51 protein-coding genes and 2 pseudogenes (1 of these 53 running past the window's edge) are annotated in these 55,974 nt (G+C 72.0%); 31 read left to right on the top strand and 22 right to left on the bottom strand.

What is annotated here, in order from left to right:
* The 3 genes from AB0E91_RS21300 to AB0E91_RS21290 all read left to right on the top strand — a co-directional run.
* On the top strand, positions 1-30 hold the final stretch of the coding sequence (locus AB0E91_RS21300) for a biliverdin-producing heme oxygenase (protein WP_361783991.1). Its footprint begins 654 nt before the window's first position; 30 of the gene's 684 nt are visible here — the last part of the coding sequence; its start codon lies beyond the left edge, outside the window; it ends in the stop codon at positions 28-30.
* Positions 31-584: 554 nt separating this feature from the next.
* Positions 585-800, top strand: a complete 216-nt coding sequence (locus AB0E91_RS21295) for a hypothetical protein (RefSeq protein WP_361783988.1) — start codon at positions 585-587, stop codon at positions 798-800.
* 615 nt (positions 801-1,415) lie between these two features.
* Positions 1,416-2,060, top strand: coding sequence for a hypothetical protein (locus AB0E91_RS21290; RefSeq protein ID WP_361783985.1), 645 nt, complete (start codon positions 1,416-1,418; stop codon positions 2,058-2,060).
* Positions 2,061-2,062: 2 nt separating this feature from the next.
* On the opposite strand, the gene AB0E91_RS21285 is transcribed toward AB0E91_RS21290, so the two are convergent.
* Positions 2,063-2,575, bottom strand: coding sequence for a MarR family transcriptional regulator (locus tag AB0E91_RS21285; protein ID WP_361784588.1), 513 nt, complete (start codon positions 2,573-2,575; stop codon positions 2,063-2,065).
* A 54-nt stretch (positions 2,576-2,629) separates the two neighbouring features.
* Here AB0E91_RS21285 and AB0E91_RS21280 point away from each other — a divergent pair, with 54 nt between their 5' ends.
* Entirely contained in the window at positions 2,630-3,553 is a 924-nt protein-coding gene (locus tag AB0E91_RS21280) for an EamA family transporter (protein WP_361783982.1), read from the top strand.
* Here AB0E91_RS21280 and AB0E91_RS21275 read toward each other — a convergent pair.
* From AB0E91_RS21275 to AB0E91_RS21260, 4 genes are all read right to left on the bottom strand, one after another.
* On the bottom strand, positions 3,534-4,514 hold the full coding sequence (locus tag AB0E91_RS21275) for a Dyp-type peroxidase (RefSeq protein ID WP_361783979.1): 981 nt from the start codon (positions 4,512-4,514) through the stop codon (positions 3,534-3,536). The genes AB0E91_RS21280 and AB0E91_RS21275 overlap by 20 nt on opposite strands.
* 130 nt (positions 4,515-4,644) lie before the next feature.
* On the bottom strand, positions 4,645-6,252 hold the full coding sequence (locus tag AB0E91_RS21270; RefSeq protein ID WP_361783976.1) for an NAD(P)/FAD-dependent oxidoreductase: 1,608 nt from the start codon (positions 6,250-6,252) through the stop codon (positions 4,645-4,647).
* Positions 6,245-6,745, bottom strand: coding sequence for an SRPBCC family protein (locus AB0E91_RS21265; protein ID WP_361783973.1), 501 nt, complete (start codon positions 6,743-6,745; stop codon positions 6,245-6,247). Before AB0E91_RS21265 ends, AB0E91_RS21270 begins: the two co-directional genes overlap by 8 nt.
* 354 nt (positions 6,746-7,099) lie before the next feature.
* Positions 7,100-8,050, bottom strand: a complete 951-nt coding sequence (locus AB0E91_RS21260; protein WP_361783970.1) for a 2-hydroxyacid dehydrogenase — start codon at positions 8,048-8,050, stop codon at positions 7,100-7,102.
* Positions 8,051-8,124: 74 nt separating this feature from the next.
* On the opposite strand from AB0E91_RS21260, the gene AB0E91_RS21255 reads away from it, so the two are divergent.
* Both AB0E91_RS21255 and AB0E91_RS21250 read left to right on the top strand, forming a co-directional pair.
* Complete coding sequence (locus tag AB0E91_RS21255) at positions 8,125-9,450, top strand: MFS transporter (RefSeq protein ID WP_361783967.1); 1,326 nt, start codon at positions 8,125-8,127, stop codon at positions 9,448-9,450.
* 129 nt (positions 9,451-9,579) lie between these two features.
* Complete coding sequence (locus AB0E91_RS21250) at positions 9,580-10,341, top strand: IclR family transcriptional regulator (protein ID WP_361783964.1); 762 nt, start codon at positions 9,580-9,582, stop codon at positions 10,339-10,341.
* Between the two features lie 121 nt (positions 10,342-10,462).
* Here the strand turns inward: AB0E91_RS21250 and AB0E91_RS21245 are convergent, their stop codons facing one another.
* From AB0E91_RS21245 to AB0E91_RS21235, 3 genes are all read right to left on the bottom strand, one after another.
* A complete protein-coding gene (locus AB0E91_RS21245; protein ID WP_361784585.1) occupies positions 10,463-11,587 on the bottom strand; it encodes an amidase domain-containing protein in 1,125 nt (374 codons plus the stop codon).
* Positions 11,588-11,783: 196 nt separating this feature from the next.
* Complete coding sequence (locus tag AB0E91_RS21240; RefSeq protein ID WP_361783961.1) at positions 11,784-13,052, bottom strand: hypothetical protein; 1,269 nt, start codon at positions 13,050-13,052, stop codon at positions 11,784-11,786.
* A gap of 73 nt (positions 13,053-13,125) precedes the next feature.
* Positions 13,126-15,327 (bottom strand): transglycosylase domain-containing protein, encoded by a 2,202-nt coding sequence (locus AB0E91_RS21235; protein WP_361784582.1) that lies wholly within the window; start codon positions 15,325-15,327, stop codon positions 13,126-13,128.
* Positions 15,328-16,022: 695 nt separating this feature from the next.
* On the opposite strand from AB0E91_RS21235, the gene AB0E91_RS21230 reads away from it, so the two are divergent.
* Complete coding sequence (locus tag AB0E91_RS21230; RefSeq protein ID WP_361783958.1) at positions 16,023-16,811, top strand: SAM-dependent methyltransferase; 789 nt, start codon at positions 16,023-16,025, stop codon at positions 16,809-16,811.
* 140 nt (positions 16,812-16,951) lie between these two features.
* On the opposite strand, the gene AB0E91_RS21225 is transcribed toward AB0E91_RS21230, so the two are convergent.
* Complete coding sequence (locus AB0E91_RS21225; protein WP_361783955.1) at positions 16,952-17,677, bottom strand: dienelactone hydrolase family protein; 726 nt, start codon at positions 17,675-17,677, stop codon at positions 16,952-16,954.
* A gap of 163 nt (positions 17,678-17,840) precedes the next feature.
* A complete protein-coding gene (locus tag AB0E91_RS21220; RefSeq protein WP_361783952.1) occupies positions 17,841-18,947 on the bottom strand; it encodes a winged helix DNA-binding domain-containing protein in 1,107 nt (368 codons plus the stop codon).
* 142 nt (positions 18,948-19,089) lie between these two features.
* On the opposite strand from AB0E91_RS21220, the gene AB0E91_RS21215 reads away from it, so the two are divergent.
* The 5 genes from AB0E91_RS21215 (at position 19,090) to AB0E91_RS21195 (ending at position 24,599) form a co-directional block, all read left to right on the top strand.
* Complete coding sequence (locus AB0E91_RS21215; protein WP_361784579.1) at positions 19,090-19,680, top strand: MSMEG_1061 family FMN-dependent PPOX-type flavoprotein; 591 nt, start codon at positions 19,090-19,092, stop codon at positions 19,678-19,680.
* A gap of 131 nt (positions 19,681-19,811) precedes the next feature.
* Positions 19,812-20,681 carry an ABC transporter ATP-binding protein gene (locus tag AB0E91_RS21210; RefSeq protein WP_361784576.1) on the top strand — a complete coding sequence of 290 codons (870 nt, stop codon included), beginning with the start codon at positions 19,812-19,814 and terminating at the stop codon, positions 20,679-20,681.
* Positions 20,678-21,655, top strand: a complete 978-nt coding sequence (locus AB0E91_RS21205) for an iron-siderophore ABC transporter substrate-binding protein (RefSeq protein ID WP_361783949.1) — start codon at positions 20,678-20,680, stop codon at positions 21,653-21,655. The genes AB0E91_RS21210 and AB0E91_RS21205 overlap by 4 nt, the downstream gene beginning before the upstream one ends.
* Positions 21,656-21,659: 4 nt before the next feature.
* Positions 21,660-23,726 (top strand): iron ABC transporter permease, encoded by a 2,067-nt coding sequence (locus AB0E91_RS21200; protein ID WP_361783946.1) that lies wholly within the window; start codon positions 21,660-21,662, stop codon positions 23,724-23,726.
* Between the two features lie 165 nt (positions 23,727-23,891).
* Positions 23,892-24,599: an FAD binding domain-containing protein gene (locus AB0E91_RS21195; RefSeq protein WP_361783943.1), complete on the top strand. Its 708-nt coding sequence runs from the start codon at positions 23,892-23,894 to the stop codon at positions 24,597-24,599.
* 86 nt (positions 24,600-24,685) lie between these two features.
* Here AB0E91_RS21195 and AB0E91_RS21190 read toward each other — a convergent pair whose 3' ends face one another.
* A complete protein-coding gene (locus tag AB0E91_RS21190; protein ID WP_361783941.1) occupies positions 24,686-26,407 on the bottom strand; it encodes an MFS transporter in 1,722 nt (573 codons plus the stop codon).
* 125 nt (positions 26,408-26,532) lie between these two features.
* The gene (locus AB0E91_RS21185; RefSeq protein ID WP_361783938.1) at positions 26,533-26,994 is read right to left on the bottom strand and encodes a MarR family transcriptional regulator; all 462 of its coding nucleotides are present in this window, start codon (positions 26,992-26,994) and stop codon (positions 26,533-26,535) included.
* Between the two features lie 191 nt (positions 26,995-27,185).
* Here AB0E91_RS21185 and AB0E91_RS21180 point away from each other — a divergent pair, with 191 nt between their 5' ends.
* The 5 genes and pseudogenes from AB0E91_RS21180 (at position 27,186) to AB0E91_RS21160 (ending at position 31,883) form a co-directional block, all read left to right on the top strand.
* Complete coding sequence (locus AB0E91_RS21180) at positions 27,186-28,934, top strand: hypothetical protein (RefSeq protein WP_361783935.1); 1,749 nt, start codon at positions 27,186-27,188, stop codon at positions 28,932-28,934.
* Positions 28,935-29,049: 115 nt separating this feature from the next.
* On the top strand, positions 29,050-30,549 hold the full coding sequence (locus AB0E91_RS21175) for a cytosine permease (RefSeq protein ID WP_361783932.1): 1,500 nt from the start codon (positions 29,050-29,052) through the stop codon (positions 30,547-30,549).
* Positions 30,546-30,878, top strand: a pseudogene (locus tag AB0E91_RS21170) (cysteine hydrolase); the annotation flags it as partial. The gene AB0E91_RS21175 and the pseudogene AB0E91_RS21170, both read left to right, overlap by 4 nt.
* Positions 30,879-31,095: 217 nt before the next feature.
* Positions 31,096-31,335, top strand: a pseudogene (locus AB0E91_RS21165) (isochorismatase family protein); the annotation flags it as partial.
* Between the two features lie 149 nt (positions 31,336-31,484).
* Positions 31,485-31,883, top strand: coding sequence for an SseB family protein (locus AB0E91_RS21160; RefSeq protein ID WP_018546259.1), 399 nt, complete (start codon positions 31,485-31,487; stop codon positions 31,881-31,883).
* Positions 31,884-32,105: 222 nt separating this feature from the next.
* Here AB0E91_RS21160 and AB0E91_RS21155 read toward each other — a convergent pair whose 3' ends face one another.
* Entirely contained in the window at positions 32,106-32,501 is a 396-nt protein-coding gene (locus AB0E91_RS21155) for a MarR family transcriptional regulator (protein ID WP_161182198.1), read from the bottom strand.
* A 230-nt stretch (positions 32,502-32,731) separates the two neighbouring features.
* Between AB0E91_RS21155 and AB0E91_RS21150 the strand changes: the two genes are divergently transcribed.
* From AB0E91_RS21150 to AB0E91_RS21135, 4 genes are all read left to right on the top strand, one after another.
* Complete coding sequence (locus AB0E91_RS21150; protein ID WP_361784573.1) at positions 32,732-33,022, top strand: ArsR family transcriptional regulator; 291 nt, start codon at positions 32,732-32,734, stop codon at positions 33,020-33,022.
* Positions 33,023-33,329: 307 nt separating this feature from the next.
* The gene (locus AB0E91_RS21145) at positions 33,330-34,166 is read left to right on the top strand and encodes an undecaprenyl-diphosphate phosphatase (RefSeq protein ID WP_361783928.1); all 837 of its coding nucleotides are present in this window, start codon (positions 33,330-33,332) and stop codon (positions 34,164-34,166) included.
* A gap of 171 nt (positions 34,167-34,337) precedes the next feature.
* On the top strand, positions 34,338-34,994 hold the full coding sequence (locus tag AB0E91_RS21140) for a FadR/GntR family transcriptional regulator (protein ID WP_361784570.1): 657 nt from the start codon (positions 34,338-34,340) through the stop codon (positions 34,992-34,994).
* A gap of 40 nt (positions 34,995-35,034) precedes the next feature.
* Positions 35,035-36,051 (top strand): asparaginase, encoded by a 1,017-nt coding sequence (locus tag AB0E91_RS21135; protein ID WP_361783925.1) that lies wholly within the window; start codon positions 35,035-35,037, stop codon positions 36,049-36,051.
* A gap of 43 nt (positions 36,052-36,094) precedes the next feature.
* On the opposite strand, the gene AB0E91_RS21130 is transcribed toward AB0E91_RS21135, so the two are convergent.
* Positions 36,095-37,276, bottom strand: coding sequence for a serine hydrolase (locus tag AB0E91_RS21130; protein WP_361783922.1), 1,182 nt, complete (start codon positions 37,274-37,276; stop codon positions 36,095-36,097).
* Positions 37,277-37,502: 226 nt separating this feature from the next.
* Here AB0E91_RS21130 and AB0E91_RS21125 point away from each other — a divergent pair, with 226 nt between their 5' ends.
* Both AB0E91_RS21125 and AB0E91_RS21120 read left to right on the top strand, forming a co-directional pair.
* On the top strand, positions 37,503-38,450 hold the full coding sequence (locus AB0E91_RS21125) for a hypothetical protein (protein ID WP_361783919.1): 948 nt from the start codon (positions 37,503-37,505) through the stop codon (positions 38,448-38,450).
* Between the two features lie 29 nt (positions 38,451-38,479).
* On the top strand, positions 38,480-39,232 hold the full coding sequence (locus tag AB0E91_RS21120) for a class I SAM-dependent methyltransferase (RefSeq protein ID WP_361783916.1): 753 nt from the start codon (positions 38,480-38,482) through the stop codon (positions 39,230-39,232).
* Here AB0E91_RS21120 and AB0E91_RS21115 read toward each other — a convergent pair.
* Together AB0E91_RS21115 and AB0E91_RS21110 are read right to left on the bottom strand one after the other, a co-directional pair.
* Positions 39,210-39,953, bottom strand: a complete 744-nt coding sequence (locus tag AB0E91_RS21115) for a GntR family transcriptional regulator (RefSeq protein WP_361783913.1) — start codon at positions 39,951-39,953, stop codon at positions 39,210-39,212. The two genes, AB0E91_RS21120 and AB0E91_RS21115, sit on opposite strands and share 23 nt — an antisense overlap.
* Before the next feature lie 138 nt (positions 39,954-40,091).
* A complete protein-coding gene (locus AB0E91_RS21110) occupies positions 40,092-40,733 on the bottom strand; it encodes a TetR/AcrR family transcriptional regulator (protein ID WP_361783910.1) in 642 nt (213 codons plus the stop codon).
* Between the two features lie 84 nt (positions 40,734-40,817).
* On the opposite strand from AB0E91_RS21110, the gene AB0E91_RS21105 reads away from it, so the two are divergent.
* Positions 40,818-42,368: an FAD-dependent monooxygenase gene (locus tag AB0E91_RS21105; RefSeq protein WP_361783907.1), complete on the top strand. Its 1,551-nt coding sequence runs from the start codon at positions 40,818-40,820 to the stop codon at positions 42,366-42,368.
* 40 nt (positions 42,369-42,408) lie between these two features.
* On the opposite strand, the gene AB0E91_RS21100 is transcribed toward AB0E91_RS21105, so the two are convergent.
* Positions 42,409-42,993, bottom strand: a complete 585-nt coding sequence (locus AB0E91_RS21100; protein WP_361783904.1) for a hypothetical protein — start codon at positions 42,991-42,993, stop codon at positions 42,409-42,411.
* Between the two features lie 369 nt (positions 42,994-43,362).
* Between AB0E91_RS21100 and AB0E91_RS21095 the strand changes: the two genes are divergently transcribed.
* Positions 43,363-44,232, top strand: a complete 870-nt coding sequence (locus AB0E91_RS21095; RefSeq protein ID WP_361783901.1) for a GNAT family N-acetyltransferase — start codon at positions 43,363-43,365, stop codon at positions 44,230-44,232.
* Between the two features lie 58 nt (positions 44,233-44,290).
* Here the strand turns inward: AB0E91_RS21095 and AB0E91_RS21090 are convergent, their stop codons facing one another.
* Positions 44,291-44,746 (bottom strand): MarR family winged helix-turn-helix transcriptional regulator, encoded by a 456-nt coding sequence (locus tag AB0E91_RS21090; protein ID WP_361783898.1) that lies wholly within the window; start codon positions 44,744-44,746, stop codon positions 44,291-44,293.
* Between the two features lie 108 nt (positions 44,747-44,854).
* On the opposite strand from AB0E91_RS21090, the gene AB0E91_RS21085 reads away from it, so the two are divergent.
* The gene (locus tag AB0E91_RS21085; RefSeq protein ID WP_361783895.1) at positions 44,855-45,925 is read left to right on the top strand and encodes a hypothetical protein; all 1,071 of its coding nucleotides are present in this window, start codon (positions 44,855-44,857) and stop codon (positions 45,923-45,925) included.
* A gap of 94 nt (positions 45,926-46,019) precedes the next feature.
* On the opposite strand, the gene AB0E91_RS21080 is transcribed toward AB0E91_RS21085, so the two are convergent.
* The gene (locus tag AB0E91_RS21080; protein WP_361783892.1) at positions 46,020-48,098 is read right to left on the bottom strand and encodes a SpoIIE family protein phosphatase; all 2,079 of its coding nucleotides are present in this window, start codon (positions 48,096-48,098) and stop codon (positions 46,020-46,022) included.
* Positions 48,099-48,405: 307 nt separating this feature from the next.
* On the opposite strand from AB0E91_RS21080, the gene AB0E91_RS21075 reads away from it, so the two are divergent.
* Positions 48,406-49,284 (top strand): hypothetical protein, encoded by an 879-nt coding sequence (locus AB0E91_RS21075; RefSeq protein ID WP_361783889.1) that lies wholly within the window; start codon positions 48,406-48,408, stop codon positions 49,282-49,284.
* A gap of 132 nt (positions 49,285-49,416) precedes the next feature.
* A complete protein-coding gene (locus AB0E91_RS21070; RefSeq protein ID WP_361783886.1) occupies positions 49,417-49,788 on the top strand; it encodes a hypothetical protein in 372 nt (123 codons plus the stop codon).
* Between the two features lie 34 nt (positions 49,789-49,822).
* On the opposite strand, the gene AB0E91_RS21065 is transcribed toward AB0E91_RS21070, so the two are convergent.
* Complete coding sequence (locus tag AB0E91_RS21065; protein ID WP_361783883.1) at positions 49,823-50,215, bottom strand: tautomerase family protein; 393 nt, start codon at positions 50,213-50,215, stop codon at positions 49,823-49,825.
* Positions 50,216-50,367: 152 nt separating this feature from the next.
* On the opposite strand from AB0E91_RS21065, the gene AB0E91_RS21060 reads away from it, so the two are divergent.
* The gene (locus AB0E91_RS21060) at positions 50,368-52,383 is read left to right on the top strand and encodes an NADPH-dependent 2,4-dienoyl-CoA reductase (RefSeq protein ID WP_361783880.1); all 2,016 of its coding nucleotides are present in this window, start codon (positions 50,368-50,370) and stop codon (positions 52,381-52,383) included.
* 31 nt (positions 52,384-52,414) lie between these two features.
* Positions 52,415-52,978: a PadR family transcriptional regulator gene (locus AB0E91_RS21055; RefSeq protein ID WP_361783877.1), complete on the top strand. Its 564-nt coding sequence runs from the start codon at positions 52,415-52,417 to the stop codon at positions 52,976-52,978.
* A gap of 8 nt (positions 52,979-52,986) precedes the next feature.
* On the opposite strand, the gene AB0E91_RS21050 is transcribed toward AB0E91_RS21055, so the two are convergent.
* Together AB0E91_RS21050 and AB0E91_RS21045 are read right to left on the bottom strand one after the other, a co-directional pair.
* Entirely contained in the window at positions 52,987-53,664 is a 678-nt protein-coding gene (locus tag AB0E91_RS21050) for a hypothetical protein (protein WP_361783874.1), read from the bottom strand.
* Positions 53,665-53,841: 177 nt separating this feature from the next.
* Complete coding sequence (locus AB0E91_RS21045; RefSeq protein ID WP_361783871.1) at positions 53,842-54,840, bottom strand: fibronectin type III domain-containing protein; 999 nt, start codon at positions 54,838-54,840, stop codon at positions 53,842-53,844.
* A gap of 367 nt (positions 54,841-55,207) precedes the next feature.
* Here AB0E91_RS21045 and AB0E91_RS21040 point away from each other — a divergent pair, with 367 nt between their 5' ends.
* Positions 55,208-55,909: a glycoside hydrolase family 75 protein gene (locus AB0E91_RS21040; protein ID WP_361783869.1), complete on the top strand. Its 702-nt coding sequence runs from the start codon at positions 55,208-55,210 to the stop codon at positions 55,907-55,909.
* Positions 55,910-55,974: the final 65 nt, after the last annotated feature.

Here is a 55,974-nt window from a genome sequence, read left to right as displayed (position 1 = left end):
CTCGACGCGCTGTTCCCGCTCGGAGCCTGACAGGGCCCGATAGGGCTCGAGCCGCCTGTGGACCCAGGCGGACGGCTTTTACGCGACCCACGACGGTGACGTCTCGGTGGAGAAGCCGGACAGCGCGGACGTGTGGTCGGAGCCCACGTGAGCGACCAAGTGCAGGACACCAACGGCAAGGCGGTGACCGCCGGTTCGACGACCTGGCTGACCCGGAACCGGGTGGTGTTCCACAACGGGACCGGGACGGTGGACCGTTCGGCCGGTGCGGCGACGATCCATTGGCAGGGGTCGTTCACTTCCGTGTTCTACGGCGGTCTGACGTACTGGTCCGCCATCGACCCGACGTTGACGGTGAAGGCCGACGGCACCGCGACGTTGACGGCGACCGCCTCCGGCTACGGCGCGGACATGAACGACCATGACCGACGCGGTGAACAAGGGTGCCTACCTTCAGTCCACCGGCGACCTGAAGCCGGTCAAGGTGACCGACACGCGCGCCGGAGCCCCCGCCTGGTCCGTCTCCGGACAGACCGGCGACTTCACCGGCGGTCTGTCCGGCAAGTACCTCGGCTGCCCCCTCGGTGGTCGCCGCCGGGGCCGGGGCGCACGCCGGTGCCGCCGTGGCGTCGGGCATCGACAGCGGTGCCGGTCTGACCGGGTCCGCCGTCCTCGGCTCCGCCGACGCCGGGCACGCCAAGGGCACCGCGACCCTCGGTGCCGCGCTCGACCTGCGGCTGCCCACCACCACCGAGTCCGGCACCTACACCACCACCCTCACGCTGACCGCGCTCAGCTGACACCCGTAGCACCAGCACAACGCCCGGCACGGGCAACCGCCTTGAGAGGTGACGCCCGTGCCGGGTCGGTACAACGTCGCGAGCGGCCGGTCCCGGCTCATTCCCCCCACGGCGCGGCCGGCCGTTCGACGACGGAGAGAACCATGAACCGAAGACCCGCCACACCGCTCACGATCCGCCGCCTCCTCGCGACTGTGGCGACCGTACTGACCGTGTTCGCGGCCCTGTTGTGCACGGCGGTGAACGCCGGTGCCGTGCCAGGGAGTTCGGGTGAGGGAGAGGTCTCCTGGGGAGCCGCGCCTGCGGACAACGGCGTAGGCAAGGGGCGCAGCCGGTTCGTCTACACCCTCACCCCCGGCTCCCGCGTCACCGACGCCCTCTCCGTGGTGAACCTCGGCGACGGCGCGATCCGGCTCCGCGTCTACGCCAGCGACGCGTTCACCACCCCCAGCGGCGGCCTCGATCTGCTGGCCGGTGACAAGAGGCCCCGCGACGTCGGCTCCTGGATCACCATGAAGTCGACCACGATCACCCTGAAGAGCCGGCAGTCCGCGACCGTTCCCTTCACCCTCGCGGTCCCCCGCCGACGCGACCCCGGGCGACCACTCCGGCGGTGTGGTGACCTCGCTGATCACCGAGTCCGAGGACGGGACCGTACGTCTCGACCGCAGGCTCGGCGCGCGCCTCCATCTGCAGGTCACCGGGCCGCTCAAGCCCTCCCTCACCGTGAGCCGACTGCACGCCGACTACGACGGCACCCTCGACCCGCTCGGCGGCGGCAGCCTGCGGCTCACCTACACCGTCACCAACACCGGCAATGTGCGGCTGAATGCTCGTCAATTCGTCACTTCGCAGGGGCTGTTCGGGATGATCAAGCAGAGCGCACCCATCGGGGACCTGCCGGAGATCCTGCCCGGTGACTCGCTGACCCGTGCCGTCACCGTCAAGGGCGTCTGGCCCGCCGTTCGGCTGGACGCGGGGCTGGTCCTGGAGCCGGTCGCGTCCGACGGTGAGGGTGCTCCCGTACGAGTCGCCCCGGCGACCGCGAGCGAGTCCGTGTCGGCGTGGCCGTGGGGTCAACTCATCGTGCTCGCCGCCCTCGTCGTCCTCGCGGGCGGATATGCGCTCCTGCGCAAGCGCCGCAAGCGGAAGGTGGAGGAGGCCGTCTCCGCGGCCGTGGCCAAGACGCTCGACACCGCACGACAGGACGCTTCGCCGGACGCCTCGCAGGACCCTGCGCCGGACGCCTCGTCCGACTGAGGTCAGCCGCGTGGATCGTCCAGCCTCACCAGCCAAGCCCCCAGCAGGGTTTCGAGCGCATCGGCCTCGGCGGGGCTCAACAGGTCCACCAATTGACGCTCGTTGCGCATGTGGTCGGTGAACGCCTCGTCGATCAGCTCGCGTCCGGCGTTCGTGAGGGCGACGATCCGGCCGCGCTGGTCGTCGCCCGAGCGGCGCCGGGTGACGAGCCCGGCCCGTTCCAGGCGGTCGATGCGCTTCGTCATCGCGCCCGTGGTGACCATGGTGTGCGCGGCCAGTTCGCCGGGCGCCCGCTCGTACGGCGCACCGGCTCGGCGCAGCGCGCACAGCACGTCGAACTCGCCCTCGCCGAGGCCGTATCGGCGGTACACCAGGCACAGTTCCTCGGTGAGACGGTCCGCCAGCCGGTGCAGCCGGCCGATCACGCCCTGCGGGGAGACGTCGACGTCGGGGCGCTCGCGACGCCACTCCTCCTGGATGTGGGCCACGCGGTCCACGGGGTGGGGGTTTTCCATGCCACGGTTCTCCATGCCTCCACTTTAGCTTCCCAGGAAGTTATATTGGCTTCCATGGAAGCCAATGGGCGCTGGGTGGCGCTGACAGCGGTCGCGCCGGTGGCGTGGGGGACCAACTACTTCGTCACGCACGAGTTCCTGCCGCCGGACCGCCCGCTGTACGGGGCCGCGCTGCGGGCACTGCCCGCCGGTCTCGTCCTGCTGGCGATCGGCCGGAAACGGCCGCACGGCGCCTGGTGGTGGCGGTCGGCCGTTCTCGGCCTGCTCAACGTGAGCGTGTTCTTCGTGCTCGTCTACGTCGCCGCTCAACTCCTGCCGACGAGCGTGGCCTCGACCGTCATGGCGGTGTCGCCCCTGACGATGATGCTGATCGCCTGGCTCCTGGTGGGGGAGCGGCCCCGGGGCGCCCATCTCGCCGGAGCCGCGACCGGACTTGCCGGGGTGTGCCTTCTGCTGCTCACCGGGGCCGAGGCCGTCAGCCTGCCCGGAGTCGGTGCCTCCGTCGCGGCCATGCTGGTGTCGTCCCTCGGCTACATCCTCGCCAAGCGGTGGGGTACGGGTGTCGATGTACTCGCCTCGACCGCCTGGCAACTCACCGCGGGAGGGCTGATGCTGCTCCCGGCCGCCGTCGTCGCGGAGGGACCGCCGCCCGCGCTCTCGGCCTCGGCGGTCCTCGCGTTCGGCTATGTCGCCCTGATCGCCACCGCCCTGGCCTGCGTCGCCTGGTTCACCGGACTGCGGCACCTGCCCGCGGGCACCGTCGGTCTGGTGGGCCTGCTCAATCCCGTCGCGGGTGTGCTGCTTGGCACGGTGATCGCCGCCGAGGCGCTGACCGTACGGCAGTGGGGCGGGCTGCTGCTGGTCCTGGCCGGAGTCGTGCTCGGCCGCCCCTCCCGTGCGGCGGACCGGGCGCCGAAATCCCGCCTCCCCGCGCGGCGTCTCCGGCGCCCCCGGCGGCTCAGCCGTCCAGATTGCTGAGGAATTTGCGGGCGGGGACGAAGAACGTCACGCCCGTCACGGCCCGCGAATAGTCCAGAATGCGGTCGTGCAGCGGCGGCGGGTCTCCGATGAACATGCGCTCCAGCATTTTCTCGGTGACCCACAGGTGTCGCGAATAGCCGATGAAATACGTGCCGTACTCGCCCCGGCCGGGATTGGCGAAGGGCATGTTGTCGCGCAGGATGTCGTGTTCGCCCTCGGCGTCCTGGATGGTGCACAGGGTCTTGTGCGACTTCTGGCCCTCCGTCGCGTCCGGCAGTTCGATGTTGTCGAACTTGGTGCGCCCGATGACTGCTTCCTGGGTCTCCGCGGTCTGCGACCGCCAGGCGGGCAGGTTGTGCAGATACTTCTGGATGACCACGTAACTGCCGCCCGCGTACGACGGGTCCTCGTCGCCGACGAGGGTGGCCTCCGGCAGGTCCAGACCGTCGGGGTTCGCCGTGCCGTCGACGAATTCGAGAAGGTCGCGCCCGTTGTAGTAACGGAAACCCGTGACGTCGTCCACGGCCATCACCGAATCGCCGAACGCCTCCAGGAGGATCTTCTCGAATTCGATGATCAGATCGACCGAGTCGCAGCGAATGTGGTAAAGGAGATCGCCTTCGGTGGCGACCGCGGTGTGCTGGGCTCCCCGGATCTCCTGGAAGGATTTGAGTTCCTTCGGCAGCGGTTTTCCGGTCAGCGGTTCCCAGGCGTGGTGGGAGATGCCGACATTGCAGGTGAAGACCGCGGAATTGACCTGCTGGATACGGATGTCCTTGACGAGGTCGTCCGTGCTCGCGACCACGGAGCGCGCCTTGGCCATCGCCTGCTCGCCGGAGTTGATCGTCAGGACCAGGAACGCGGCCGCCGCGGTGAGCGGTGCGTCGATGTACTGCGGCTCGGTGTCGAGGGCGTGCTTGGCGGCGGCGGATCGCGCGTTCTGCGAGGCGGAGTCCATGGGCCTCTCCCGGTGAGCGTCGTGCGTCGGTCACGGTGCTGTGCGTGTTCGCCCCGACGCCGTTCGTGACGGGGCGGTCCGGCCAGACCAGCATCGGCCACGCGACGACGCTTCGCCACCGCCCGGCCCGTCAACCGCCCTGGACGGCGCGGTGCAGGGCGGCCACGGTCCACACGAGGGGACGGCGCGCGGCGAGGGCGGCCTGCGCCGCGTTGGCGCCGGGCGCGCCGTGCACCCCGCCGCCGGGATGCGCGGAGGCCGAGGCCAGATACAGGCCCCGTACCGGCGTCTCGGGGCGGCCGGTGCCCGGGATCGGACGGAAGACGGCCTGCTGGTGCAGATTGGTGGTGCCCGCGTTGAGCGCGCCCTCGTTCAGGTTGGCGTCGGCCGCCTGGAGCGTGGGCGGCGCCAGGACGCGCCGGTTCACGATGCGGCCGCGGAAGCCCGGCGCGTACTCCTCGAGGCGCTGCTCGATCCGGTCCGCCATGATCTCGCGCTCCGCGGCGTCCCAGGTCCCGTTGAGCGGGCCGCCCTCCGCCGCGTCGCCCCGGATGTCCCGGGGCAGATGGGTGTACGCCCACGCGGACTCGGTGCCCGCGGGCGAGCGGGTGGGGTCGGCGGTGGTCATCTGGCCGAGGAGCAGGAAGGGCCGGTCCGGGACGAGCCGCATGGCGATCTGTGCGGCGAACCGGGTCAGCTCGTCCATGCTGTCGGCGATGTGGACGGTCCCCGCCCGGCCCGCCTCCTCGGCCCTCCACGGGATCGGGCCGTTCAGCGCCCAGTCCACCTTGAAGGTGGCGAAGTCCCACTGGAACCGCTCCATGTCCGAGCGGACCCGCTCCGGCAGATGCTCGGGCGCCACCAGGGCGCCGTACAGCTCGGGGGCCGACACGTCGGCGAGGACGGCCCGGCGCGCCGGGACCGCGTCACCGTCGGCCGTACGCACCCCGAGGGCCCGGCCGCCGTCGACGACCACCCGGGTCACCCGCGTGCCGCAGCGGACGGTGCCGCCGCGGCGCTCCAGCCTGCTCCGCAGGGCGCGGGTGAGGGCGCCCGCGCCGCCGACCGGCACCGGGAAGCCGTACGTCTGACCGAGCATGGTCATGATCCAGCCGAAGCCCGCGCCGCCCGCAGACTCCGGGCCGAGGTCGGCGTGCAGGGCGGTGCCCGCGACCAGCAGGCGCGCGGCCTCGCCGGTGAACTCCTCCTCGCCGAAGCGGCGCACGGGCAGCAGCATGTTCCGCGCGAGCCGGAGCGTTCCGTGGGCCCGCATCCGCAGGGCCAGCGCCACCAGCGGCTTCACCGGAGGCATGGTCGCGAAGAGGGCGCCGAGCAGGTCCTTGCCCGCCCGGTCCCAGGTCGCGCACAGCTCCTGCCAGGACCGGCCGTCGCCGTCGGCGAAGCTGTCCAGGTTGCCGGCGGTGGCGTCCCGGTCGCGCTCCAGGACCGCGCAGCGCCCGTCGGGCAGCGGATGGGCCAGCACCGCGGGCGCGTGGGACCAGCGCAGCCCCTCTTCCTCCAGGCGCAGGTCCCGGATGACCGGGGAGGCCGCGGCCAGGGGATAGAAGGAGCTGAAGAGGTCGTTGACGAAGTCGGGGTGCACCCCGTGGTCGCTGCGCACCGCGCCGCCGGGCGTGTCCGCCGCCTCCAGCACCGTCACGCTCCAGCCGTGGTCGGCGAGGATGTTCGCTGCCACCAGGCCGTTGGGTCCGGACCCGATCACCACCGCGTCAGTCATGGCCGGCCTCCCCGGTCGCCGAGGACGGCGTGGGCGGGGCGGAGTCCCCGGGCCGCTTCCTCGGATGCGTCTCCTCCACCACCCGGGCCAGCCGCGCGAGCATGCCCCGGTGGCGCAGCTGGATCGCCGCGTCGAGGAGGGTGTTGTGCAGCCGGTCGCCCAGCCCGCTCAGCGGATGCTCGTCCACGACGACGAGCGTGTTCTCGCCCCAGGGCCGGATCTCGAAGGCGATCCGCGCGCTGCCGAGCGTGCTGCGCGCCTCCAGCTCCAGATGCTCCGGCGGGTCGTAGCGGCGGACCACGGTGTAGCTCCGGGCCACCTTGGGACCGAGCGGGACCGTGTAGGAGAGGGACGAGCCGAGTTCGGGCCAGTCGCCCTCGCGGGGTGCGGTCTCGGCGGTGCCGACGACCCAGTCCGCGTAGCGATAGGGGTTCGCCAGCACGCTCCACACGTCGGCCGGAGCGCGTTCGATGAGCTGGTACCGGATCGCCACGGTCTTCTCCTCGCGGACGGCGCTGCATTCCCCGGTCCCCGGGTAACCCCGTGGGTACGGCTCACACGCCGTCGCCCGGGGCCGTACGGCCGGCCGAGGGCCCCGCGCGGCGCGGAACCGCGACGGCCGGCGCGGCCCTCGACGGGAGCCGCGGGGGCGGGCCGCACCCGTCGACGGGATCGCGCGTGCCGTCGGTCCGGTCGGCAGTACGCGCGGCGCCCGCATCCGTCGTCCCTACGGCTTCCATCCGGCGGGCGCCCGCACACGCTCGCGTGTCCATTCCGGGAACGCGCGCGCCGTGGCCCGTACGGGGCCGGACCACGGCGTGCCGGGCGTCAGCCGCGAGGAAACGCGTCAGTCGCGCGCGAAGGCGTTGAGCAGCGGCAGGCCCTCGGCGAAGCGGCGCACCTGTTCCACGATCAGCCGCTCGGCACGCGGCCGGAACGCGGCCGAACCGCCGCCGACATGCGGGGTGATCAGCACCCCCGGGGCGTGGCGCAGCGGGTGACCGGAGGGCAGCGGCTCCGGGTCGGTCACGTCGAGGGCGGCGCGCAGCCTGCCCCCGGCGGTCTCCGCGAGCAGGGCCTCGGTGTCGAGCGTGCGGCCGCGTCCGACGTTGACGACCAGCGCGCCGTCGGGCAGCGCGGCCAGCTCCTTCGCCCCCAACAGCCCCTCCGTCTCCGGGGTTTCGGGCAGTACGAGGACGACGATGTCGGTGGTGCGGAGCAGTTCGGGCAGTTCGGAGACCGGGTGCACGTCCTGCTCCGGGCGGGGGCGTCGCGCGACCCGGGTGACCTGTGCCTCGCAGGCCAGCAGCCGCTGCTCCAGGGCGGCGCCGATCGAGCCGTAGCCGACGATCGTGACCCGCGCGTCCGCGAGCGAGCGGGTGAAGTGCGGCTCCCAGCGTCCGGCCGCCTGGTCGGCGACCCACTGCGGCAGGTCGCGCTGCGCGGCGAGGATCAGGCCGAGGGCGTGCTCGGCGGTGGAGGCGTCGTGCAGCCCGCGCCCGTTGTACAGCGCGACATCGGGGGGAAGCAGCGGGAGCAGCTTCTCGACGCCCGCGCTGAGCGACTGCACGGCCTGGAGACCGGTCAGCCTGGGCAGCAGCCGTACGGCGTCGGGAACGGCGTACGGCATGACCCACAGGCCGACGCGGGCGAGCGTCTCCGCGTCCGGCTCGCTGTCCGGTGTCACTCCGTCCCAGACGTGCACGCGCACGCCCTCGGGCCAGGCGCCGTGGCCGCGGTCCAGGTCGGGCCAGGGGAGAAGCACGTCGGTGGCGGAGTCGTGCACAGCTCTGGTCAACGGGGTCTCCTTCTCGTACGGTTCTTCCCGTCCAGTGAAACACTTTCCACCTCACGGAAAACAGGGGGTCAGGAATGACAGCGACGTCACCTGCCACCGAGACCGCGGTGCCCGAGGGGGCGCCCACCGGGTTCTGGCGTTCGGCGCGGGCCCGGTATCTGATGCCGGTCGCCTTCGTCACCTACTCGCTCGCCTACCTCGACAAGTCCAACTACGCCATCGCCTCGGCGGGCGGCATGGCCGACGAGCTGCATCTGTCGGCCGGCACCGACTCCTTGATCGCCGCGTCCTTCTTCCTCGGCTACTTCTTCTTCCAGATACCCGGCACGATCTACGCCGAGCAGCGCAGCGCCCGGCGGCTGGTCGCCTGGTCCACCGTGACCTGGGGCGTACTCGCCGTCGTCCAGGGCCTGTTGAGCAGTCCGGCGCAACTGATCGCGGTGCGCTTCGCGCTAGGGGTGGTCGAGGGCGCGGTGCTGCCGTCGATGGTGATGCTGCTCAGCCGCTGGTTCACGCGCGGCGAGCGCGGCCGCGCCAACACCGTTCTCATCCTGGGCAATCCGGTCACGGTGATGTGGCTGTCCGCCGTCTCCGGCTGGCTGGTGTCGGTCTCCGACTGGCGGGTGATGTTCGTCGCCGAGGGCGTCCCCTCCATCCTGTGGGGCGTGGCCTGCCTCTGGCTCATCAAGGACCGCCCCGAGCAGGCGCGGCTCCCCGAAGCCGAACTCCGCCACCTCGAAGCCGACTTGGCCGAACAGCGGGGCGCCGCCCAGCCCGTCGCCGGGACGCTGCGCGAGCAGTACACGAGCGTCGCGCGCTCGCCCCGCGTCCTCCTCATGGCCGCCCAGTACTTCTTCTGGTCCTTCGGCATGTACGGCTTCGTCTTCTGGCTGCCCGCCATCATCAAGAAGGGCTCCGGCGAGGGCATCGGCGCCACCGGACTGCTCACCGCCATCCCCTACGCCTGCGCGGCCGCCGCGATGCTGTTCAACTCCCGGCTCTCCGACCGCAGCGGCCGCCGCCGCGCCGCCGTCTGGCCCTGGCTCGCGGGCGGCGGACTCGCCCTGCTCGGCTCCTACGCGGCGGGCGGCAACTTCCCCCTGGCCCTCACGCTGCTGGTCGTCGCGGGCCTGTGCCTCTACGCGCCCTACGGCCCCTACTTCGCCCTCGTCTCCACGCTCGCCCCGCCCGGGGTCGCGGGTGCCGCCGTCGCCCTGGTCAACTCCTTCGGCGCGCTCGGCTCCTTCGCGGGGACCTATCTGGTCGGCTGGGTGCGCGGTACCCCGCTCGGCGACGCGGGCGCCTTCGTCCTGATGGCGGTCTGCGCCCTGTTCGCCGCCGGACTCACCCTCACCGTCCCCGAGCCGAGGACCGCCGCCCGGCCCGCCCCGGTACGGTGATCATCCAAGCGGCGGCCGGGCCACCCGCCCCGGCCGCCGCCCACGGCACCACCCCGCACCAGAGAACCGCCCCGCACCGCCCCACAGACCCCAGCCCGCTCGCGGCACCCCACCACGGAGGACCACACGGTGACCACACCATCCGGCGACGACATGCTGGGCCGGGGACTGCGCCTGCTGAGCGTGCTCGCCGAGCACCCGGCGGGACTCGGTGTGAGCGCCGCCGCCCGGGCCGCCCGGCTCCCCGTCAGCAGCGCCCACCGCATCCTCGGCCGACTGGTGGAGGAACGCTTCGCCACGTACGACGAGGACGCCCGCCGCTACGCGCTCGGCTCCCGTGTCCTCGAACTCTCCCGGGGCTTCCAGCGCTCGGCCGCCGGCTACTCGGCCGCCGCCGGACCCATGGGCCGCCTCGCCGCCCGCACCGGACTCCCCGTCATCGCCGGAGTCCTCGACGGCGCCGACGTGCTCCTCGTCCTCACCGTCCAGGGCACCCAGCACCTCCAGCTGCGCAGCGCCGAGGGCACCCGCAACCCCTGGCACGCCACCTCGCTCGGCAAGGCGCTGGTCGCCCAACTCCCCGAGGCGGAAAGGGAGGAGCTGCTCAAGGGCCCCCTCCCGGCCGTCACCCCGCGCACGGTGACCGACCCCGAGCTGCTGCGTGCCGAACTCGCCCGCGTGCGCGAGCGCGGCTGGGCCGAGGTGGACGAGGAGAACGAGATCGGTGTCCGCTCGCTGGCGGCCGCCCTGCCCGGCACGTCCCGGCGCGGCCCGCTGCTCGCCGTCTCCCTCGCCGCCACCGTCATCCTCACCGAGGCCGACCAACTCCGCGCGCAGGCCACGGCTTTGACGGAGTGCGCCGAGGACATCGCCGCCCGCATGACCCCCTGACCACGCGTCTTTTGATCGCAAGGCCCCGAACGCACGGAGACCCCCGCACGAGGCGGGGGTCTCCGTCACGGCCGGGACCGGCGCCCACGAGGACGCCGCTCCCGGCCGGTACACCTGGTGATCAGGTGCGGTAGGCGTAGAACGCCGCCGTCGGGTACGACGCGACGAGGGACGCCACCGACCTGTTGTAGGTGTTGGTGGAGTGGTACGTCACGTACGGCACGCCCTGGGCGTCCCGGTTGGTGACGATCATGGTGTGGTCCTTGGACCCGTCCTTGTTGAAGTCCATCTGGATGACGTCACCGAGGTCGGCCTGGAACACGTTGGCCAGGGGGGTGACGCGCTTGGACGACAGGGCGAACCACGAGAACTCGTTCACACCGACGAAGGAGTCCGACTGGATGTCCTTGGTACCGAACCACTTGTGGAAGTCGTTCGTGTAACCCGGGACGTGCTTCCAGCCGCCCGCCTTCAGGGACTGGCTGACGAAGTTGGTGCAGTCGCCGCCGGCCCCGGCCCCGTTGAAGTCGGGGTACTCGGTGTTGTAGTTGTTCCAGTACTTCGTGGCGTACGCGACCATGGCCTTGTAGTCATAGCCCGACGCCGTCATGTTCTTCGGGTTCGCGGGCGCGGGCCGCGTGGTGGCCGACTTCGGGGCGTCCGGCGGGCCGTCGTCGGCGGCGGTCGTGGCGGTGGCCGGCTTCGCGACCTCCGGCTTGGCCACCTGGTTGACCGCCAGGTAACCGTCGTCGGTGTCCTTGACGCCGGTCAGCTGCCAGTCGCCGTTGCCGTCCGCCTGGAACGTCAGCTCGTGGTGGGCCTGGAACCCCGTGGTCTTGGGCTGGTTGGCCCGGACCTTCTTGTAGGTCAGGGAGGTCGTCTCGGTGACGGCCACCGTGGCACGACGCCCCTTGACCTGCGTGGCGTCGAGCTTCACGCTCGTGCTGCCCGCGCTGTACTGCTCGCCCAGCTTCGCCAGACGGTCCTTGCGGCCGCGCAGCTGGGACAGCGCGGACTTCTCCTGCCGCGTCTGCGTGCCCGACAGACGCACCTCACCGGTGAACCGGTGCGTGCTCTGCTGCGGCGCGCTCTGCGCGGCGCCGCCCACCAGGGCCTGGGTGCGGTCGGTGAAGACCGCGTCCGCCAGCTTCTGGAAGGTTGCCTTGGTCCCCGCGTCGACGGTCGGGTCGTTGGTGACCGCCGCGCCCGCACTCCAGTTGGGCACGAGCGCCACGCCCGCGACCACCGAAGCAGCGGCGGCCGACACTATGGCGGCACGGCTCCGCTTACGGCTCAGTTTTCTCGACTTCAATGATGTTCCCCTCTACTCCGGTACACAGACCGGGACTCCGGTTACAGAGACCGGGCGAACGCATCTTCGCATGCCGCCTGCGACGGGTGTGAAGAAGGTGTGCACAAGTGGAACCAGATGGTTTCAAACGTCACTTGACGACCGCGGCCCAGTCCGGCGACTGCGCCGGGTCCAGGCTGCGCAGCCCCGCCAGCGTCTGAGGCGTCTGCACGTCCATCCAGTCGGCCAGCTCCTTGAAGGACACGCACTTGACGCCCTTCTTGCTGCACACGTTCTTGATGACCTGGTCGATCGACTTCATGTAGATGCCGCCGTTCCAGTCCTCGAAGTGGTTGCCGATGAACAGCGGCGCACGGCTGCCGTAGTACACGCGGTTGAAGCCCGCCATGTACGAATCCACCGTCTGCTGCTCCCACTTGGGATACTGGGCCGGGTCGCCGTGGGTCTCGCCCTTGGACTGGTTGTAGAGGAAGTTGAAGTCCATCGACAGGCCCTGGAACTTGCCCGACTCGTACGGCAGCATCTGGAGCGGGAAGTCCCAGATGCCGTTCTTCTTCGTCGGCCAGATCTGGAAGTCACCGGCGGAGCTGGCGTCGTAGCGCCAGCCGAGCGGCTTGATGGCCTTCAGCAGGTTCGCCTGGCCCTCCAGGCAGGGCGCCCGGCCGCCGGTGACCTCCTTCTTGAAGTCGAACGGCAGCGGCGGGATGTCCTTGTAGCCGGTGTTGGTCTTCCAGTTCTCCGTGAAGGAGTAGAACTGGTCGATCTCGCTGCGCCACTCCTGGACGCTCCAGTCGCCGCCGCCCTTCTCACCGCAGAAGTGCCCGTTGAAGTGCGTGCCGATCTCGTTGCCCTCGTCGTACGTCTTGCGCAGCTGCTCCAGCGTCTCGCGTATGTGCTCGTCGGTCGCGTAGTCGATGGCGGCGTCGCCCGGCTTGTGCTGCGGCGGGTGGTAGAGGTCCTTCTTCGTCTTCGGCAGCAGATAGATGCCGGTGAGGAAGAACGTCATGTGGGCGTTGTACTCCTTGGCCAACTCCCGGTAGTGCGAGAAGAGATGGTCGCTGCCCTCCAGCGCGCCGTCCCAGGAGAAGACGACGAACTGGGGCGGCTTCTCACCGGGCTTGAGCCGGACCGGCTTCAACGTGCCCTTCTGCGGGCCGGTGTAGGAGGTGGAGCCGTCCCCCAGCACCTTCGTCCGCCCGTCCCACTCCGGCTCCTTGACCGTGTTCGGCTGCTTGGCCGGGGAGACGGCCGAGGCGGTGCCGTCCTCCTGGGTCAGCAGCAGATACCCGCCGACCGTGGAGCCGATCACCAGCAGCAGGGCCACGGCGATGGCGCCGGGCCCGACAGCGCGTTGCGGGGTGGTGCGTTCCTTGCGGCGGCGGCCTGAGCTCGATTTCATACGGACTCAATCTCCGGTGCGGGTGCGGGTGACAAGTCGGGCGGAGGGAGCGGCCGTTGACGGCCTTCGGGGGTCAGTCGATGCCCATGGCGCTCGACCAGATGCCGAACGGCACGCTGTCGGCCGTGGTGCCGGCCACGCCCTCGAGCGGCAGCGGTTCCAGGCTCTTGGTCAGGTCGATGCGGTAGATGACGACGGCGGTGGACACCGACTTCAGGCTGCCCGTGTACCACCGGGCCGTGTCCTTGTCGGTGGTGCCGTCCTTGCCGGACGCCGCGGTGGTGGCGGCCGCCGTGGAGTGCGAGAGACGGAAGTTGTCGGCGAGCGCCTCGTCGACCTGCTCGGCCACCTCCGGCCGTACCGCCCGGCGCCGGTCGGGGACGGTCAGCGTGACCGTGGCGCCGTTGCGGGTGATGCGGCGCACCGAGTACGGCTCGGTGTGCACGCCGCTCCCGGCGAAGGTGGCGTAGCCGCTGGCCATGCGGATGGCGCTGGGGGTGGAGTTGCCGAGCGACAGCGCGGGCACCTGCGGGCCGATGCTGGAGGCGAGCAGCCCGGACCGCGTGGCGGTCGAGGTCACCTGCTTCAGACCGGTGTCCATGCCGAGCTGCATGAACGGGGTGTCCACCGACTTGGCCAGCGCCTGGCGCAGGGTGAGCGGGCCGTAGGACTTGTTGCCGTCGTTGTGCGCGGCGACCTTGCGTCCGCTGCGGTCCCAGTACGGCCCCTCGGGCGTGGTGACGGGCACACCGTCGTTGCCGTCGTAGACGGAGTCCGGGCCGACCGGGGTGCGCGTGCCCTCGCGGGTCTTGCTCACGCCGTGTTCCAGGCCCGCCGCGTAGACGAACGGGGTGAAGGCCGAACCGGCGGGCACCGTCGTCGCGTTGGACTCGTTGTAGCCCTGCTCGCGGTGGTCGGGGCCGCCGTAGACGGCGACGATCCGGCCGTCGGTGGCCACCGAAGCCGCCCCGTAGTGGGCGGACTTGGCGCCCTTCGGGTCCTTCTTCGCCGCTTCCTGGCGGGCCTTGGTGACGGCGTCCGTCAGCTTGCTCTCCCGCTCGCGGTCGAAGGTGGTGTAGATCTGGTAGCCGCCCAGGTCGAACTGCCGGTCCGAGATGTGGGCGGACTTCCTCGCGTACTGCGAGGCCAGCTCCACCAGATAGTCGCTCTGCTTGCCGGTGTCGAAGACCTGCGCGCTCTTCAGCGGCTCGGGGAACTTGGTGTACTTGGCGCGCTCGGCGGGGGTGAGCTTGCCGATCTTGACCATGCGGTCGAGGATCCAGGTCCAGCGCTCGACGGCCCGGCGGTGGTTGGCCTTGCTCAGTGTGGGGTCGTACAGGCCCGCGCCCTTGAGCAGCGAGGCGAGCATCGCGGCCTCGCTCGGGTTGAGCTTGCTGACGTCCTTGCCGTAGTACGCCTGGGAGGCGCGCTGGATGCCGTAGGTACCGCGCCCGAACCAGCTGGTGTTGAGGTAGCCCTCGAGGATCTTGTCCTTGCTCATCCGGTTGTCGAGCTTGAGGGCGATCATGGCTTCGGTGATCTTGCGGCTGACCGTCTGGTTCTGGGTGAGGTAGACGTTCTTCACATACTGCTGCGTGATCGTCGAGCCGCCCTCGGTGTCGCCCTCGCCGACCGTGCGCCACACGGCCCGGCTGATGCCCTTGACCGAGATTCCGGGGTCGGTGTAGAAGCTCTCGTTCTCCGCCGCGAGGACGGCCCAGCGCACGCCCTCGGGGATGTCCTTCAGCGGCATCGCCTGCCGGCGCACCCAGCCGGTACGGGCCATCGGGGTGCCGTCGGACCAGAAGTAGACGTTGTCCTGCTGGGTGGCGTACGAGTTGAGGTTGGTCGGGACGTCGGTGGTCGCGTAGGCCACGGTGAGGAAGAGGCCGGTCAGGCCGACGGTGCCGAGGAAGGCGGCGAGCCACTGGCGCCAGGAGGGTATCCAGCGCCGCCAGTCGTCGCGGCCGGGGCGCGGGTAGACGGGCCGCAGACGGCGGGCGTACGGTGCGGCCTTCTCGGCATAGGGAGCGAGGGCGCGGCCGACGGGGGCCAGGGCGCGTCCGGCGGGCGCGAGGGCGGCAAGCACCGGGGTCGTCACGACGGCCAGGCGGCCGGTCGGCTTCTCGGCGCGCCTGCCGGGTTTCGTGGCCCCGGTCCGTGGGCTCTTCGGGGCGGTGGGGAGGGCGAGCTGCATCGTTTCGTCGGACGGCGGCGAGACGATCTTGAGCTGCATGGTCTCGTCCGGGCGGATCTCGGCGACCCGGAGCTGCATGGTGGCCTCGGGCTCGAAGCCGGGGGCGCCCGTGGCCGTTTCCTGCTGGGCGGTCCCGTCCGCGCCCGTACCGTCCGCGCCCGTACCGTCCGAGGCGTCGCCGGACACCCGCGTGTCGTCCTGGTCCGCCGGGGCGGCGTGGTCAGCGTCCCGCCCCTTGCGTCCCCACGACCGCTTCGGCGTCACACGCCGTCCGTGGCCGCTCCGGCCGCCGTCCCTGGCGTCCGCCCCCTGCCCTGCCTCGGTCACGACAGAGTCTCCTCCCCGCTCGGTGGTGCTCGCGTGGGCAGACGCACTGGGCGGACACGGGTGACCGTAACGACGGCACCGGTGGCCTTTTTCTTTCCCCCTGGTCCTACATCTGCTCGCGAGCTTCACAAATTATCAGCTCATACTTTCGAGCTCTGGGGGTCAGGGTCTGTTACGCGTCGAACGGTGCCAGGTATGTGATCGAAACGGTCGGGATGTAATTGGCGTGAGCATGTCCGGTGATTGCGTGAGGGGTGAACGACCCGCACCCGGCTTTTGTGCGGCGGCTGCGCGACGGCACTGGAAGACGGTGCCCGCGGCCGCTCCGGGAAGATCGCCGCACCGCGCCGGATGTGCTCAACTTCCGTACAGAGCTTGTCCGATGGTGTGCGACACTCGGTGACCGGCAGCATTCATCCGGCCAATTTCGCGCGACGGAGTCCGCCATGACGACCGGCACCCCCGACCCCCGGCAGATCGACACCGGCGTGGCCCATCCGGCGCGCGTGTACGACTGGCTGCTGGGTGGCAAGGACAACTTCCCGGTGGACGAAGCCGTCGGAAAGACGCTGCCGCCTCAGGCCCGGGACGGGGCCCGGCAGAACCGCGAGTTCATGCACCGCGCGGTCGCCTGGCTCGCCGGGCAGGGCGTCGACCAGTTCCTGGACATCGGCAGCGGCATCCCGACCGAGCCGAACCTCCACCAGATCGCGCAGCGGGTCCTCCCGGGCGCCCGGATCGTCTACACCGACAACGACCCCCTCGTCCTCCGGCACGCCGAGGCGCTGCTCACCGGCCGCCCCGAGGGCGCCACCGACTATGTCCAGGCCGATGTCCGCGACTCCGACGCGATCATCGAACGCGCCCGGCGCACGCTCGACTTCGACCGCCCGGTCGCCCTGTCCCTGATAGCGCTGCTGCACTTCCTCGGCGACGACCAGAAGCCCTACGACCTGGTGCGGAACCTCGTCGCCACCCTCCCCTCCGGCAGCCACCTCGTCCTCTCCCACGCCTCCTCCGACATCTACCCGGAACTCTCCGCCCAGGTGACGGACGAGTACGCCAGGGGCGGCATCCGGCTCGCCTTCCGCACCCGCGCCGAGGTCCTGCGCTTCTTCGACGGCCTGGAACTGGTGGAACCGGGGTTGGTGACGGCGCCGGAGTGGCACCGGGGCGCGGCGGCTCCCGGGGAGGAGGGGAGCGGGATCTATGTGGGGGTGGCGCGGGTTCCGTGACATCGATCATGGTCGGCTAACGCACCGGTCGGGGGCTCCGCTGGGGTTCGCGGAAAGATCGCCGGGCGGGTGCCGGGGCTGGTTACGGTCCGCTCGTGTCGGTGGAGGACCTGGCGCGCAGCCGCGTGAACCTGATCGGATCAATCCGTGACGGGCAGGCACTCGGTGAGCAGGGCGACGATGTCGCGCCAGGCTCGCTGTGCGTGCCGTGGGTGGTGGCCGACGCCGGGAGGCGCGGCGTGGTCGACCGGTGGGTGGTGGAAGGCGTGGAGGGCGCCTCCGTAGACCACGAGGCGCCAGTCGACGCCCGCTGCCTGCATCTCCGCGGTGAATGCCTCCCGTTGTGCGGGTGGCATGATCGGGTCTTCCGAGCCCACCCCGGCCCAGACCGGGCAGCGGATGCGTGCCGCCTCGCCCGGCCGGCCCGTGATCAGCCCGTTGACTGTCGCGATGGCGCGCAGGTCGACGCCATCGCGACCGAGTTCGAGTGCGACCGCGCCCCCGGTGCCGTAGCCGATGGCGGCGGTCCGGTCGGGGTCGGCCCGTGGTTCGGCACGCAGCACGTCGAGCGCGGCGTGACCGATGCCTCGCATGCGGTCGGGATCGGCGAGCAGCGGCATGCAACGGGCCAGCATTTCCTGCGGGTCTTCCAGATAGCGTCCGCCGTGGAGGTCGAAGGTGAGCGCCACGTACCCCAGCTCGGCCAGAGCCTCGGCCCGTCGGCGCTCGACATCGCTGAGCCCCGTCCCCTCGGGCCCGATGAGGACCGCGGGCCGACGCTCGGCACCGGCCGGGAGCGCGAGGTGCCCGATCATCGTCAGGTTGTCGGCCGGGTATGCGACCGTACGGGTGGTGACCGTCGTCATACGACGGGACGGTAATGACCGTTGCGCCCGCTCGGGGTGGTGTTCACCGATGGCAGACAGCGGTCTGTCCCGACTGCATCCCCGGACCGTCGCCGTCGGCCGGCGAACTCCAGCGCGAACTCCAGCGCGAGCGAATCACTGGACGCGTGCGCGGAGTTGGTGCTCACCTCTCGGTCCGCAGCTCCACCGGATGGCCCGGCTCGCCGGTGATGAACTCCAGTAGAAGCGCGGCCTCCTCGGCCACCGCCTCCTTGTTCCGCTCGGGTGCGTCGGTGAACAGGGTCACGGTGAGGCGGGTCGTGGAGCGGTGCCGTTCCGTTTTCCATACTCCGGCCACGAAGCCGTCGAGCAGGACCGTCGGCAGGACGCGGCCGCCGGGGCGGAAGACGCGGGGGCGGTAGGCGTCGGGGATCACGCGGGTGCGGTCGTGGTGGGAGAGCAGCAGGTTGTCGTACTCGGGGAGCAGCCGCACCGGGGCCAGGGTGTCCCCGTCGGGGACGGAGGTGTCCGGCAGGTCGAACAACTCCGTGCCGTTCTCGTCCCGCAGCACCGTCAGTTCGCCGCGCAGCCGCTTCAGGACCGCCGTCATGCCCGTGAGTCCGGACCAGACCTGGACGTCCTTGGCCGTGGCCGGACCGAACGCCGCGAGATGGCGGCGCACCAACTCCTCCGGTTCCTCCGCGTCGTGGCAGGGAGCGCCCAGCCACGAGTCCGCCGTCACATAGGTGGCGCTCGACCCCGAGCCCCAGGAACCGCTGGGCGGCCGCTGCACCACCGGCAGTGCGCAGCGCAGCGCGATGTAGGAGAGCGCGGGGGCGTCGCGGTTGGGGTACGACTTCAGCAGGACCTCGCCCAGCTCGCCGAGCGCATACGGGCGCTGCCCCAGCAACTCGCGTGCTTCACGGGCCAGTTCACCGAAATCCAGTCCCTCCGCCCGCTTGCCCATGAAGCCGCGCATCGCCTTGGTGAGGGCGGGGCGCAGCGAGGTGCGCAGCCGTAGACAGTCCTCGGCCGTCACCACCTGGAGCGTGGCCCGGAGCATGGTGGCCCGCACCACCTCGCCCCGTTGCATCGGCCCGGTGAGATCCGCCTTGCCGAATCCGTCGAGGCGCGACCACAGGCCGACGTAGGGGGCGTTGGGCACCTGTGCCTGGAGTGCCACCAGCCGGCCGAGCGCATCGGACACGGACCGCTCGTCCCGGCGCAGCAGCAACTGGCGTTGCAGAGTCGCCCGGTTGAGATCCCGGACGCTCAGGGTCCTGCCGCTCATCGCCTTGCCCCGCTTCCTTCCGTGCGCCACGGTGGAACGGTCTCCGCGGCCATCCCATCACGGGCCGCGTCACCCCACCGGCCCTCACGCGTCATCTCCGGTCGGTTTCAACTTAGGTAAGCCAAACCTAATGTCGGATAACATCCAGCTCACAGCGCCAATTCCGGGAGTCCGCTTGTCCCAGACCGTCGACACGACCGCGCCCCACCCCGCCGACACCGACGGATACGTGGAGCTGCGCTCCAAAGACGAACTGCGGACCCTGCTCGGGGAACCGATGCCGCTCGTCATCGACAAGGTGCACGGTCAACTCGACGACCAGGACCGGGACATCCTCGCCCGCTCACCCTTCTGTCTGCTCTCCACCTCCGACAGCCGGGGCAACTGCGACGTCTCGCCGCGAGGGGACGGACCCGGTTTCACCCACGTCCTCGGGCCCTCGACCCTCGCCCTCCCCGACCGGCTCGGCAACCGCCGGGCCGACAGCTTCCACAACATCCTGGAGAACCCGCACGCCGGACTGCTCTACCTCGTCCCCGGCGGCACGGACGTGCTCCGCGTCAACGGTCGCGCCCGCATCCTGACCGACGCGCCGTTCTTCGACGCGATGACCCGCGACGGAAGACGGCCGCTGCTCGCACTCGTCCTCGACATCGACGAGATCTATCTGCACTGCCCGCAGTCGCTGCGCCGTTCGGGCCTGTGGAACCCGGACACCTGGCCCGCGCGTTGAGGCCGCCGGCCCGGCGCCGCCCCCGAACCGGCGCCGGGAGAGCCGTGCCGTACCGGGGCTGACCAGCGCGAGTAAGGGTAGGCTAACCTTACTTCGTGAGTTCCGGAGAAGAGAAACCCGAGGCCCCCCGTATGCGCGGCCACGAACTGGCCGCGTACGACGTGACCGTGGCCTACGGCGGCACGGACGTGGTGCACGGCGCGGCGATCACACTGCGCCCCGGCGAGGTCACGGTCCTGGTCGGCCCCAACGGCAGCGGCAAGTCGACGCTGCTGCGCACCCTGGCCCGGCTCCAGCGCCCCCGCTCCGCCACGCTCACGCTCGGCGGCGGGGGAGGAGACGGCGAAGGAGGCCGGGCCGGGCAGGATCAACAGCCGCTGGACGGGCTGGCCCTGACCGCCCGTGACTTCGCCCGGCGCGTGGCCCTGCTGACCCAGGGCCGTCCCACGCCGAGCGGGCTGACCGTGCGGGACATCGTGGAGTTCGGTCGCTACCCGCACCGGGGCCGCTGGTCCCGCGCCGACCCGAAGGGCGCGGACGCGGTACGCCGCGCGCTCGCCCTCACCGACCTCGAAGGGCTCGCGGACCGGGGTGCCGAGCATCTCTCCGGCGGTCAGCTCCAGCGCGTCTGGCTCGCGAGCTGTCTCGCCCAGGACACCGGCGTCCTCCTCCTCGACGAACCCACCACCTACCTCGACCTGCGCTATCAGGTCGAACTGCTCGACCTGATACGGGACTTGGCGGACGAACACGGCATCGCCGTCGGCGCCGTCCTGCACGACCTGGACCAGGCCGCCGCCGTCGCCGACCGCGTCACCCTGCTGAGCGCGGGGCGTGTCGTCGCCGACGGCCGCCCCGAGGACGTCCTCACGTCCGAGCGCCTGACCGAGACCTACGGCATCCGCATCGATGTCGACCCCGACCCCCTGACCGGTCGCCTGCGCACCCGCGCCGTCGGCCGCCACCACGCCCGCACCGGAAGGCTCAGCACCACCTCATGAGACGCCACCTCGTCGCCCTCGCCGCCCTGTCCGCGACCGCCGTCGCCCTGACCGGCTGCGGCACCACCGAACCCGCCGCCAAGGACTCCGGCAAGGCCGCCGCCCAGAGCATCACCCTCACCGACGCCACCGGAGCGAAGGTCGAACTCGACGGTCCCGCCAAGAAGGTCGTCGGCACCGAGTGGAACGTCGTGGAGAGCCTCGTCTCGCTCGGCGTCGACCCCGTAGGAGTCGCCGACGTCAAGGGCTACAAGGCGTGGGACGCCGCCGCGCCTCTGCCGAACTCCCCCAAGGACATCGGCACCCGGGGCGAGCCCAGCATGGACACCATCGCCTCGCTCTCGCCCGACCTGATCGTGGCCACCACCGACCTGCCGGCCGCCGCCGTCAAGCAACTGCGCAAGATAGCCCCGGTGTTGGAGGTCCGCTCCGCCAAGGCGTCCGACCAGATCGGGCAGATGAAGACCAACCTCGACCTGATCGCGCGCGCCACCGGCACCACCGAGAAGGCCACCGAGGTGAACAAGGCGTTCGACGCCAAGCTCGCCGAGGGAAAGAAGAAGCTCACGGCCGCCGGGCACGCCGGTGACTCCATCGCCTTCGCGGACGGCTACGTCGCCTCCAACCAGGTCTCCATCCGTCCCTACACCAGCGGTTCGCTCATCGGCGCCGTCAACGAGCGCCTCGGCCTGAAGAACGCCTGGAAGCTCAAGGGCGACCCCGCCTACGGCCTCGCCGCCACCGACGTCGAGGGCCTGTCCGCCGTCGGCAACGCGCGCTTCGCCTACATCGGCAACGAGAGCGAGGGCACCGACCCGTTCAAGAAGGACCTCGCCAAGAACGCCGCCTGGAAGTCCCTGCCCTTCGTGAAGAAGGGCGACGTGCACCAACTGCCCGACGGCATCTGGATGTTCGGCGGTCCCCGGTCCATGCAGGCGTACGTCGACGCCGTCGTCGCCGCCCTGACGAAGTAGCGCCATGGCCGCCACCGCAACAGCCCCCACCGCCACGGCACCGGCGGACGGTTCCAGGACGGGCGCGGTCGCGGTGGCGGCCCTGCTCGTGTGCCTGGTCGCCGTCCTCGCGGTCCTCGACATCACCCAGGGCACCTCCTCCGTCGGCGCGTCCGAGGTCTGGAAGGCCCTCACCGGCCGCGCCGACGAGGCCGACGCCTCCGTGGTCATCGCCTCCCGGCTGCCCCGCGCGGCCGCCGGACTGCTGGCCGGAGCCGCTCTCGGCATGGCAGGGTCCGCCCTGCAGACCGTCAGCCGCAACGTGCTCGCCTCCCCGGACACCCTCGCCGTCAACGCCGGTTCCTACCTCGGCCTCGGCGTGCTCACCGCGAGCGGGGCCACACTGCCCCTGTTCGCCTCGTCCGGCGTGGCCTTCACCGGCGGACTCGTCGCCGCGGCCGTCGTCCTCGCGCTGGCCGGACCCGGCGCGGGCACCGTACGGCTCGTCCTCGCGGGCAGCGCCCTCTCGCTCGGCCTGTCCGCCGTCACCGACGCCCTGCTGCTGCTCTTTCCCGAGCGCACCCACGGCCTCTACCTCTGGAACCAGGGCAGCATCAGCCAGAACGGCTTCGACGGCGTGCTCCGGATGGCACCCGTCGCCGCCGCCGGACTCCTCGGACTCCTCCTGGTCGCCCGCCGATTGGACGCCCTCGCCCTCGGCGACGAGGCCGCGCGCGGTATCGGCGTCCCGGTCCGCGCCACGCGGACCACCGTGGTGGTGTGCGCCGCGCTGCTCTCCGCGGCGGCCGTCACCCTGACCGGCCCCGTCGGCTTCGTCGGCCTGTGCGCCCCCGCCCTGGTGCGGCCCCTGGCCCGCAAGGTCAGGCCGTTCGTCCGCGTCCGGGCCAACCTGCCCGTCGCAGGACTGGCCGGTGCGGGACTCGTGCTCGGCGCCGACGTACTGCTGCGCGCGTGCATGTCGGAAGAGCTGTCCGTCGCCGTCCCGACCGGCGTCGTCACCAGCCTCCTCGGCGCCGTGTTCCTCGTCGGCATGGCCCTGCGCGTCCGCGACACCACCAGCGCGGCCGCGCCCGAGCGGCTGCGCATCCCGAGCCGTACCGCCTTCCTCGCCACGGTCGCCGTGCTCGTCGCCGCCCTCGTCGCAGTGGCCATCGCCGGAGTCCTCCTCGGTGACACCAAACTCCTCCTCGGCGACGTCGCCAACTGGGCCCAGGGGCAAGCCGGTCAGGCCGTCGGCTTCGTCCTCGACACCCGGGTGCCGAGAGTCGTCGCGGCCCTCCTCGCGGGCGCCGCCCTCGCCCTGTCCGGCACCCTCGTGCAGGCCGTCACCCGCAACCCGCTCGCAGAACCCGGCATCCTCGGCGTCTCCGGTGGCGCGGCCCTCGGCGCGGTTCTGCTCGTGACAACCGTCCCGCTCGCGGGGTCCTGGGGCATCGCCGGGGCGGCCTTCGCGGGCGCCGGACTTGCCTCCCTGCTGGTGTTCGGACTCGCGGCGCGCGGCGGCTTCGGGCAGAGCAGACTCGTCCTCGTCGGCATCGGCGTGTCCACCGCCGCCATCGCGCTCATCAGCCTGCTCATCGTGCTCACCGACCCGTTCAACGCGACCAAGGCGCTGACCTGGCTGTCCGGTTCCACCTACGGCCGTACGCTCCCCGACGCCCTGCCCGTCGCCGGAGCGCTGGTGCTCGGCATCGCCGTCGCCGTCGTACGGCGCACCGAACTCGACCTGGTCTCGCTGGACGACGACACGCCCCGGCTGCTCGGACTGCGCACCGCACCGGCCGGATTCGGACTGCTGGCCGTCGGCGTGGTGCTCAGCGCCACCGCCGTCGCCGCCGCCGGGACCATCGGCTTCGTGGGCCTGGTCGCCCCGCACGCCGCCCGCGCCCTGGTCGGCCGCAGACACGCGCGTGTCGTCCCCGTCGCGATCCTGCTGGGCGCCGTACTGGTCGGCACCGCCGACCTCCTCGGCCGCACCGTCATCGCCCCGGCCCAGCTCGGCGCGGGTCTGATGACCGCCGCGATCGGCACGCCGTACTTCCTGTACCTGCTCGTCCGCACCCGCCGATAGAATCTGACGGTTCGTCAACTCAGGGCGTGCGTCCCGACAATGGGGCGCACGCCCTGTTTGCATGAGCCCTGGACGCGCCCCCCGGGGTACGACGAGAATGCGCCGTACCGAAAGCGAACGGCCGTTCCACGGCCGCCCGGCTTCTCAGGAAGGCAGGTTGGCCACGTGCTGCTGCGTCTGCCCACGTCCGTGTCCGAAGCGCGAGAACACCTCGCCGAAGGAGCCGTCCCGATAGGCGGGGCGACGCTGGTCTGGGCCACCTGGCAGCGCGACGGATTCCCCGTGCAGGCCATGTCGCTGCGCGAACTCCCCGAGGCCAACGTCCTCGGCCGCGAGGAACTCGGCGGCGCCGTCGTCCTCCACCGCGTCGACGAGCGCGTCCCCGAGGTCCTGCGCCAGGCCGCCGGTTCCGTCGGCACCGGCGCCGTGCGCCGCGCGGCCACCGTCGGCGGCAACCTCGCGGGCAGCAGCCTGCGCTGTCTGCTCCCGGCCGCGCTCGTCCTGGAGGCCCGCGCCACGGTGCTCACCGCCGACGGGGTCTACGAGACCGACTTCGCCGAAGTCCTTGCCAAACGCCCGGTGTTGCTCAGCCTGCGCTGGCGCACGCCGGTCGCGAGCGCCTACCGCAAGCTCCCCGGCGAGGCGGGCGGACCCCCGCCGCTGGTCGTCGCCTCCGCGCTGCACGCCCTCGGTGGCGACCGCTACCGGCTGTGCGTCGCCGTCCGCGACGGCTACGAGGTCCTCAGCGAATCCACCGAGTGCGGCGCCGACCCCCGCGAACCCCTGCGCGCGCTGCGGGCGACACCGGTCGGCGAGGTGTCCGGGGCGTGGGAGACCGTACGGTCGCAGGTGGTCGAGCTGACGGGGCGCTGAGGCGGTATTCACCTTGTGCGACTGACGAGTCGGGCCCCGATGCGTCCTGCGCATCGGGGCCCTTCGGCTGTCGCCGCCGAGCCGTCTCACACGGCGCTGTCGCGCAGCTCCGCCAGCGTCGCGGTCGTCAACTGCCGGGGCGGCGCGCCGTCTTCCACCAGCACCACGTCGCAGTGAGCCCCGTGCGTCAGCGCGGCGGTCAGGCTGCCGTCCGCGAACTGCGCGAGCGCGCCGCGCGGCGAGCGGCCCACGGCCACGGCGCGGGCACCCACCCGGGCGGCGTGCTCGGCCAGTACCCGGCCCGCGGCCGCGTGGTCCCCCACGCTGGTCAGGATCCGGCCCGTGGCGGCGATACCGTGCGCGGCGAGCCGGTCGAGATGCGCGGTGACGGCCGCCCGCGCCGCCTCGACGCTCTCCGTCTCCGCCGCCTGCTCCTCCACCACGGCGGTCTCGTGCACATGCACCACCTCCAGCGGGGCGCCGGAGTCGCGGGCCAGCCGGGCGGCCGCGTCCACGATCGCGTCGGCCCCCTCGTGCGCCCCCACCGCGACGACCACCGGCGGCGCATCCGTCGTGGCCGGAGCGCCCACGACGGTGAGCGACGGCGCCGGCGGCGCGCCCTCCTCCGGGCGCGACTCGGCCTGCCGCAGCAGCCGGTGGCCACCGGCCAGCACCGGAATCGCCAGCAGGAACGTGGCGGCGCCCAGGTAGAACGGCACGCTGAGGTCGGTCGCTTCGGCCAGCCTGCCCGCCACATAAGGCGCCAGGCCACCGCCGATGAAGCGCAGGAAACCGTAGGACGAGGAGGCCACCGGGCGTTCCACGGGAGAGACCAGCATGACGGCCTGGGTGGTCAGCGTGTTGTTGATGCCGATGAAGGCACCGCTCACGACGACCGCCGTGATCACCACCGTTGGGCTGTCCACCCCGGCCGCGATGACCGCCATCACGATGCCGAGGCAGACGAGATTGACGTACAGCACCGGCGCCGTACCGAAGCGCGCCTGGAGACGCGGGGCGAAGAACACGCTGAACGCCGCGACCAGCAGACCCCAGCCGGTGAAGACCAACCCGAGCCGGTGCGCGTCCAGTTCCATGGGGTACGGGGCGTAGCCGAGCATGGTGAAGAAGCCCCAGTTGTACAGCAGCGCCATGATGCCCATGGTCAACAGGCCCCGGTGGCGCAGCGCCTTGAGCGGGGCCAGCGGCGAGGTGGGCCTGGCGGGCTTCGGCAGGGACGGTACGAAGGCGAGCGTGGCGACCAGCGCGATCGCCATCAGCACGGCGACGCCGAAGAACGGCCCGCGCCAGCTGATCGCCCCCAACTCGCCGCCCAGCAGCGGTCCGACGGCTATCCCGAGGCCGAGCGCGGTCTCGTACAGGATGATCGCGCCGCCGAAGCCGCCGCTCGCGGAGGCCACGATGACGGCCAGCGAGGTCGCGATGAAGAGCGCGTTGCCCAGCCCCCACCCGGCCCGGAACCCGACGATGCCGTTGATGGAGCCGCTGGACCCGGCGAGGGCGGCGAAGACGACGATGATCGCCAGGCCGATGACCAGCGTGCGCTTGGCGCCGAACCGGCCGGAGAACCAGCCGACCACCAGCATCGCGACCGCGGTGACGATCAGATAGCTGCTGAACAGCAGGGAGACCTGGCTGGGGGAGGCGTGCAGGCTCTCGGCCAGGGCGGGCAGGATCGGGTCCACCAGACCGATGCCCATGAACGAGATGACACAGGCGAACGCGACGGCCCAGACGGCCTTCGGCTGCCTGAACGGGCCGGCGGCCTTTCCATGCGGTGCAGTCATTACCGCTTCTCTCCAGTCATGACGTGACGGGGACAGAGGACTCGACGGGACGGAATCGAGGGGGAGTTGTGTGTGATGCGTTGTGTACGGGCGCCTCGGTCCCGGACGGGTTCGGCGCTCCGGCGCTAGCGCGCTCCGCCCTCCTCGATCGCGCGGGCCAGCGCCGGAAGCGCCGTACGGACCGCCGCCCGTTCCTCGTCGGGCAGCCGCTCCAGGAGCAGGCCCAGCGCCTCCGACCGCTCGGCCCGGCGCTGCCGGAGCACCTCCAGGCCGGTCTCGGTGGCCTCGACCAGCACGCCCCGGCCGTCGGTGCGGTCGGCGGTGCGCCGTACCAGACCCGCCCGCTCCATACGGGTGACGAGCTGGGTCATGTTGGGCTGGGTGGCGTTCTCGGCCCGGGCCAGTTCGGTCAACCGCTGCGGACCCTCGCGGCCCAGCCGGCCCAGCGCCGAGGAGGCGGCGGTGCTCAGGCCCCCCGCCGTGGCACCGCGGCGCACGTAGCGCACCAGGTGCTCCACGGCGAGCATCAGATCGTCGGCCGACGTGTCGTGCCGAGGCCCGCCAGGGTTCATAACCCGCTTATGCATAACTTCATTATGCAGATATGTGTACCGTGAAGCAATAGTGGCCATCGGCCGTACCCCGACCAGGATTTACGCCGCGGACCCACCCGGGAACCTCCTCTTAAAGGCGCCGAAACAGCGGAGAAACCGCCTGCCGCGACCCTTCCGAGCACGCCTCCGGACAGTCCGGAGCGGCCGACGGAGAGGGATCAGCCGTGACGGAGATCGTCGACAAGCAGGCCGCCCCACCGGCCCCGCCCGGCAGCCGGACCTACAACGAGTGGGCCCGCAACGACACCCTGGAGGACTACTCCCTGCGCTACGCGCCGAAGTCCTTCCGCCGCTGGAGCCCCTACGTCGTGGCCACCACCGCGCTCGGCGGCATCGCCTACCTCGCGGACTTCGCCATCGGCGGTTCCATCGCCGTCGCCCACGGCTTCACCAGCGCCATGGCGGCGATCCTGACGGCGGCGGTCGTCATCTTCCTCACCGGCATCCCGATCTCGTACTACTCCGCGAAGTACTCGATCGACATGGACCTGCTGACCCGGGGTGCGGGCTTCGGCTACCTCGGCTCGACCCTCACCTCGGTCATCTACGCCAGCTTCACCTTCATCTTCTTCGCACTCGAGGGCTCGATCATGGCGCAGGCCCTCGAACTCGGCCTGCACATCCCGCTCGCCCTCGGCTACGTCATCTGTTCCCTGGTCGTCCTGCCGCTCGTCGTCTACGGCATGACCGCGCTCTCCCGGATGCAGGTGTGGACCCAGCCGGTCTGGCTGGTGCTGATGGTCGCGCCGTTCGTCTCCATCGCCGTCCAGGAGCCGGAGAAATTCGGCAAGTTCACCCACTTCGCCGGGAACTCGCCCACCGGCTCCAGCCTCAGCATGATCGGCGTGGGAGCGGGGGCGGGTGTGGCCCTCTCGCTGATCGCGCAGATCGGGGAGCAGGTGGACTATCTGCGCTTCATGCCCGACAAGACGGCGGCCAACGGCAGGCAGTGGTGGGCCGCCGTCCTCAGCGCCGGACCCGGCTGGGTCGTCCTCGGCGCGCTCAAGCAGATCGGCGGTGCCTTCCTCGCCTTCTCCATCGCCGGCAGCGTCGGGCTCGGCATGGCCAACGAACCGATCCAGCAGTACGTCCACGGATTCGGCACCTTCGCCGCGCCCGTCGCCCTGGGACTCGCCACGTTCTTCGTGATCCTCTCCCAGATAAAGATCAACTCCACGAACGCGTACTCCGGTTCGCTGTCCTGGTCCAACTTCTTCTCCCGACTGACGCACCGTCACCCCGGGCGGGTCGTCTACATCTTCCTCAACGTCGGCATCGCGCTCGCCCTCATGGAGTTCGGCGTCTTCGGCTTCCTCAACACCGTGCTCGGGTTCTACTCCAACGTGGCCATCGCCTGGATCGGCGCGGTCGTCGCCGACCTGGTCGTCAACAAGCCGCTCGGACTGAGCCCGTCGTACATCGAGTTCAAGCGGGCCCATCTCCACCACTTCAACCCGGTCGGTTTCGGCTCGATGCTGATCGCCTCGGCGGTCTCCATCGCCGCGTACTTCGGGGCCTTCGGCGCGTACGGCAAGGCGTTCTCGCCGTTCGTGGCGCTGGTGCTGGCCATGGTGCTGTCGCCGCTGTTCGCGGTGGTGACGAAGGGGCGGTACTACATAGCGCGGGCGAATGACCTGGGCGAGCTGGACATGGGTGCGGCGCACATGGACGCGGCACCCATGGGTGAGGCCCACATGTCCGAGGCCCACATGTCCGATGCCCCCACCACCCTTGCGTGCTCGGTGTGTGTCACCGCATTCGAGCGGCCCGACATGGCGAACTGCCCCTTCCACCACGGCGCCGTCTGCTCCCTGTGCTGCAGCCTGGAGAAGGACTGCCACGACAGCTGCAAGAAGACGGCGGCGACCGGACCCGTGGAACTGGCCGCTCCCACCGTGCGGAGCGCGGACTGACACTCCGGCAGCGACCCGGTTCCGCCCAGCACGCGGCGGATCCGGGTCATTCCTTGTATCCCCTGGCGCCCGCGCCTAGCCTCTGGCTCGACACGTCAGGACAGGTAGGTCGACGATGACGCAGCCGCAGGACCCCCGCCACGGCGGAGCCGACCGCCAGATCCATCTGGAGACGCAGGGCCTCGACGTGATCGGCGACGCCGACCGCAAGGGCACCCCGAGCAGCCTGTTCTGGCCCTGGTTCGGCGCCAACGTCTCCGTCCTCGGGCTCAGCTACGGCGCCTTCGCGCTCGGCTTCGGCATCTCCTTCTGGCAGGCCCTCGTCGCCGGAGTGCTCGGCATCACCGCCTCCTTCCTGCTGTGCGGCCTCATCGCGGTCGCGGGCAAACGCGGCTCGGCCCCCACCATGGTCCTCAGCCGCGCCGCCTACGGCGTACGCGGCAACCGTCTGCCGTCCGTCGTCTCCTGGATACTCACCGTCGGCTGGGAGACCGTCCTCGCCACCCTCGCGACCCTCGCCACCGCGACCGTCTTCGCCCGGCTCGGCTGGGGCGGCGGCACCGAGACCAAGGCCGTCGGCCTCCTCGTGGTGGCCGCGCTCACCGTGGTCGGCGGCGTCATGGGCTTCGACCTCATCATGCGGATCCAGACGGTGATCACCCTGATCACCGGCGTACTCACCGTCATCTACATCGCCCTGGTCGCCGACCACATCGACTGGGACACCGTCAGCGCCATCCCGGCGGGCTCCGCCCAGCAGTTCATCGGCGCGCTGGTGTTCGTGATGACCGGCTTCGGCCTCGGCTGGGTCAACGCGGCCGCCGACTACTCCCGTTACCTGCCCCGCGACTCCTCCAGCCGGGGCGTCATCGGCTGGACCGCCTTCGGCGCCTCGGCGGCTCCGCTGCTCCTGCTGGTCTTCGGCCTGCTCCTCGCGGGCTCCTCCGACGAACTGAGCGAGGCCATCGCCGCCGACCCCATCGGCGCCCTGACCACCATCCTGCCCACCTGGTTCCTCGTCCCCTTCGCGCTCGTCGCCGTCCTCGGCCTGGTCGGAGGCGCCGTCCTCGACATCTACTCCTCCGGCCTCGCCCTGCTCTCCGCCGGACTGCGAGTGCCCCGCTATCTGGCCGCGTTCCTCGACGGCGTCCTGATGATCGCCGGCTCGATCTACATCGTGTTCTACGGCGGGGCCTTCCTCGGCGAGTTCATGGGCTTCCTCACCACCCTCGGCGTGCCCATCGCCGCGTGGTGCGGCGTGATGCTCGCCGACCTCGCCCTGCGCCACCGCGACTACGACGAGGGCGACCTGTACCGCCCCGACGGCCGCTACGGCGACGCGCCCGTACTGCCCCTCGTCCTCACCGTCGGCGCGACCGCCGTCGGCTGGGGCCTGGTCACCAACACCGCCGCCGGCTGGCTCACCTGGCAGGGCTATCTGCTTGGTCCGTTCGGCCTCGGCGGCAAGTCGGGGGAGTGGGCGTACGCCGACCTCGGCGTCGTCGTCGCCCTCGCGCTCACCTTCCTCGGCACCCTGCTGTTCGGCCGGGGCCGGGTACGCGCGCAGGAGGCGGCGCCGCCGAGCCCGCCGTACGAGGGGAGCCCCGCCGTATGACCGCCCCCGCCTCGGCGCCCGCCGGTCTGCTCGCCGTCATCGACATGCAGCGGGTCTTCGCCGACCCGGACAGCCCGTGGGGAGTGCCCCGCTTCGCCGACGCGGCGACGGGCGTACGGCGCCTGCTGCCCGCCTTCACCGGCCGCACCGTCTTCACCCGCTTCCTGGCGCCCGCGCCGCCCACCGGAGCCTGGCGCGCCTACTACGCCCGCTGGCCCTTCGCGCTCCAGCCCCCGGGCGCCCCGCTGTGGCGGCTCGCCGACGACTTCGCGGACCTCGCGGGACCGACCCTGGACACCGAGACCTTCGGCAAGTGGACCCCGGGACTAGGGCCTGTCTTTCGGATCAGCCCGAGTCGCGGGGGCTGGCACGCACATCTGCGGCGTTGTCGTCACTCGCCGACTCCCCCACGCTCGGCTTCGCTCGCGCGGGGGCACCCCCATCGCGTCGACTCCCTCCTCCGCCTTGCAGCTGCACGCACCAGCCCCCGCTCGGGTCGGCCGAAAAGCTCGCTCGGCTGGAGCGGCCTGATCCGAAAGACAGGCCCTAGCCGCCCGCCTGGCCCCGGGCGAGCCGCTGGTCCTCGCGGGCGTCAGTACCGAGTGCTGCGTACTGACCACCGCCCTGGCCGCCGCCGACGCGGGCACCGAGGTACTGGTCGTCGCGGACGCCTGCGCGGGCGTGGACGACCGCGCCCACCGCGAGACCCTGCGCCTGCTGGAGCTGTACGGCCCGCTCGTCCGCGTCGTCACCACCGGGGAACTGGGCGCGGGCGACCCGCCCTGACACCGGGGACGGGCGGGTGCGCGGTCGACCGTTGCGCCGTCCGGGGAATCGGACGCATGGTCCGCGCCCGACGGGGTACGCGGCGCGGGAGCGCGCCGGGCTCCCGTCCGCGTGCGTAGCCGTACGACCGCTCTACCTGGGGATGTGCCATGGAGACACCCGCTCACGACGACCACCAGACGCCGGCTCAGCAGGCTCTCGACGTGCTGGCCGTCAACACCGCCGACGAGGCGGCGCTGGACACCCTCGCGCACAGCGACGTGCTCGTCCCGATGCCGGACGACGCGGCCGAGATGGAGGGCGCCGACTCCTCGACGGTCGCCCTGCCCGTTCTGGAACAGCCCGGAGGCGAGCAGGTCGTCCCCGTGTTCACCTCGGAGATCGAGATGGCCGGGCTGCTGCCGTCCATCTCCCGCTACCGGCTGATCCAGCTCGGCGCCCTCGCCGCACAGTGGCCGGAGGAGGAACTCTCGCTCACGATCGACGGCAGCTCCGAACACGGACTGACGCTCACGTCGCAGGGAGTACGGACGCTGCTCGCGCGATGAGCGGATCACCTGGAAGCGGAGCCGTGCCACAGGGGCGGCTCCGCTTCGGGTGGGGCGTGCGGGCCTGTGGGGTTGCGTGCGTGTGGGGTGCGCACACGTGTGGCCCGCATATGGGTTGCTCCCACATAGGGCACACCCCTACATAGGTCGCACCCACATGGCGCGGGCTCACACGGGGCGCGCTCACACAAGCGGGGCCGTCTCACCCAGAGGCCGGGCGGCTCAGTCCTCCCCGGCCAGCATCTTCTCCAGCACGGCGCGCTGCAGGGGACGTACCTCGGCGTACAGATCGCGGCCCTTCCGGGTGAGCGCGACCCACACCCCGCGCCGGTCCTCCGCGCACACCGAGCGCTTGACCAGGCCCTCCTTCTCCAGGCGGCCGATCAGCCGGGACAGCGCGGACTGGCTCAGATGGACCCGGCCGACCAGGTTCTGCACCCGGCACTGATCCCCCTCGGCGGGCGACTCGGCGGCCAGGATGTCCAGCACCTCGAAGTCACTGGCACCGAGCCCGTGCGGATGCAGGACGCGATCGATCTCGCACAGGGTGCGCGCGTGGATCGCGAGGATGCCCCGCCACCGTTCTTCCAGCCGGGCGTCGGCCGTCTTGACTGCCATACCCGCACCGTAGCACCGATCCAGCCACTCCTTGAGTGTGCATGTAGTACCGGATCGAGGCCCCCGCGGCCCCGCCGCTCAGCCTCTCCACGCCCCGTGGCCCGGGGTCCGCCACCGGCCGCGCAGAGGGGCGGGTACCGGACAACGGACACCGAGACGCGGACGCGGCGCCCCCGCCTGCGCCACAGTGGGACACGGTGCACGAGGAGCCCGGGATCGGAGGCGTACGCATGATGGGGAGGCCCTCGGGCCGCGTACGGCAGACCGTCCTGGAACTGCTCAAGGACCCGGCGGCCCACTTCCCCGAGGCGCGCCGCCACCGCGATCCCGTCGGCACCGGGGTCACCGCGCGGGCCGTCGCCGCCCGCCTCGGCCTGCCCCGCCGGACCGTCGCCGCGCACCTCGACTTCCTCGCCGGTCTCGGCCTGCTGCGCACGAGACGGCGGCGCCTCCGCGTCCACTACAGCCGCGACGAAGTCCGCATCGCCGAGGTCGCCCAGCTCTTCGAGAAGGGCTGGTGAGCGGCCCGGGGCCGGTGCGGCCTCGTCCCCGCCCTACGTCACACCGGCTCGGACAAAGCGGACTCGCGCGGTAAGAAGTCGTTGTGAAACGGAAGGACGGCGAGGGCGGGCGGCGACCGGGACGGTAGCGCGTCCGCAGCGTGCCCGCGCCCGGCACCGGCATGTGCGACTCGCTCCCCGGCCACCCCGGACGCCACCACGCGGGGTGGGGGCTCTACGCTGCCGCCAGCACCCGGGGCCGTGCGCGGCCGGGCATAGTAAGACTGACTACAGCACTGTCGACCTCCTCTCCCCAGAACTGGATTCCATGAGCGCCATCTCCGTCGGTCAAGCCGTCGTCCTCGGAGTCGTCGAGGGGGTGACCGAGTTCCTCCCCGTGTCCTCCACCGGCCACCTCAAGATCGCCGAGGGGCTCATGCACATCCCCGTCGACGACAAGTCCGTGGTCGGCTTCTCCGCCGTCATCCAGGTCGGCGCCATCGCCGCCGTGCTCGTGTACTTCTTCAAGGACATCAAGCGGATCATCACCGCCTGGTTCACCGGTCTGGTCCGTCCCCAGGAGCGCTACCGCCACGACTACAAGTTCGCGTGGTGGGTCATCGCGGCGACCATCCCGATCGTGGTGGTGGGTCTGGCCGCCAAGCCGCTGATCGACGGCCCGCTCGCCTCGCTCTGGGTGGTCGCCGGTTCGCTGATCGGCGGCTCGGTCGTCATGTGGTGCGCGGACCAGATGGGCCGCCACAAGCGCGGTGAGGACGACACCTCCTTCAAGGACGCGATGCTGGTCGGCTGCTCGCAGATCCTGGCCCTGCTCTTCCCCGGCTTCTCCCGCTCCGGCGCCACCATGTCGACCGCGCTCATCCTGGACCTCGACCGGGTCGCCGCCACCCGGCTCTCCTTCTTCCTCGGCATCCCGGCCCTGACCGGCGCCGGTATCTACGAGCTGAAGGACGCCCTCGGCGCCGGTGTGGGCGCGGCCCCGCTGGCCGTCGGCACGGGCGTCTCCTTCGTCGTCGCCTACGCCTCCATCGCCTGGCTGCTCAAGTTCGTCGCCAAGCACTCCTTCAACGCGTTCGTGATCTACCGCATCATCATCGGCGCGCTGCTCTTCGGCCTGCTCGGTACTGGTGTGCTCAGCAGCTGACACCACCCTCCTGCCGCGCACGGGGTGCGGAGCCCATATGTGGGCTTCCGCACCCCGTGCGCGTTTTTGGGTGTGACGCCTTGACATGTTTTCCCCGTACGCCGCAGGATCGCCTCCGTGAACCTGTCAGACAGCCAGACAACCGTCCCGGCTCCCCGGCGCGTCAGCGCCATGGAGGCGGTCCTCGGCCATCTGCGCGGCGCCATCGAACGCGGCACGTACGCGATCGGCGACAAGCTGCCCTCCGAGGCCGAGCTGTGCCGCACCCTGGAGATCTCGCGGCCCGTGCTCCGCGAGGCACTGCGCGCGCTCCAGACGATGGGTCTCACCGTCTCCCGGACCGGCAAGGGCACCTTCGTCGTCGCCAGTACGGTGGCGGACCCCACGTTCGGCGACTACACGGCCGGGCACCTTCTGGAGGTGCGCCGCCACATGGAGGTCCCGGTCGCCGGATACGCGGCAGAACGCCGGACCCCGGAGGACCTGGAACGGCTCACCGCCCTGCTGGACCGTATGGACCGGGAGACGGACACCACCGCCTGGGTCGCCATGGACACCCTCTTCCACCTGTCCGTCGCCGAGGCCGCGAAGAACCCGGTCTTCCGCAAGGTGATCGAGGAGATCCGGGACGCCCTGGCCCGCCAGTCCGCCTTCCTGACCGAGCTGGCCGGCCGCCGCGAGCAGTCCAACCGGGAACACCGGGCCATCGTCGAGGCACTGCTCGACGGCTCCGGACCCGACGCCGCCGAGGCGATGAGCCATCACCTCGACCGCGTCGCCACCAGCCTCGACGGCATCGTCCGTCCGCCCGCCCCCGCCGACGCGTGACCCGCGCACCGGCCCGCCCCACCTCGTGATTCAGGCAGAGATGTACAGCAGCTTCCCCGCCGGCGCCCCCGTCGTCCGCGAACCCCGCCATGTGCCCGTCGCCCACCTCGTACGCGGTGGGATCGTCGAAGGCGTCCACCACGGCTCCGTCGTCGTGCTCGGCACCGACGGCCGGGTCGAGTTCGCCCTCGGCGACATCGAGGCCGCCTTCTACCCGCGCTCGGCCCTCAAGCCCGTCCAGGCCGTCGCCATGCTGCGGGCCGGGCTGCCGCTCGACGGCGACCTGCTCTCGCTCGCCGCCGCCAGCCACTCCGGCGAGGAGAGCCACCTCGCGGCCACGCGGCGCCTGCTGGACCTCGCCGGACTCACCGAGGCCGACCTGCGCAACGTCCCCGACCTGCCGTACGACCCGGTCGTCCGGGACGAGTGGGTCGCCGCCGGGTGCGCCCCCTCCCGGCTCGCCCAGAACTGTTCCGGCAAGCACGCCGCCATGCTGTGGACCGCCCGCGTCAACGGCTGGTCCCTGCCCGACTACCTCGACCCGGCCCACCCCCTCCAGCAGGCCGTCGCCCGGGCTGTGGAGGACCTGACCGGGCAGCCTCCCGCCCACGTCACCGTCGACGGCTGCGGCGCGCCGCTCTTCGCCGTCTCCCTGCACGGCCTGGCCCGCGCCGCCGCCCGCATCACCACGGCCGCCCCCGGCACGCCCGAGGCGCGGGTGGCGGACGCCATGCGCGAGCACGCCGAGACGGCCTCCGGCACCCGCCGCGACGTGGCCGCGCTCATGCGGGCGGTGCCCGGTCTGCTCGCCAAGGACGGCTTCGAGGGCGTCCAGGTGGCCGCGCTGCCCGACGGCCGTGCCATCGCCGTGAAGATCGCGGACGGCGCCGACCGCGCGCGCGTCCCCGTCGCGGCGGCGGCCCTGGCCCGCGCCGGGGTCGACCCCGCCCTCCTCACCGCCTTCGAGGGCCAGGCCCTCCTCGGCGGCGGCCGCCCGGTGGGCAGTGTCCGTCCGGTACCCGCGCTGACCGAGGCCCCGCTGACGCCCTGCGCATGAGCCGAGCGACAGCCGGCCGGCCGGGCCGGAAGGCCCCGGCCGGTCAGACGTCCTTGGAGCGCGGTCCCTTCGACCGCAGGATCAGCGCCACTAGCGCCGCGCCCAGTACCGAGATGCCCGCGACCGTGGCGGTCTCCGCCCAGTCCGTGTCGTCGGGCGGTGTCGGGCCGGTGGCCGCCGCGACCGGTACGGCGGAGTGCGCCGGCTTTGGGGCGGGGGCGGTACGCAGGCCGTCCAGGGAGCCGACCGGGTCCACATGCCCGGCCGCCGCGAACCCCCAGTCGAGCAGGGACCGCGCCTCCTCGTAGACGGCGAGGCCGTCGCCCTCCTGAGGGTTCATCACCGTCACCACGAGGGTGTGGCCGCCCCGGCGCGCGGCGGCGACCAGGGTGTTGCCCGCGTTGCTGGTGTAGCCGTTCTTGATGCCGATCAGCCCCGGATAGCGGGCCACCCCGTCCTCGCCGGTCAGCAGCCGGTTGGTGTTCTCGATGCCGAACGGCAGGCCGTCCCCGGGGAACTCGGCCTGCGCGGTGGAGCAGTAGCGGGCGAACTCGGGGTTGCGCAGTCCCTCCCGGCCGAAGATCGCGAGGTCGAACGCCGAGGACACCTGGCCCGGCGCGTCGTAGCCGTCGGGGGAGACCACATGGGTGTCCAGGGCGCCCAGCGCGTGCGCCCTGGTCTGCATCCGGTTCACGGTCCGCGGCACACCCCCGTCCAGTGCGGCGAGCACATGGACGGCGTCGTTGCCGGAGCTGAGGAACACCCCGCGCCACAGGTCGGACACCTGATAGGTGTGGCCCTCCTCCACACCGACCAGGCTGCTGCCCTCGCCGACGTCGGCCAGTTCCTCGTAGCGGACGGTGTGCTTCTCCGCCGCGGGCAGCGTCGGCAGGACGGTGAGCGCGAACAGTGTCTTCAGGGTGCTCGCCGGAGGCAGTTTGCGGTGGGCACCGTCCGCCGCCAGGACCTCGCCGGTACCGGCGTCGGCGATCAGCCAGGACAGCGCCGAGAGCTCCGGCAGCGCGGGCGCGCCGCGCAGGGGCCGTACCTGGGGGCCGGAGCCGTAGAGCAGGGACGGCTGGGGGACGGCCGCTCGGGGCGCCGGGGGTGCGGGTTCCCCCGCGCCGTGTCCGATGGCGGAGGCGGCGGGCGCGAGGGCCAGCACCCCCGCCGCACACAGGGAACAGAGGGACACGGTCGCCCGACGAGAGAATCCGGTGCTCATATGATCAACGTAGGAACGAGAGGGGGGTGCGGCGAGCCACCCGCGCCGGACGGCCCAGTGGAGCAACCCGGATGCCGCACGCGGGAACCCGCCCGGCCCAGCCGGCACCCCGGACCGGCCTCCCGGCGGACGTACGCCGTCACGAGCCCGCGCCGGACGTCCCCGGACCGTAACGATCCCGGACGTACGGGGACTTGGCGCGCCCACTCCGCACTACCGTGACGACATGTCCACGCCACCGCAGCCATCGCAGCCTCCTCAGCCGCCCGGGCAGCCTGGACCGACTCCCCAGCCGCCCGCTCAGCCCGGACCGCAGCAACCCGGAACGGCTCCGCTGCAGCCCGGCTCGCCCGCGCCCCAGCCCTCGGTCCCGCCGCAGCCGACGGCCTACTCCTACCCGAACCCGCAGTCGCCCCCGCAGGCCAACCCCTACACCCAGCCCGCGAACCCCTACGGGCCACCCGCCCAGCCCGGAACCCCGTACGCGCCGCCCGCCCCGTACGGCCCGCCACCGGGCTGGCCGTCCGCTCCGCTGTCCGGCGGCGGGGGAGGGGCAGCCGGACGTGCGGTGCTGTGGGCCGCGGTCGGTGCCGTCGTGGCGTCCGCCGCGTGGGCGGCCGGGGTGTTCCTGATCGGCGCCCCGGGCGACGCGGACCTGCGCGGCTACGCGGCCCCCTCCGACCTGTGCACCAGTGCCGACTACTCGGCGTTCAAGGACGAGTACCCCGCGACCGGCTCCGCCCCGACGCACAGCTCCCTCAAGGACCCCGCGCTGCACGAGAGTTACTGCAGTGTCGGCCTGAAGAAGACCGGCTCGTCCTACTCCGACGCCTACCTCTCCCTGCAACTGGACCTGCACCGCGAGACCGACCCCGCACCGGAGTTCACCGCCACCTGGAAGAACTACGACGACAGCCACACGGGTTACGACGTGCGCCCGGTCGAGGGCATCGGCGACGAGGCGTACCTGGTGAGCCGGGACACCACCAGCGGCTCCTCCAGCGGCTCCCGCTTCGCGACCCTCGCGGTACGGGACGGCTGGACGACGTACACCATGGGCTACAGCGCCTACCTCACCTCCTACGGCAGCGACCAGACGCCGCCCGCCCTCGACGACATCACCGACTGGCTGAAGACCGACACCAAGTCCACCCTCGAACGGCTCAGGGACTGAGCCCGCGGACACGACCTAGGCTTGAGGACATGTTCAGCCCCGAAGGTCCCACCCTGCGTGAACTCGCCGTGCAGGCCCTGTCGTCCGTGGAGCGCGGCTACGACCTGCTCGCGCCGAAGTTCGACCACACCCCCTTCCGGACGCCGGACCTCGTCCTCGAGGCGGTCGCGAAGGCGCTCGGCCCGCTCGGTCCGTACGACGACGGCCTCGACCTGTGCTGCGGCACCGGCGCCGGGCTCGACGTGCTGACCGGGCTGTGCCGGAGCAGCGTCACCGGGGTCGACTTCAGCGCCGGGATGCTCGACGTCGCCCGGGAGCGTGCCGCCGGGCCCGGGGCGCCGTCCGTCGCGTGGGTGCGCGCGGACGCCCGCGCGCTGCCCTTCACGGCCGCCTTCGACCTCGTCGTCAGCTTCGGGGCGTTCGGGCACTTCCTGCCGGAGGAACTGCCGGGGCTGTTCGGTCAGGTCCACAACTCCCTGCGCCCCGGCGGCTGTTTCGCCTTCCCGGTGCTCGCCCCGCCCCGCCCGACGAGCCTCGCGTACTGGGCGCTGCTCGGCTTCGACGCGGCGATGCGGGTGCGCAACTCCGTGTGGCGGCCGCCGTTCGTCATGTACTACCGGGCCTTCCGACTCGGCGATGTCACCAGGGAGTTGACCCGCACCGGCTTCGCCGTCGAGCTGCGGGACCTGCCCGAGTTCGGGCGGCGCGACGACGGCACCCCGCGCGCCCGGCTCCTCGTCGCCCGGCGCGCGGCGGAGGTCAGCCCGCCGCCGGAAGCGTGAACTCGTAGACCAGGGTGTCCTCTTCGGCATTCACCACCAGATCCGTGATCTCCAGCGGGCGTGCGTACTGGTCGCGCACCCGCCGGGTCACGCGCACCGAAGAGGCGTCGCCCACCTGGCTGATGGAGTCCCGGTGGTGCAGGGTCAGGCCCGCCTTGCGCATCCAGTCGTAGGCACGGCCCAGCTCCGCTGGGGTGGCCCCGTCGGCCCGCTCGCGGTAGCGCGCCAGCTCCGCGACCTCGGCCAGCGCCACCGCCGAGAACGACGTCACCGCCGTGCGCAGCGAGCGACCGTCCGGTCCCGCCGACAGATAGCGGTGGACCAGCGTCGGCCGGTGCGGGGCGAGACCCAGCGCCCGCGCGTGCTCCGGCGGCGGTGTCTCCCAGGTCACCGTCGCCCGGTCGACCGCCCCCGGACCGGCAGGCACGGTGCCCACCGGGAAGGTGAGCGACACCGGCTCCTCGACCGGCCGCCCGGGCAGCGTGGCGTGGCTGCCCCGCCGGTCGGTGTTCAGCATTCCGCCCCGCCGCAGCACGTCCAGCGCCTGCCGGACGGTCGCTCGGCTGACCCCGAAGTGCCGCGCGAGATGTCGCTCGCCCGGCAGCCGTTCACCCGGTGGGATCGTTCCGTCGCGCAGTTCGTGGAGCAGCCGGGACGCGACCCGCTGATACAGGGTCTGCTCGCCGCTCTGCCGGGATTCGTGCGGGGTGGTGCGGGACATGCCGCGCCTCCTGTCGGTGACAAGACGTAGCCGCTCGGGCTCATTGCGCCACCGTATCTAGCATTGGTCTAAACCACTTGGGAAGGGAATTCCTGGGGTTCGGCCGAAATCCTTCGGTGTGCAGCGGGAGTTGAGGGGTTACCGCCGAGATGTCAGGTCGCCCAGGCCGTTCGCGAGCAGGGTGAAGGCGTGCTCCGCGTCGGCCACCGCGCCCGCGTAGCGCTCGTCCGCGGATTCTCCGGACGTCATGCGGTCGGCGTTGTCCTGCGCCAACGTCCAGTGCACGCCGGCGATCTGCACCGCCGCGAGGCGTGCGGTGAGTTCCGGGACGCCCGCGGTCTCCTGCAGGGCCTCGGCGAGGGCGCGTTCGGCGACGGTCTTGAACCGCTCCATCCGGGACACCAGCGAGGGCGCGTCGAGGATCATCCGGTGGAGTCTGCGCACCGGCGGGAGGTCGTTGAGCCCGGTGATCGGGTCGCGCTCGCGCAGCCCCTTCAGGAAGTGCGTACGTACCGCGCTCAGTGGATCGGTGCTGGGCACACGGCTTCGCACCACACGAGCCAGCTCCGTCTCATGGTCGGCGAGCCTGTGGACGACGAGGTCTTCCTTGGTCGGGAAGTACGCGAAGAGCGTCCGCTTGGACACCTCGGCCGCCTCGGCCACCTGGGCCACCGAGACCTGGTTGAAGCCGTGCTCCAGGAACAGTGAGATCGCGGCGCCGGAGATCGCCTCACGCGTCCGCTGCTTCTTCCGTTCCCGCAGCCCTGGCTTGCCGTCCACGTCGCTCACCGTAACAGAGAGCTGCCCCGAGAATATTTCTGCACCTGGTATACATTTAACCTCAGGCGAGAGATTGGACCGAAGATGCCGAAAGAGACCGAGACCGAGACCGAGGTCGACGCCCAGGTCGTCGTCGTGGGCGCGGGCCCCACCGGACTGACGCTGGCGTACGAACTGGCCCTCGCCGGGGTCCGGACCCTGGTGCTGGAGAAGCTGCCACAGCGCGTCGATCAGGTGAAGGGCGGTGGAGTGCAGCCCCGCACGGCCGAACTGCTCGAGAACCGCGGCCTGTTGGAGCCGCTGCTGAAGCGCGCCACCCCGCGCGATCAGGTGGGCGGCCACTTCGCGACACTCCCCGTGCCGCTGGACTGCACCCCCTGGACCAGCAGGCACCCCTTCCCGGTCGCCCTCTCCCAGGGCGAGATCGAGGACGTACTCGAGGAGCGGGCGACCGCCGCCGGGGCGCGGGTGCTGCGCGGCGCCGCCGTCACCGGGGTCGAGCAGGACGACGACGGCGTGCTCGTGACGGCGGACGGGGACGGGGACGGGACGCGGGTGCGGGTGCGGGCGCGGTATCTGGTCGCGTGCGACGGCGGCCACAGCACCGTGCGGAAGCTGCTCGGCGTGCCGTTTCCCGGCAGGCCCGGGACGCACCAGGCGGTACTGGCCGACATCCGTCTGACCGCCGTATCGCCTCTGGTGCCACGGCAGTTGGGGCACATGAGCACCCTCACCCGGCAGGGCGGCGGCTACTGGGCCATGCTGGCCCCGCTCGGCGGCGACCGGTACCGGATCACCTTCGGACGCGCGGGCGAGGCCGACGCCTCCCGCGACACCCCCATCACCCCCGAGGAGATCACCACCGCCCTGCGCGCCGTGTACGGGCCCGAGACCACCCTCGGCGCCGTGGACAACGCCTCCCGGTTCACCGACGCCACCCGGCAGGTGGAGAACTACCGCGTGGGCCGCGTCCTGTTCGCGGGCGACGCCGCGCACATCCACCCGCCGCTGGGCGGCCAGGGTCTCAACCTCGGTATGCAGGACGCCTTCAACCTCGGCTGGAAACTCGCCGCCGTCCTCCAGGACCGGGCACCGGGCGCCCTCCTGGACACGTACCACGCCGAACGCCACCCGGTCGGCGCCCAGGTCCTGCACCACACCTCCGCCCAGCGCGTCCTCGCGGACCCCCACCCCGGCGAGGACGTGGCCGCCCTGCGCGACATCGTCACCGACCTGCTGCGCCTGCCCGACGCCAACCGCCACATCGCGGGCCTGATGTCCGGCCTCTCGCTGCGCTACGACCTGCCCGGCGACCACCCGCTCACAGGCGGCCGCGTGCCCGACGCCGACCTGGCCACCGAGGACGGTCCCACGCGGCTGTCGGCGCTCCTCGCCCCGGGCCACGCGGTGCTGCTCGACCTGGGCGGCATCGTCCCGGCCGGGCTCCGGCTCCCGCCCCGCGTCGACCTCGTCCGCGCCACGTCCGCCGAGGACCTGGGCGCCGCCGCCCTGCTCGTCCGGCCCGACGGATACGTCTGCTGGGCCGCCGACGGCGAATCCGGCCTCGGCGCGGACCTGTCCGACGTGATCGCCGAGTGCCTTGTGGGCGCGGCGCGGGACCGGATTGTGGCCTGATCCCAAGCCGGGCAGAGGTCTCGAGCGCGGGCGCCGGAAATCATGCCCGGAACCGCGTCCACTTCGGGCCCGTGCGGGCCCAGTCGCGGTCCCATTCGGTCAGCCGGCGGCGCAGGGCGATGCGGCGTTCCACGGTGCGGGCGAGGAGGGCGACGGCGATCGTGCCGCCCATGGCGCACAGGCCCATGGTGACCGTGTGCTGCCAGACGGCCACGTCGTTCGCCGGAGGCGCCACGCTGTGGCCCCGGCGGTCGAACCAGACCGTCACCGTGTCCTCGGTGCGCGTCCCGGCGGGCACGCGGGACAAGGTGGTGCGGGTCGTGCCGTCCGCGTCGGTCCAGCGGACCTCGGCGCTGTAGGTGTGTCCCCGGTCGCGGTGCACCAGGGGCGAGCTGTCGGATACCGGACCGACCACCTGGGCGCGCACCTGGTGCCGCTCGGCACGCTGCACGAGGGCGCGGGACTGGGCCCGGTCGTGGGCGTGCAGGCCCGCGGCCACCCCGGCCAGGGGCGCCACCACGCACAGCAGGACGGCGACGAGCAGCACCGTCCACGCCTCCACCACGTCCGACCGGCGCCGCAGCGGATTGCGCCGCCACCGCCAACCGCGCACCCGGGTACGCATGTCCACCTCCTCGCCGCGGTGGGGCCGGGGACCAGGGACACCCCGGAGAGCGTCGGGGGCCGACCGGCCGCCGCCCGCGCACGCACACGAGCGTTCCCACCCGTTTCGTACCCCGAACGGCGTACCTCGCTCCTCGTGCGCGTCGCGACTTCACGCCTGGCCGAAAGACGGGCCGTTCGGCCTTCCCCGTTCGGCCCATGTGCGAACACCGGCGCCGGTACGTCCCGGGCCCACCCTCCGCCCCGCCCCCGATCATTGCGGTCCCGTGAACTCCGGTCGGCCCCGGGAATAGCGACACGGGTGTTCACACTTGGGGCGATTACCGGTGCCGTCGCGCCGGACACGGTGCGAGGGAAGCGAGGACAGAGGATGCCCGAGGCGTACGTCTCCACGCGGCACGGCAACGAGGAGACGGAGGTGACGGCGGGCTCGGACCGGCCGGAGTCGGCCCCCGGAGAGGCGACCGCCCGCGCGGACACCGCCACCGGAACCCCGCCCGCGACCGGAACCGCGACCGCCCCCGGCCCGCTGCCCGGCAGCGATCCTCGCGTCCTCGACAACCCCGCCCTCGCCGCCCTGACCGGCCCGCACGCCCACTTCGCCGAGCGGCGCGGCCGGGTCCTGCGCTACCCGGCGGACGTCACCCCGTGGCTCGCGCTGCCCGACGAGCCCGACGCGCGGGACTGGGCCGACGCCGCCGCCCTGAGCGGACCCGGCGCGGAGGTACCGCTGCTCGGCTTCCGGGGGCAGGTGCCGGAGGGCTGGGAGGTCACCTTCCGGATCGAGGGCGTCCAGCTGGTGGACGAAGGGCTCGTCACCGCGCCCGAACCCGAGGCGGTACGGCTCGGCCCGGCCGACGTGCCCGAGATGCTGGACCTCGTCGAGCGCACCCGCCCCGGCCCCTTCCTGCCCCGCACCGTCGAACTCGGCACCTACCTGGGCATCCGCCGCGACGGCAGGCTGATCGCCATGGCGGGGGAGCGGCTGCATCCGCCGGGCTGGACCGAGATCAGCGCGGTCTGCACCGACCCGGCGTACCGGGGCGAGGGCCTGGCCACCCGCCTGATCCTCGCCGTGGCGCACGGCATCCGCGAACGCGGCGAGACGCCCTTCCTGCACACCGGCGCCGCGAACGCGACCGCCATCCGGCTCTACGAGTCCCTGGGCTTCCGGCTGCGCCTGCACACCACGTTCGGTGCCGCCCGCGCGCCCGAGCACCGGGCGGTACCGGTGGCATAGCGGTACCAGGTGCGCGGCCGGCGGCCGTCGTGGATCCACACCCCGCGCCGGGGCGCCGTCAGTCGGTCCCGGCCCCCGCGGTCCCGGCCCCCGCCGTCCCCGCGTTGTACCGCTCCAGATAGGCCGCGAAGCGGACCAGGTCCTCCTCCGGCCAGTCCGCGAGCCGCTCCCGGAACGCGGCGCGGCGGCTGCTCGTGACCTGGGCCAGGATCTCCCGGCCCGCGGCGGTCAGATGCAGCACCTGCACCCGGTGGTCCTCGGGATCGTGCCGCCGCTCGATCAGCCCGGCCCGCTCCAGCGCCGCGACCTGGCGGCTCACCGTCGACTTGTCCAGGGCGTAGTGGGCGGCCAGGTCGGTCGCCCGGCAGCCGTCGCGCTCCTCCAGATGCCCGAGCAGGGTGTACGACACGAGCGACAGCTCGGGGTGCATACGGCCCGCCGAAGCCCGGGCGCGGCGGGCGAACGCCGTCATCTCGCGCTGGATCGTCTCCACCGCAGTCTCCGCCGCCGTCATGGGGTCCACCTCCGCCGAACGCCTTCTCCGACGCCTTCGCCGCCGTCTGGTTGTATAGTACAACTTGAATCGAAGGTTGTATAAGCCAACTGTCGGAGGTCGTACCCGATGAAGTCCCCGGTGATGTCACCGGCCCTGCGCCATGTGCTCACACATCTGCTCACCCCCTTGCTGATGTGCATAGGCATGGGGCTGGCCTACATGGGTGCGTTCGTCACCCCGGAGCCGCACCACATGCCGGTCGCCGTGGTCGGTACGGGACCGCGCACCGCCGTGTTCGCGCAGACCGTCAAGGACGCCGCCGGGGACAAGCTCGATGTGCGTACCGTTCCCGACCGTGCCACCGCCGTCTCCCTGCTGAAGTCCCGGCATGTCACCGGCGCCTATGTGCCCAGCGCACATACCCCCGAGCTGCTGGTGGCGAGCGCCGCCTCCGACATGGGTGCCACAGCTGTGGAAAAGGTCTTCACGCCGGTCGCCGCCCATGAGGGCGCCCCGCTGAAGGTCACCGACGTGGCCCCGCCCGTCCACGACGACCCCACCGGCCAGGGCCTGTTCTTCCTGCTGATCGCGGTCAGCATCGGCTCCTACGCCTCGGTCGCCGCCATCGGCGCCGCGCTGCCGATGCGGGTGCGCGCGCTGCTCGCGCTCGGGGTGTCCGCCGCGGTCGCGGGCATCGGCGCCCTGCTCGCCGGACCGGTCTTCCACCTCGCCCACCACGCACTCGGCGCGGTGTGGGGCATGGCCTGGCTCTACTCGGCGGGCATCCTGCTCATCGGCGTCGGCCTGCACACCTTCCTCAAGCGCTGGACCACGCTGACCATGATGGTTCTGTTCGTGATGCTGAACTTCACCAGCTCCGGCGGGCTCTTCCGGCCCGAGCTGCAGAACGGCTTCTTCGGCTCCCTGCACGCCTTCTGGAACGGTGCCGGGTTCGTCGAGGGCGTCCGCTCGCTGCTCTACTTCGGCGACGACGGCATCGGCCGCGACGTGTGGACCCTCGTGGCGTGGCTCGCCGTCGGCATCGTCGTCACCACGCTCGCGACCGCCTGGGAACGGTCCCGCGCCGCCCGGACCGCGGCCGTCGAGTCCCGCACCGCCCCCACCGCCTCCGAGAACGCCGACCAGTCGGCGGCCCGGGAGGCCGAGGAGGAGGCCGAAGAAACGGTGGCCGTCTGACCCACCCCGGCCCCCACCCCTGGCACCCCAACTCCCGCGCCCCGCGCCTCAACTCCCGCTCCCCGCACTCCAACTCACGCTCCCCGCACCCCCGTCAAGGCAGCTCCGCCGCCCGGGCGATCAGCACCGCCACATCGTCGTGGTTCTCGGCGTCGTACAGCCGGTCGAGGAGGAGGTCGCAGACCTCCTCCAGGGGGCGGCCCGGGGTGTCCAGCAGGGAGAGCAGCAGGTCGAGCCGTTCGTCCAGGGAGTGGCAGCGGGTCTCCACCAGTCCGTCGGTGTAGAGGACCAGCTCGTCCCCGGGCTCGAAGGGCACCGTGACGGCGGAGAAGTCCACGTCACCGACCCCGAGCGGCACCCCCGTGGGCAGGCTGAGCAGCTCCGGCGGCCGTCCGGGCCGTACCCGCACCGGCGGCAGATGCCCCGCGGAGGCGATCCGGCACTGGCGCAGCTCCGGGTCGTAGACGGCGTACACACAGGTGGCGATGGAGTCGTCCAGCGCGGACGTGGCCTTGTCCAGGCGTTCCAGCAGGGCCGCCGGGTCCAGGTCGAGCGAGGCGAGCGTGATGGTGGCGGTGCGCAGCAGGCCCATGGTGGCGGCGGCGTTGATGCCGCTGCCCATCACGTCGCCGACCACCAGCGCGGTCTTGCCGCCCGCCACCGGGATCACGTCGAACCAGTCGCCGCCGACCTCCCCGGCCGCGCCCGCCGGCTGGTAGCGCGAGGCCACCTCCAGACCGGTCGTCTCCGGCGGACTGCTCGGCAGCAGGCTGCGCTGGAGGGCGAGCGCGGTGTTGCGGGCGTTCTGGTACCAGCGGGCGTTGTCGATCTGCACGGCGGCCCGCGCCGCCAGCTCCCGGGCCAGCAGCACGTCGTCCTCGTCGAACGGCACCGGATTGCCGGTGCGCTTCAGATCCAGCGCGCCCAGCACCTCGCCCCGGGCGATCAGCGGCACCGCGAGATAGGAGTGCAGGCCCGCGCGCCTCAGCAGTTCGGCCCCCTCGGCCGAACGGGCGATGCGCGGCAGATCCTCGTCCGTCACGTGCCGCACCAGTACTGCCTCGCCGGTACGGACGCACTCGGTGACCAGCCGGTCCGGCGCGTACCGGGCGATCTCGCCGGGCGTGTCGGCGGCCCGTACCGCGTCACCGCCGTTCTCCGGGCGCACCGCGAGGGCCCGGATCACGGCCGTCTGGGTCGGGCCGAGCGTGCTGCGCCGCCCGTCGAGCACCGCGTCCAGCAGGTCGACGGCGGCCACGTCGGCCAGCACCGGCACCGCGACCTCCGCCAGCTCGCAGGCCGTGCGCTCGAGCTCCAGCGTCGTACCGATCCGGGAGGTAGCGTCCGCGATCACCGCCAGCCTGCGCCGCGCCGCCTCCACCTGCACGAACGCGCGATGCTGCTCGGTGATGTCGTCCAGGGAGAGGGCGACGCCGAGGACGTTGCCGCTGGAGTCCTCCAGGCGGTACAGCGACAGCGCCCAGGTGTGGTCCGCGTCCGGATCGGCCGGGGTACGGCCGACGACGCCGAGGTCGATCACCGGCTCGCCCGTGCCGAGCACCCCGCGCGCCGTCTCCTCCAGGGTCTCGGCGTCCAGCAGCGGCAGCACCTCGCGCGGTGTACGCCCCTCGTGGCGCTCGGCCGGGATACCGCTGAGCCGTTCCAGCGCCGGGTTGACCGACACGAACCGCAGCCCCGTGTCGAGCACCGCGAGCCCGATCGGCGCCTGGTGCACCATCCGCTCGGACAGCGCCACGTCCTGTTCGAGCCGCCGCACGGTCGACTGATCGGCGGCCAGCCCCAGCGCGTACACATCGCCCCGGTCGTCGAGGAGCCGCATGTTGCGGAACTCCACCAGCCGCGTGCTGCCGTCCTTGTGGCGGATCGGGAAGCCGCCGGCCCAGCTCTGCCCGGTGCTCATCACCGTGGCGAACAACTCCTTGACCAGTTCCAGGTGGCGTTCGTGCACCATCAGGCGGGCCGCGTACTGGCCCAGCGCCTCGCGCGCCGTGTAGCCGAACAGTTCCTCGGCCTGCGGGCTCCACAGCACGATCCGCCCGGTGGTGTCCAGGACCACCGACGCCACCCCGAGCACGTCGAGGAGCCCGCCGGGGCGCTCCGGCCCCCGCTCGGACTCGCCGCCGTCCATCGCGCCGGTCCCGGCCGTACTCATCCCACGCACCGCCTTCGCCCGTCCGCCCGGCACGCCGTCACCGGGGCCGGCTCCCCTCGTTCCACCGTGCACATCGACTCTCCGCCGCCGTGGCCGTCTGACTCCACCATCTCTCAACCCGGGGCCGCGCGAACGTCGGCGCCACCCCGTCCGTGACACGCGGGACCGCGATCGTCTCCCGTGGCGACGCATGTCACACCCCGTTGTTCACACCACGTTCCCTGATTGGTATGTACATGCCCGTGCGGCCGGGCCAGACTGTCCGCCGACCGAATGTCCCACCCCCCATTTTTCAAGGAGTCGGCCCATGCCCGCGCCCGCCCGGCTGCGCTGTCAAGCGTTAGTCACCGGCCTCGTCACCCTCGCCACCGCCGCCGTCATGTCCCTCGGCGCCACCCCCGCCTCGGCGGCGGACACCTGGACCGAGACCGGCTCCGACCGCGCCGACCCGCTGACCGAGAGCCAGGGTCTGACCTCCGTCGAGGTCCCGGCGAACAGCCCTAACCACTACACCGGCATCGGCACCATCCCGGTGGGTCTGTCCACCCGGGGCTGGAACCACGTCGGCGACCCGGACGCCTCGTACAACGGCTACTACATCGAGCCCTACCAGCGGGACTCCGGCAACTCCAAGATGTACCGAGTGCAGGCACCCGGCGGCGCCTGGTCGGAGTACGTCCACACGCTGGCCCCCGGCGAGGCCATCAACAACTCCTGGGACGCCATCTCGCCCGACGGCCAGTGGATGCTCTCGGGGGAGTACGGCACGATGAACCGCCTCCTGGTCTTCCCCACCCCCGGTGTCAACGCCTCCACGTCGCCCTCGGCGAACCTGCCACTCGCCTCCACCGTCCAGCTGGACCACCCGGTGCGCGACGTGCAGGGCTGCGACTTCTCTGGGCCGACCACGCTGCTCTGCTCCTCCGACGACCCGGAGGGCTCGCTGTTCGGCATGACCAAGCCGCTGCTCCAGATCGACCTGTCGGCGCAGCCGAACGGCAACGGCAACGTCTCCGGACACGTCACGGCCCTGCGCCAGCTGCCCCTGCGCAGCTCCTGCTCGGGGACCTTCGAGGCCGAGGGCATCGACTACGACCGCCGCACCGGCACCCTGCGGGTGATCGTGGTGTCGCCCGGGTTCTGCGTGCTGACGGACAGCAAGACGTACAAGTTCACGCGCGGCTGACGGCCGTACGGGGTGCCACGGCCTCCTTCGACGAGGTGGGCCGTGGCGCCCTTTTTGTCGCTCCGCTCCGCGTGCGTGGCGTGCGCCCCTCGGGGTACCCGTCCGGCGGCACGGCCAGGGAAAGGAGCGGTCATGAGCAATCCGGAGCCGTCGCACCCGGAAAGCGTCTCGGTGGAGATCAGCGGATGCTCCAAGGAGGACGCCCGGGTGGTCTTCGACGTACTGAGCGCCTGCTTCGCCTCCGACCGGGACGCGGACGAGGTCCCGCAGCAACTCCACGAGACCCGTCCGATGGTGTGGCTCGGCACCTATGTCGTCACCGAGGCCCGCGAGGGCTGCGAGCCCGTCCGGCTCGACTCGTCCGTCCTCGCGGACGTGCAGGGCGGCTACTGGGCGGTGGACCGGTTCCGCCACACCCTCGACGACATCTTCACCGTCCACGAGACCGGCACCGCCTCCGGCGACCAGGAGCGCGAACTCCACTTGCGCCTGGAAAGCCGCTGACGCGGACCACCGTCCTCCGTACGCCCCGGCCGGGTCACGTACCGGCCGGGGCGTACTGCGCCTCGCCGTTCCCGAACGACCAGTCCACCAGCTCGTTCTCGGTCACGGTGATCAGCACGTTGCGGGGCTCGGTGCCCGTGTACGCCTCCGCCAGCTCGGCGATCCGGCGGTACAGGGCGCGCTTCTGGTCGGGCGTCCGGCCCGAGCGCATGGTGATCGCCACGAAGACGATCCCCTCGTCCCGGTGGATGCCCAGGAAGTCGTCGTAGCGCAGGGTGCCGTGCCTGCCGTCGTGGCCGGTGAGCACCTGGAAGCGGTCGTCGGGCGGTACGCCGAGCGTCTCGACCAGCGCCTCCTGCACGGCGCGGCCGAGCGCGTCCAGACGGCCGGGGTCGACGCCGAGCGTGTCGATGCGGACGAAGGGCATGGGAGTTCCTTCCGTAGCTGCCGCGATCTTCTTGCCCCGTGAGTGTACATACTAGTAGTTACAGAAGTGGGCCGCTCTTTGTGCAACTAGTTGCACAAACCCGGGAGGTTGCTCTACAACAAAGGTCGACCGCGTTACGCACGGAGGGCCCGATGAGCCGTTACCCGCACCTGATGTCCCCGCTCGACCTGGGATTCACCACACTGCCCAACCGCGTGCTCATGGGCTCCATGCACGTGGGCCTCGAGGAGGCCGAGCGCGGGTTCGAGCGGATGGCCGAGTTCTACGCGGCCCGTGCACGCGGGGGAGTGGGCCTCATCGTCACCGGCGGCATCGCGCCGAACGACGAGGGACGCCCGTACGAGGGCGGCGCCAGGCTCACCACCGAGGCGGAGGCCGAGCAGCACCGGGTCGTCACCGACGCCGTGCACCGCGAGGGCGGCAGGATCGCGATGCAGATCCTGCACTTCGGCCGCTACGCCTACCACCGCGACCTGGTCGCCCCCAGCCCCCTCCAGGCCCCGATCAGCCCCTTCGTGCCGCGCGAACTCACCGACGCGGACGTGGAGCGGACCATCGAGGACTACGTCCGCGCCGCCCGCCTCGCCCGGCACGCCGGATACGACGGCGTCGAGATCATGGGCTCCGAGGGCTACCTGATCAACGAGTTCATCGCGTCGGGCACCAACCACCGCACCGACCGCTGGGGCGGCTCGTACGAGAACCGGATGCGGTTCCCCGTCGAGATCGTCCGCCGCGTCCGCGAGGCCGTCGGCGAGGACTTCGTCATCGTCTACCGGCTCTCCATGCTGGACCTGGTCCCCGGCGGCTCCACGCTGCCCGAGGTCGTCACCCTCGCCAAGGCCGTCGAGGCGGCCGGGGCGAGCATCATCAACACCGGCATCGGCTGGCACGAGGCGCGTATCCCGACCATCGCCACCTCCGTGCCGCGCGGCGCCTACACCTGGGTCACCAAGAGGCTCATGGGCGAGGTGTCCGTCCCGCTGGTGACCACCAACCGCATCAACACCCCCGAACTGGCAGAGCAGTTGCTCGCGGACGGCGTCGCCGACATGGTCTCCGTGGCCCGCCCGATGCTCGCCGACCCCGACTTCGTCGCCAAGGCCGCCGCGGGCACCCCGGAGGCCATCAACACCTGCATCGGCTGCAACCAGGCCTGCCTGGACCACACGTTCAGCGGGAAGATCACCTCCTGTCTGGTCAACCCGCGCGCCTGCCACGAGACCGAACTCGTGCTCTCCCCGACCCGGCTGCGCAAGCGCGTCGCCGTCGTCGGCGCCGGTCCCGCAGGCCTCGCCTGCGCCGTCACCGCCGCCGAACGCGGCCACGCCGTCACCCTGTTCGACGCCGCGAGCGAGATCGGCGGCCAGCTCAACGTCGCCCGCAAGGTCCCCGGCAAGCAGGAGTTCGACGAGACCCTGCGCTACTTCCGCCACCAGCTCGACGCCCACGGCGTCGACGTGCGTCTGAACACCCGCGTCACCGCCGACGACCTCGGCGAGCACGACGAGATCGTGGTCGCCACCGGCGTCACCCCGCGCACCCCCGACATCCCCGGCGCCGACCACCCGACCGTCCTCGGCTACCTCGACGTGCTGCGCGACGGCGCCCCCGTCGGCGACCGCGTGGCCGTGCTCGGCGCGGGCGGCATCGGCTTCGACGTAGCCGAGTTCCTCACCGACGGCGGCCACAAGGCGAGCGAGGACCCCGCGACGTACTTCCGGCACTGGGGCGTCGACACCGACTACGCCGCCCCCGGCGGCCTCACCGCCCCGACCCGCCCCGCGCCCCCGCGCACCGTCCACCTCCTCCAGCGCAAGACCAGCAAGGTCGGCGCCGGGCTCGGCAAGACCACCGGCTGGATCCACCGCACGGAGCTGAAGCACCGGGGCGTCACCATGGTTCCCGGCGTGCGCTACGACCGCATCGACGACGCCGGACTCCACATCACCGTCGACGGCGAGAGCACGGTCCTGGAGGTGGACACGGTGGTGCTGTGCACCGGCCAGGAACCCCGCCGCGACCTCTACGACACGCTGATCGCCGCCGGACGCAGCGCGCACCTCATCGGCGGCGCCGACGTCGCGGCCGAACTGGACGCCAAGCGCGCCATCAAGCAGGGCACCGAGCTGGCGGCGACGCTGTAGGGGCCCTTGATCGCCTCCCTAGGATGAGCCCATGTCACTCCCGCACGCCATCCTCACCGCCCTGCTGGAGAAGCCGTCGTCCGGCCTTGAACTGACCCGCCGCTTCGACAAGTCGATCGGCTACTTCTGGTCCGCGACGCATCAGCAGATCTACCGTGAGCTGGGCAAACTGGAGGCCGAGGGGTTCATCCGCGCGCTGCCGTCCGAGCAGCCGGCCCGTGGGCAGAAGAAGAGCTACGAGGTCCTGCCCGCGGGCCGCGCCGAACTGGCCCGCTGGACCGCCGCCGCCCAGGACCCCAAGCCCCTGCGGGACACCCTGCTGCTCCGGCTCCGGGCGGCGGCGGTCGTCGGCACGGCGGGCCTCGAAGCCGACCTGCGCCGCCATCTGGAGCTGCACGGGCGGCAGTTGGCGGAGTACGAGGAGATCGAGCGGCGCGACTTCCCGCCGGGCCGTGACACCCCCGAGGACCGGCTGCGGCATCTGGTGCTGCGCGCGGGGATCGACCTGGAGACCTTCTGGACCGGGTGGCTCACGGGGGCGCTGGAGGAGGTCGCGGCGCTGTCCGGGGAACCCTCGGACGGCACGCCGGGCTGAGCCTGGCGTCAGTAGTACCGCCTGCGCGGCTTCGGGCGGCGCAGGAACCAGGCCGCCGCGATGATCCCCGAACCCGCCAGGCCCGCCCCGATGCCCAGGGTGACCGGGCCGTAGTCGCTCACGGCACCGCCGACTCCGCCCGCCACTCCACGGGACGGCAGCACAACGGCACGGGAGGGTGTCGCCGTACCGCGCGGGGGAGTCGCCGCGGTGCGGGAAGGTGCCACAGCGGCGCGGGAGGGAGTCGCCGAACTCCGCGAAGGCGCCGCCGCGCTGCGGGACGGTGTCGCCGGGGGCCTGGAGGTCGCGGAGATCGTCGGCGCGGAGGCCGCCCCCACGGTGATGGTCCGGGTGCCCGCGCTGACGCCGTTGGCGCAGATCACCATCACCGTGTACGTCCCCGGGCCCACCCCCGACCAGGCCGCGGACTGGCTGCCGACCGTGCCCGACAGCGCCGACCGCACCCCCTGCTCGAAACTCGACTGACCTCCGACGAGCAGCGAGGCGTTGCCCCAACTCCCGTTGGTCTGGGTGGCGCAGGCGCTGGTGGACACCGAGACTATGGAGCCGTTGGCGCTCACGGAGATGCCGGAGACGGCGGCGGACGGCCCGGCGAACAGGACCGGCAGCGCGGCGGCGCCCGCCAGGGACAGGCCGGTACGGAACAGGGGTCGAGGATTGCGCATGGCTGGCCTCCGGCGGCGGGGTCGGCGGTACGTCCCGTGCGCCGCCGAGATCGGAAACGTCCGTGCTGCCTCAACGGCAGCAAACGCGGCCCCCGACCGCGCCGCACCCGCAGCGCGCCCGCACAGGTGACGGACTGGGCCGTCCGGTGCGGGAGTTCCAGACAGGCCCTGGGAGGATCAGCCCTTCGCGCCGGTCGTCACCGTCCGCTCCGCCGACAGCCCGCCCCAGGTGCCGTCCGGCAGCCTCGCCCGCAACCGTACCCGGTGCTCGGTCCCCGCCTCCTGCCCGGCGTAGAAGCTGTAGCGCGTCCGGCCGCGCGGCGGCTCGCCGCCCCACACCAGTGACGTGGCCGACGTTCCGTCGAGCCAGATGTCGTACTCGGTGATCACCCCGTCGACGCGCGGCGGGTCCCAGGCCAGGTCGATGTAGTACGCGTCACCGGACCGGTGTGTCCCGGCGGCGAAGTCCGTCGGCGCGGTGCCCCGGCCGTCGTCGGTGCCCGGAGTGGTCAGCCGGACCGGGGTGCCCGCGGGCGAGAGGTTGCCCGCCGCGTCCCTGGCCCGGACGGTGAACGTGTACCGGGTGCCCGGCCGCAGCCCCGTGACCACGGTCGCGGTCAGGGTGCCGTCCACCGTGTGGATCTCGGTGCCGCCCTGGAAGACGGCGTACGACCGCACACCCCGGTCGTCCCGCGCGGCCGCCCAGGACAGCCGGACCGCCTTGCTGCCGACCGGCCGCCCCGCCGTGTTCCCCGGCCGGGTCGGCGCCGAGCGGTCGGCGGCCACCGCGGCGGGCGTCCGGGCCCGGACCGCGCGGCTCGGCGGACCGACCCGGCCCTCGGCGTCCCGTGCCCGCACGGTGAAGACATACATGGTGGACGGCTTGAGCCTGGTGACGTCCACCATGTGCTGCGAACCCGGCACTTCCACGACCTTTGTGGTGCCGCGATATACCTCGTAGGTGTGGGTGCCGGTCCGCTGGGCGAAGGCGTTCCACATCACATGCACGCTGGTGGCGCTTCCCGCCATGGCCGTGACGCCCATAGGGGCGCCCGGTGTCCGGCCGTCGTCGCCGTCACCGCCGGCCGCCCGGCCGCAGGAGACGGTCAGCGTCAGCGCCGCGCAGATCAGGAGAGGGCGGAGAGGGCGGAGGAGCCGGAGAGAAACACATCGCACGGTGCTGCCTCCCGGGGGACGGCGTCACGGCAAAGGTCCGGACCAATATGCCCGTCGGGGCCGGTCACGGCAAGGGGGTGCGGTGGTGAGCGCAGGGGGAGTTACGTATGCTGAGGACACCCTGTGGCTGAACTCCCCCGGAAACGGCCGGAGTTCACTGGGGCGCGGACACGCTGTCGTCGCCGGAGCCGCGCCGACGCGGGCGGCCGGGGCGAGTCGAGGAAGGCTCAAACCCCGGCCCCCGCCGGTCTCCGGCCGAGTGTCGGGACGCTGCTCCATCCGGCCCCAACCGGGCGGCCGAGCACGCCGGTCCGCACCCCCGTTGTGCATGGTGGGCCGGAATGTCCCCCACGAAAGGGTCCACAGAGTGCGTGTCCGGACGCTGACGCTGGCCGCCACAGGCGTTGCCCTTCTTGCCCCGACCGCGTATCCCGCCGCCGCATCCCTGCCGTACCCGAAGCGTGTCGTGTTCCACGACGAGGGCGGACCGAGCGCCGCCCAACTGCGGCGCGCGGTCCGCGGATGCGACCAGATCTCGCGCGGCCGGTACCGCCAGGACGCCGGAACCCCCGCCCGGGTCCGGATCTGCGGCACGCGTGGCGCGGTCCACTGGAAGGCGGACCTGGACATCGACTGCGACGGGCGGCCCACCGCCCACTGCAACCGCCGCACCGACCCCACCTTCGCCGCGACCACCGCCTTCCGGCAGTCCGACGGCCGGATGCTGAACGCCGAGAAGCTGCCGTACATCGTCGTCCCGCCCGCAGGGCCCCGCTGGAACCATCGCGCCCACGGCATCCGGGGCGGCTCCGTCGCCGCCGTGCTGTACCGGGACCGGCTCGCGTACGCCGTCGTCGGCGACACCGGTCCCCGCGACGTCATCGGCGAGGCGTCCTACGCCACCGCCCGCGCCCTCGGCATCGACCCCGACCCCCGCTACGGCGGCGCCCCTTCGGGCGTCACCTACATCGTCTTCGCACACGCGCGGGCCCGGCCCATCGAGGACCACGAGGCGGCGGTGACCCTGGGCGAACGGCTGGCCCGGCGGCTTGTCCGGCACGCGGGCTGAGGGGACGGGGCCGGGCAGGTCGTGACAGCTCGGTGGCGGTGGCGGTTCGGTTCGCGGGAGGGGTG

The sequence above is a fragment of the Streptomyces sp. NPDC026659 genome (assembly GCF_040638245.1).
Classification (GTDB): domain Bacteria; phylum Actinomycetota; class Actinomycetes; order Streptomycetales; family Streptomycetaceae; genus Streptomyces.
Note: the sequence above shows the minus strand (reverse complement) of the source record. Positions and strands in the feature narration are given on the sequence as shown.

Excerpts from the sequence above, each read along its gene's own strand:
- AB0E91_RS21285 (WP_361784588.1), bottom strand. The coding sequence starts at position 2,575 with ATGGAAAACCCCCACCCCGTGGACCGCGTGGCCCACATCCAGGAGGAG.
- AB0E91_RS21280 (WP_361783982.1), top strand. The coding sequence starts at position 2,630 with ATGGAAGCCAATGGGCGCTGGGTGGCGCTGACAGCGGTCGCGCCGGTG.
- AB0E91_RS21275 (WP_361783979.1), bottom strand. The coding sequence starts at position 4,514 with ATGGACTCCGCCTCGCAGAACGCGCGATCCGCCGCCGCCAAGCACGCC.
- AB0E91_RS21270 (WP_361783976.1), bottom strand. The coding sequence starts at position 6,252 with ATGACTGACGCGGTGGTGATCGGGTCCGGACCCAACGGCCTGGTGGCA.
- AB0E91_RS21255 (WP_361783967.1), top strand. The coding sequence starts at position 8,125 with ATGACAGCGACGTCACCTGCCACCGAGACCGCGGTGCCCGAGGGGGCG.
- AB0E91_RS21240 (WP_361783961.1), bottom strand. The coding sequence starts at position 13,052 with ATGAAATCGAGCTCAGGCCGCCGCCGCAAGGAACGCACCACCCCGCAA.
- AB0E91_RS21235 (WP_361784582.1), bottom strand. The coding sequence starts at position 15,327 with ATGCAGCTCCGGGTCGCCGAGATCCGCCCGGACGAGACCATGCAGCTC.
- AB0E91_RS21230 (WP_361783958.1), top strand. The coding sequence starts at position 16,023 with ATGACGACCGGCACCCCCGACCCCCGGCAGATCGACACCGGCGTGGCC.
- AB0E91_RS21225 (WP_361783955.1), bottom strand. The coding sequence starts at position 17,677 with ATGACGACGGTCACCACCCGTACGGTCGCATACCCGGCCGACAACCTG.
- AB0E91_RS21220 (WP_361783952.1), bottom strand. The coding sequence starts at position 18,947 with ATGAGCGGCAGGACCCTGAGCGTCCGGGATCTCAACCGGGCGACTCTG.
- AB0E91_RS21210 (WP_361784576.1), top strand. The coding sequence starts at position 19,812 with ATGCGCGGCCACGAACTGGCCGCGTACGACGTGACCGTGGCCTACGGC.
- AB0E91_RS21205 (WP_361783949.1), top strand. The coding sequence starts at position 20,678 with ATGAGACGCCACCTCGTCGCCCTCGCCGCCCTGTCCGCGACCGCCGTC.
- AB0E91_RS21200 (WP_361783946.1), top strand. The coding sequence starts at position 21,660 with ATGGCCGCCACCGCAACAGCCCCCACCGCCACGGCACCGGCGGACGGT.
- AB0E91_RS21190 (WP_361783941.1), bottom strand. The coding sequence starts at position 26,407 with ATGACTGCACCGCATGGAAAGGCCGCCGGCCCGTTCAGGCAGCCGAAG.
- AB0E91_RS21185 (WP_361783938.1), bottom strand. The coding sequence starts at position 26,994 with ATGCATAAGCGGGTTATGAACCCTGGCGGGCCTCGGCACGACACGTCG.
- AB0E91_RS21175 (WP_361783932.1), top strand. The coding sequence starts at position 29,050 with ATGACGCAGCCGCAGGACCCCCGCCACGGCGGAGCCGACCGCCAGATC.
- AB0E91_RS21160 (WP_018546259.1), top strand. The coding sequence starts at position 31,485 with ATGGAGACACCCGCTCACGACGACCACCAGACGCCGGCTCAGCAGGCT.
- AB0E91_RS21155 (WP_161182198.1), bottom strand. The coding sequence starts at position 32,501 with ATGGCAGTCAAGACGGCCGACGCCCGGCTGGAAGAACGGTGGCGGGGC.
- AB0E91_RS21150 (WP_361784573.1), top strand. The coding sequence starts at position 32,732 with ATGATGGGGAGGCCCTCGGGCCGCGTACGGCAGACCGTCCTGGAACTG.
- AB0E91_RS21145 (WP_361783928.1), top strand. The coding sequence starts at position 33,330 with ATGAGCGCCATCTCCGTCGGTCAAGCCGTCGTCCTCGGAGTCGTCGAG.
- AB0E91_RS21140 (WP_361784570.1), top strand. The coding sequence starts at position 34,338 with ATGGAGGCGGTCCTCGGCCATCTGCGCGGCGCCATCGAACGCGGCACG.
- AB0E91_RS21135 (WP_361783925.1), top strand. The coding sequence starts at position 35,035 with ATGTACAGCAGCTTCCCCGCCGGCGCCCCCGTCGTCCGCGAACCCCGC.
- AB0E91_RS21130 (WP_361783922.1), bottom strand. The coding sequence starts at position 37,276 with ATGAGCACCGGATTCTCTCGTCGGGCGACCGTGTCCCTCTGTTCCCTG.
- AB0E91_RS21125 (WP_361783919.1), top strand. The coding sequence starts at position 37,503 with ATGTCCACGCCACCGCAGCCATCGCAGCCTCCTCAGCCGCCCGGGCAG.
- AB0E91_RS21120 (WP_361783916.1), top strand. The coding sequence starts at position 38,480 with ATGTTCAGCCCCGAAGGTCCCACCCTGCGTGAACTCGCCGTGCAGGCC.
- AB0E91_RS21115 (WP_361783913.1), bottom strand. The coding sequence starts at position 39,953 with ATGTCCCGCACCACCCCGCACGAATCCCGGCAGAGCGGCGAGCAGACC.
- AB0E91_RS21105 (WP_361783907.1), top strand. The coding sequence starts at position 40,818 with ATGCCGAAAGAGACCGAGACCGAGACCGAGGTCGACGCCCAGGTCGTC.
- AB0E91_RS21100 (WP_361783904.1), bottom strand. The coding sequence starts at position 42,993 with ATGCGTACCCGGGTGCGCGGTTGGCGGTGGCGGCGCAATCCGCTGCGG.
- AB0E91_RS21095 (WP_361783901.1), top strand. The coding sequence starts at position 43,363 with ATGCCCGAGGCGTACGTCTCCACGCGGCACGGCAACGAGGAGACGGAG.
- AB0E91_RS21090 (WP_361783898.1), bottom strand. The coding sequence starts at position 44,746 with ATGACGGCGGCGGAGACTGCGGTGGAGACGATCCAGCGCGAGATGACG.
- AB0E91_RS21085 (WP_361783895.1), top strand. The coding sequence starts at position 44,855 with ATGAAGTCCCCGGTGATGTCACCGGCCCTGCGCCATGTGCTCACACAT.
- AB0E91_RS21080 (WP_361783892.1), bottom strand. The coding sequence starts at position 48,098 with ATGAGTACGGCCGGGACCGGCGCGATGGACGGCGGCGAGTCCGAGCGG.
- AB0E91_RS21075 (WP_361783889.1), top strand. The coding sequence starts at position 48,406 with ATGCCCGCGCCCGCCCGGCTGCGCTGTCAAGCGTTAGTCACCGGCCTC.
- AB0E91_RS21070 (WP_361783886.1), top strand. The coding sequence starts at position 49,417 with ATGAGCAATCCGGAGCCGTCGCACCCGGAAAGCGTCTCGGTGGAGATC.
- AB0E91_RS21065 (WP_361783883.1), bottom strand. The coding sequence starts at position 50,215 with ATGCCCTTCGTCCGCATCGACACGCTCGGCGTCGACCCCGGCCGTCTG.
- AB0E91_RS21060 (WP_361783880.1), top strand. The coding sequence starts at position 50,368 with ATGAGCCGTTACCCGCACCTGATGTCCCCGCTCGACCTGGGATTCACC.
- AB0E91_RS21055 (WP_361783877.1), top strand. The coding sequence starts at position 52,415 with ATGTCACTCCCGCACGCCATCCTCACCGCCCTGCTGGAGAAGCCGTCG.
- AB0E91_RS21050 (WP_361783874.1), bottom strand. The coding sequence starts at position 53,664 with ATGCGCAATCCTCGACCCCTGTTCCGTACCGGCCTGTCCCTGGCGGGC.